The 40701-nt window shown below is 41.6% G+C and carries 43 protein-coding genes; 27 read left to right on the top strand and 16 right to left on the bottom strand.

Annotated features, from left to right (window positions below):
* Window positions 1-141 precede the first annotated feature (141 nt).
* The 4 genes from LZG71_RS29050 to LZG71_RS29035 all read right to left on the bottom strand — a co-directional run bounded on the left by LZG71_RS29050 (window position 142) and on the right by LZG71_RS29035 (window position 5449).
* Complete coding sequence (locus LZG71_RS29050) at window positions 142-291, bottom strand: hypothetical protein (RefSeq protein ID WP_233826572.1); 150 nt, start codon at window positions 289-291, stop codon at window positions 142-144.
* 96 nt (window positions 292-387) lie between these two features.
* A complete protein-coding gene (locus LZG71_RS29045; protein WP_233826570.1) occupies window positions 388-1383 on the bottom strand; it encodes a sensor histidine kinase in 996 nt (331 codons plus the stop codon).
* A 170-nt stretch (window positions 1384-1553) separates the two neighbouring features.
* A complete protein-coding gene (locus tag LZG71_RS29040; protein WP_233826568.1) occupies window positions 1554-2354 on the bottom strand; it encodes a LytTR family DNA-binding domain-containing protein in 801 nt (266 codons plus the stop codon).
* Between the two features lie 140 nt (window positions 2355-2494).
* Window positions 2495-5449 (bottom strand): lantibiotic dehydratase, encoded by a 2955-nt coding sequence (locus LZG71_RS29035; protein WP_233826566.1) that lies wholly within the window; start codon window positions 5447-5449, stop codon window positions 2495-2497.
* A gap of 484 nt (window positions 5450-5933) precedes the next feature.
* Between LZG71_RS29035 and LZG71_RS29030 the strand changes: the two genes are divergently transcribed.
* From LZG71_RS29030 to LZG71_RS29020, 3 genes are all read left to right on the top strand, one after another.
* Window positions 5934-6494 carry a hypothetical protein gene (locus LZG71_RS29030; protein WP_233826564.1) on the top strand — a complete coding sequence of 187 codons (561 nt, stop codon included), beginning with the start codon at window positions 5934-5936 and terminating at the stop codon, window positions 6492-6494.
* Between the two features lie 136 nt (window positions 6495-6630).
* Window positions 6631-7086 carry a MauE/DoxX family redox-associated membrane protein gene (locus tag LZG71_RS29025; protein ID WP_233826562.1) on the top strand — a complete coding sequence of 152 codons (456 nt, stop codon included), beginning with the start codon at window positions 6631-6633 and terminating at the stop codon, window positions 7084-7086.
* A gap of 141 nt (window positions 7087-7227) precedes the next feature.
* Window positions 7228-7497, top strand: coding sequence for a hypothetical protein (locus LZG71_RS29020; protein WP_233826560.1), 270 nt, complete (start codon window positions 7228-7230; stop codon window positions 7495-7497).
* 45 nt (window positions 7498-7542) lie between these two features.
* On the opposite strand, the gene LZG71_RS29015 is transcribed toward LZG71_RS29020, so the two are convergent.
* Genes LZG71_RS29015 through LZG71_RS29005 form a run of 3 tightly spaced genes read right to left on the bottom strand, consistent with a single transcriptional unit; the run spans window position 7543 to window position 13458 of the window.
* Window positions 7543-8898: a RagB/SusD family nutrient uptake outer membrane protein gene (locus LZG71_RS29015; RefSeq protein ID WP_233826558.1), complete on the bottom strand. Its 1356-nt coding sequence runs from the start codon at window positions 8896-8898 to the stop codon at window positions 7543-7545.
* Between the two features lie 19 nt (window positions 8899-8917).
* Window positions 8918-12100 carry a SusC/RagA family TonB-linked outer membrane protein gene (locus tag LZG71_RS29010; RefSeq protein WP_233826557.1) on the bottom strand — a complete coding sequence of 1061 codons (3183 nt, stop codon included), beginning with the start codon at window positions 12098-12100 and terminating at the stop codon, window positions 8918-8920.
* Window positions 12101-12111: 11 nt separating this feature from the next.
* Complete coding sequence (locus LZG71_RS29005; RefSeq protein WP_233826555.1) at window positions 12112-13458, bottom strand: TlpA family protein disulfide reductase; 1347 nt, start codon at window positions 13456-13458, stop codon at window positions 12112-12114.
* Between the two features lie 711 nt (window positions 13459-14169).
* On the opposite strand from LZG71_RS29005, the gene LZG71_RS29000 reads away from it, so the two are divergent.
* Complete coding sequence (locus tag LZG71_RS29000; protein WP_233826553.1) at window positions 14170-14571, top strand: helix-turn-helix domain-containing protein; 402 nt, start codon at window positions 14170-14172, stop codon at window positions 14569-14571.
* Window positions 14572-15564: 993 nt separating this feature from the next.
* Window positions 15565-16548, top strand: a complete 984-nt coding sequence (locus LZG71_RS28995; RefSeq protein ID WP_233826551.1) for a S41 family peptidase — start codon at window positions 15565-15567, stop codon at window positions 16546-16548.
* 672 nt (window positions 16549-17220) lie between these two features.
* Here the strand turns inward: LZG71_RS28995 and LZG71_RS28990 are convergent.
* The 6 genes from LZG71_RS28990 to LZG71_RS28965 form a co-directional block, all read right to left on the bottom strand.
* Entirely contained in the window at window positions 17221-17790 is a 570-nt protein-coding gene (locus tag LZG71_RS28990; RefSeq protein WP_233826549.1) for a sugar O-acetyltransferase, read from the bottom strand.
* Between the two features lie 90 nt (window positions 17791-17880).
* Window positions 17881-18177, bottom strand: coding sequence for a putative quinol monooxygenase (locus tag LZG71_RS28985; protein ID WP_233826547.1), 297 nt, complete (start codon window positions 18175-18177; stop codon window positions 17881-17883).
* Between the two features lie 61 nt (window positions 18178-18238).
* A complete protein-coding gene (locus tag LZG71_RS28980) occupies window positions 18239-18982 on the bottom strand; it encodes an SDR family oxidoreductase (RefSeq protein ID WP_233826545.1) in 744 nt (247 codons plus the stop codon).
* 19 nt (window positions 18983-19001) lie between these two features.
* Window positions 19002-19805 (bottom strand): SDR family oxidoreductase, encoded by an 804-nt coding sequence (locus LZG71_RS28975; RefSeq protein WP_233826544.1) that lies wholly within the window; start codon window positions 19803-19805, stop codon window positions 19002-19004.
* A 64-nt stretch (window positions 19806-19869) separates the two neighbouring features.
* The gene (locus LZG71_RS28970; protein WP_233826542.1) at window positions 19870-20448 is read right to left on the bottom strand and encodes a TetR/AcrR family transcriptional regulator; all 579 of its coding nucleotides are present in this window, start codon (window positions 20446-20448) and stop codon (window positions 19870-19872) included.
* 681 nt (window positions 20449-21129) lie between these two features.
* Window positions 21130-21930 (bottom strand): LexA family transcriptional regulator, encoded by an 801-nt coding sequence (locus LZG71_RS28965; protein ID WP_233826540.1) that lies wholly within the window; start codon window positions 21928-21930, stop codon window positions 21130-21132.
* A 74-nt stretch (window positions 21931-22004) separates the two neighbouring features.
* Between LZG71_RS28965 and dinB the strand changes: the two genes are divergently transcribed.
* The 3 genes from dinB (at window position 22005) to LZG71_RS28950 (ending at window position 24145) form a co-directional block, all read left to right on the top strand.
* On the top strand, window positions 22005-23069 hold the full coding sequence (gene dinB, locus LZG71_RS28960) for a DNA polymerase IV (RefSeq protein WP_233826538.1): 1065 nt from the start codon (window positions 22005-22007) through the stop codon (window positions 23067-23069).
* Window positions 23070-23245: 176 nt separating this feature from the next.
* On the top strand, window positions 23246-23692 hold the full coding sequence (locus LZG71_RS28955; protein WP_233826536.1) for a hypothetical protein: 447 nt from the start codon (window positions 23246-23248) through the stop codon (window positions 23690-23692).
* A 30-nt stretch (window positions 23693-23722) separates the two neighbouring features.
* Window positions 23723-24145 (top strand): DUF3995 domain-containing protein, encoded by a 423-nt coding sequence (locus LZG71_RS28950; RefSeq protein WP_233826534.1) that lies wholly within the window; start codon window positions 23723-23725, stop codon window positions 24143-24145.
* A 117-nt stretch (window positions 24146-24262) separates the two neighbouring features.
* Here LZG71_RS28950 and LZG71_RS28945 read toward each other — a convergent pair whose 3' ends face one another.
* Window positions 24263-24622 carry a helix-turn-helix domain-containing protein gene (locus LZG71_RS28945; RefSeq protein ID WP_233826532.1) on the bottom strand — a complete coding sequence of 120 codons (360 nt, stop codon included), beginning with the start codon at window positions 24620-24622 and terminating at the stop codon, window positions 24263-24265.
* 101 nt (window positions 24623-24723) lie between these two features.
* On the opposite strand from LZG71_RS28945, the gene LZG71_RS28940 reads away from it, so the two are divergent.
* A complete protein-coding gene (locus LZG71_RS28940; RefSeq protein ID WP_233826530.1) occupies window positions 24724-25890 on the top strand; it encodes an MFS transporter in 1167 nt (388 codons plus the stop codon).
* Between the two features lie 176 nt (window positions 25891-26066).
* Here LZG71_RS28940 and LZG71_RS30645 read toward each other — a convergent pair whose 3' ends face one another.
* Window positions 26067-27107, bottom strand: a complete 1041-nt coding sequence (locus LZG71_RS30645) for an exodeoxyribonuclease VII large subunit (protein ID WP_233826528.1) — start codon at window positions 27105-27107, stop codon at window positions 26067-26069.
* Window positions 27108-27503: 396 nt separating this feature from the next.
* Between LZG71_RS30645 and LZG71_RS28930 the strand changes: the two genes are divergently transcribed.
* From LZG71_RS28930 to LZG71_RS28885, 10 genes are all read left to right on the top strand, one after another.
* On the top strand, window positions 27504-27893 hold the full coding sequence (locus LZG71_RS28930; protein ID WP_233826526.1) for a single-stranded DNA-binding protein: 390 nt from the start codon (window positions 27504-27506) through the stop codon (window positions 27891-27893).
* A 51-nt stretch (window positions 27894-27944) separates the two neighbouring features.
* The gene (locus tag LZG71_RS28925; protein WP_233826524.1) at window positions 27945-29012 is read left to right on the top strand and encodes a DUF932 domain-containing protein; all 1068 of its coding nucleotides are present in this window, start codon (window positions 27945-27947) and stop codon (window positions 29010-29012) included.
* 55 nt (window positions 29013-29067) lie between these two features.
* Window positions 29068-29445 (top strand): hypothetical protein, encoded by a 378-nt coding sequence (locus LZG71_RS28920; RefSeq protein ID WP_233826522.1) that lies wholly within the window; start codon window positions 29068-29070, stop codon window positions 29443-29445.
* A gap of 12 nt (window positions 29446-29457) precedes the next feature.
* Complete coding sequence (locus LZG71_RS28915) at window positions 29458-29910, top strand: hypothetical protein (RefSeq protein ID WP_233826521.1); 453 nt, start codon at window positions 29458-29460, stop codon at window positions 29908-29910.
* A gap of 26 nt (window positions 29911-29936) precedes the next feature.
* Window positions 29937-30194 carry a hypothetical protein gene (locus LZG71_RS28910; RefSeq protein ID WP_233826519.1) on the top strand — a complete coding sequence of 86 codons (258 nt, stop codon included), beginning with the start codon at window positions 29937-29939 and terminating at the stop codon, window positions 30192-30194.
* 35 nt (window positions 30195-30229) lie between these two features.
* A complete protein-coding gene (locus LZG71_RS28905; protein ID WP_233826517.1) occupies window positions 30230-30751 on the top strand; it encodes a prtrc system protein e in 522 nt (173 codons plus the stop codon).
* Between the two features lie 12 nt (window positions 30752-30763).
* Window positions 30764-30982 carry a PRTRC system protein C gene (locus tag LZG71_RS28900; RefSeq protein ID WP_233826515.1) on the top strand — a complete coding sequence of 73 codons (219 nt, stop codon included), beginning with the start codon at window positions 30764-30766 and terminating at the stop codon, window positions 30980-30982.
* A 68-nt stretch (window positions 30983-31050) separates the two neighbouring features.
* A complete protein-coding gene (locus LZG71_RS28895) occupies window positions 31051-32142 on the top strand; it encodes a hypothetical protein (protein ID WP_233826513.1) in 1092 nt (363 codons plus the stop codon).
* Window positions 32142-32858, top strand: coding sequence for a PRTRC system protein B (locus LZG71_RS28890; protein WP_233826511.1), 717 nt, complete (start codon window positions 32142-32144; stop codon window positions 32856-32858). Before LZG71_RS28895 ends, LZG71_RS28890 begins: the two co-directional genes overlap by 1 nt.
* Entirely contained in the window at window positions 32855-33733 is an 879-nt protein-coding gene (locus LZG71_RS28885) for a PRTRC system ThiF family protein (protein WP_233826509.1), read from the top strand. The genes LZG71_RS28890 and LZG71_RS28885 overlap by 4 nt, the downstream gene beginning before the upstream one ends.
* A gap of 16 nt (window positions 33734-33749) precedes the next feature.
* On the opposite strand, the gene LZG71_RS28880 is transcribed toward LZG71_RS28885, so the two are convergent.
* On the bottom strand, window positions 33750-33926 hold the full coding sequence (locus LZG71_RS28880) for a hypothetical protein (protein ID WP_233826508.1): 177 nt from the start codon (window positions 33924-33926) through the stop codon (window positions 33750-33752).
* A 214-nt stretch (window positions 33927-34140) separates the two neighbouring features.
* Here LZG71_RS28880 and LZG71_RS28875 point away from each other — a divergent pair, with 214 nt between their 5' ends.
* The 8 genes from LZG71_RS28875 (at window position 34141) to LZG71_RS28840 (ending at window position 40357) form a co-directional block, all read left to right on the top strand.
* Entirely contained in the window at window positions 34141-34716 is a 576-nt protein-coding gene (locus LZG71_RS28875) for a Crp/Fnr family transcriptional regulator (protein WP_233826506.1), read from the top strand.
* A gap of 69 nt (window positions 34717-34785) precedes the next feature.
* Complete coding sequence (locus LZG71_RS28870) at window positions 34786-35637, top strand: acyl-CoA thioester hydrolase/BAAT C-terminal domain-containing protein (RefSeq protein ID WP_233826504.1); 852 nt, start codon at window positions 34786-34788, stop codon at window positions 35635-35637.
* A 221-nt stretch (window positions 35638-35858) separates the two neighbouring features.
* The gene (locus tag LZG71_RS28865; protein ID WP_233826502.1) at window positions 35859-36593 is read left to right on the top strand and encodes a helix-turn-helix domain-containing protein; all 735 of its coding nucleotides are present in this window, start codon (window positions 35859-35861) and stop codon (window positions 36591-36593) included.
* Between the two features lie 65 nt (window positions 36594-36658).
* Window positions 36659-37225: a dihydrofolate reductase family protein gene (locus LZG71_RS28860; protein ID WP_233826500.1), complete on the top strand. Its 567-nt coding sequence runs from the start codon at window positions 36659-36661 to the stop codon at window positions 37223-37225.
* 428 nt (window positions 37226-37653) lie between these two features.
* On the top strand, window positions 37654-38448 hold the full coding sequence (locus LZG71_RS28855) for a helix-turn-helix domain-containing protein (RefSeq protein ID WP_233826498.1): 795 nt from the start codon (window positions 37654-37656) through the stop codon (window positions 38446-38448).
* A gap of 71 nt (window positions 38449-38519) precedes the next feature.
* A complete protein-coding gene (locus LZG71_RS28850) occupies window positions 38520-38885 on the top strand; it encodes a VOC family protein (protein WP_233826496.1) in 366 nt (121 codons plus the stop codon).
* A gap of 15 nt (window positions 38886-38900) precedes the next feature.
* Window positions 38901-39755, top strand: a complete 855-nt coding sequence (locus LZG71_RS28845; protein ID WP_233826494.1) for an SDR family oxidoreductase — start codon at window positions 38901-38903, stop codon at window positions 39753-39755.
* A 2-nt stretch (window positions 39756-39757) separates the two neighbouring features.
* Window positions 39758-40357, top strand: coding sequence for a hypothetical protein (locus LZG71_RS28840; protein ID WP_233826492.1), 600 nt, complete (start codon window positions 39758-39760; stop codon window positions 40355-40357).
* Window positions 40358-40701 lie beyond the last annotated feature (344 nt).

Here is a 40701-nt window from a genome sequence, read left to right as displayed (position 1 = left end):
TAACCTTTCAGGTTAACACATTTCAACGGGAGATTAATAACTTATTGTCAAAATCTAACAAATAAGCCTAAAATTTAATCCTGGACTTGTTTTTCAACATAGAAGACGCCCTCCTTTTATTTCAAACAAGAAAGTTTACACTTACTTCACCGGTTGCCAGGTAGCTATCAGGGTACAAACTGCTCCGCTGGTAGTCAGGTCAGTATCTTTTCTTTCGGGTTGTACGGATCGAAATCGGGATTCTGACTTCACCTTAAAAAGACTGCTACTGGTTGTGTTAATCGTTTTCATTCTGTGAGAATTTAGTGAATAAAATTTTACTCAACAAATGAAGACGTAATAAGGGACGAATTTAAACAGCAGGGATGAATGGAGCATTTTCAGGTATCAAAGACCATTTAATGGGTCTTTAAGCGCAATAGGGATCACTACGTTTACGGAATACACATTTGCCGTTTCGTTGATATGAAATACAAAATCCTTATTGAAGTGCAACTGGAGACGTCTGAGGATATTTTGAAGACCTATCCCTGACGGCTTTATTTTTGGAGATTCCTCCTGGTGCGATTTAGAATTTTCAATAAAAAAATCCAGCTTATCATTTTCAATTTGGATCTTCACATCCAATCGACTTGGGTAGCTATCATTTTTGATACCGTGCTTAAAGGCGTTTTCTGCCAGGGTCATCAGTAAGAGGGAGGGGATACGGTAGGACGGTTTGACGGTACCATGCTGCTCAATCGACAACATCACCCGGGATTGCTGCCGGCCAGACTCAAGATCAACCAGATTTTTAAAACAATTGATTTCTCTTTCCAAAGAGATCATGTCCTGATTCGTCTCATAAAGTGAGTAGTGGATGATATCAGCCAGTTTGCCAAGGTAACTGGCTGATTCTTTACTCACATCTTGTATTTTAACATAAGCAGAGCTCAGAATATTTAGTATGAAATGAGGTCCTAATTGTGATTTTAAATGATCAAGCTCTTTTTTTACTCTTTGAGTTTCAAGATCCTGACGGGCTTTTTGATAGCGCATTCCATACTTGACCATCTTAAGACCTACTGGTAGTATCAACAGTTGCATATCCTGCAAATTAAATATTACCAAACTCACCTTGGTGGTTATGTCTTTTGGCGAATCGGACAGGAACATTCTTCCCAGCATTTCAAATGATAGTGTTGTATTTTCAAGACCAATCAACAAGTCAGCCACTTTAAAGCTGATGATATTCAACAGATGTGTAACGGCTACACAAAATACAAAAAGTAGCAGCCATAGCACAGCACCATTTACCCCGGTTCGAAGAAACCTCAGCAATATGGAGCAGATATAAAAAATGAAAACAAACTTTCCATAGTAAAGAACGTAGGAACAGATCATGGCGGAAGTTAATTCCCCCCGCATCAGGGCCGGAAGGAAAAACAACAGGTGTGCAATTATAAATGCGATCCAGAAGCAGAGGTGGATTAGAAGTCGAGCAATTTTACTTTTGGGGAACAGTACACTGTTTCCCAAAACATGAGAAAAGATTGGTTGCATTACAAAGTTTGTTATTTGGACAGCGATTTAAGTATCTGATATCTATCTGTTTTTGAAATCATGACCTTGAATTCCTTTTCGAGCAAGATTTCGTTTCCTTCAATTTCCAAAGCACAATTACGGTTAATGATATACGACTTGTGGGTCCTGAGAAATAGTTTTTCCGGTAACCTGTTTTCAAAATCAGTCAGAGAGCTTCGCGTTGTCAGGCAATCATGGTAAGTGTGCACATTCACATAGTTTTTCAACCCCTCCAGAAAGATGATGTTTTGATATGGGATGCGGTGAAGCTTTTTTTCGACTCTGAGCGTTACCTGTGACTCTCCAAATAATGGTGAAGGCAGATCTTTGAATTCGGACTGGTCGAAATCTGATTGCAGAGCAGGTGAAAATGTTGTTATGGGAGGCAATGGAATTTGGGTGTTATAGCTTCTTTGATGGATTGTGAGCGCCTTGGTCACTGCTTTGATGAAGCGGTCCAGATATGCGGGTTTTAATAGGAAATCGGTTATACTGAAATCATATCCGTCAAGCGCGTAGCGCGAATACGCGGTGGTCAGAATAACCTGAACTTTGGTGTCTGGTAGCATTTCTAACATTTGCAGACCTGAGATACTGGGCATGTTTACATCCAGAAAAATAAGATCTGGTTTCATAGATGTAATCATGGCCAGCGCATCAAGGCCATTGTAGGCATTACCAATTAATGAGAGCCAGGATACCTGACCGATGTTGTATTCAAGAAGTTTGTGTGAATCCGGTTCATCATCTATAATCAGACAACGTAATGCAGGGGCAGGTTTTTCGCTCATTCCTCTTTGGGCTAGGTAAATAATTTCAAGTTGAAACTGACTTACTAACAGAGGAGGATGTAAACGTTAACCCAATATAGAAGACAAGTGTTAATTTGACAATTTATTACCACTATTTCTACTTTGTTATATGAAATTAATTATCTGAAATAAAGTGATTCATAATATTTCTTTAAGTAATGATACACTACAAATTCGAGCTTTCGGTGCTCCATGGAAAATAAACGGTTTAAAAACATATGTATGATACTTGAAATATACCCGGTCATATACTGTGTATCAGTAATGTTTTTCATAATTTTTCTGCACTGATAAACGATAGGTTGAAAGTAGCCGTCTATTTGTCGGATACATTCGTTTTGCGGATCGTTTTCCAGTAGCGTTTTGATGTCTAGAAAATGGAGACGGTAGTTTTTATCCATTTGATAGATGTGCTGCTTTTGCCCGCTGAACTCGATATGAAACGATGCATGGACTTGATTGATCAGGGACCTTTTTGTGTCCGGATTGTAGTTTAGTGCGTTCAGGTAAGTATCAATCGCTCTGAGAGCTACATGCCACTTTTGAAAAAATGTGTTTTTTTCGATAAATTCAAGCAGATTACACACGGCAATGCTGTCCTTGTAAAAAAGAGTTTCGGTTAACTGATAACTGGCAGCAGAATATCTTTCCAGTTCCCTTTCATAAGTGTCTATTGTAAATTTGTCAATTGCTGTTTCATCCATCAAACATTGCAGATAGTCGCAAAGCAGTCTGATCACCTCAAAAACGGTCTGATTACTTCCCGGCACAAATAATCTGATGCGGAGATGATGGTCCGGATCATAATACCTGACGAAAAACCATTTTTTTAACAAACCTTTTTGAAGTAATTCATCACAAATTGGTTTGATTTTCCGCAGTAACGTATAATCAGCCAATGCCTGTGGCAGATAAACTTTTAAGTATATCCATTCACTTCCAGCTGCATAGAACCTGTTTTCACAGGCCTGATTTAAAGTAATGGAAGTAGATTTTGCCTTGGAGGCAGATCCTTTGAAAGGAATAATCATCTCATGACAGTATGTTTGATCCTTTGTTCTGATAAGGCCCTGCTCGGGCGATTCTAAAAATTCCGTAAGTTTTACACGCGAAGTTTTCTTTATTGTGGCCAGCAGCATTTCTAAACTTAATGGATTATCCGAGTCGGTCAGAAGCAGCTGGTCGTTATCAACGATTTGGGTATACCTGGGAATACGCATCCTTTTCATTAAATGTTCTAAGTCTTTTTCCGTAGGATTGTTCCTGCCTCCATCTGTGAGCATGTCAAGTGTCAGATTCCATTGTGCTTTACATACAATCAAATGCTTGTATTGTATACGGGGAAGAAAATCTCTTTCGGAGAGTATGCCCCAACTCCAGTTAAATACAGTAGCGGAGGACTCTCTTCCCAAATCGCAAAGAAACCGGTAAACAGGCAGGCCGCCGGTATAGTTATGAGCGCTGGTAAGGCGGGGGTATATTCTTTTGTTATGCTTTTTTGACCATAAAACAATTTGTTTGCCATCCGGTACCGAAACCAGAATGTCCTCTGGTAAGATCTGGTTTTCAGATTTGGCTTTGCTTGCCGCCAGATAGGTAAGCTCGTATTTTCTTAAATGAGGTCTGCTGAGGATGTTTCCCTCCTTGTTGCCTGCAAGATGATTGATTTCAACATACATGACGTTTGTATCCAATAGTTCTTCACAAGATATAGATTGGGTAACAAGTCCTTTAAGCACCGGGTCAATCGTGCAAAACCGGCTCATTAAATTGAAAGCCGAAGCGGAACCCATTGTATTCAGATTGAATTGAAAGACATTTTTATCCAAGTCTGTTTGTGATCGTGTGAGCAGATTTCCCATTAGATAAGTCCCGTCCGCTGTCTGTTTCCTTTTATGGTCAAACTTAGCCAGTTCGGCCTTGGTAAGGCTGGCCAGCTTTTTTTGTTGGGAGATAGCTTTTTCGTATAAATCAAGTCGAAGCCCGTCGAGGCGATCAGCAGCTGACGAATGGCTTTGGGCTGAGCCCAAAGTGAGGTTTTGTATGTGTTCAAATTCATGTTGATCAGTGAAGGCTTTTCTACCATAACCAATACCAGTTTTGGGATCTAAGGCTTCCAGTAGCGGAACGGGACGTGTTTGATACTTCCTGAAAAAAGCATCACAGAAGCGTTCCAGTTCATAATTAAGCGTTTCACTTGACAAAGCCATCAATTCATCTATCTCTTTGTGGATGATGGATATTGTGCTTTGCTTGATGTTGCAGCTATCTTCGGCCAACACAGAATTGACCAACAGAACTTGTTCATCTGGCTCAACAGTATAATACCTACCAAGAATTACCCTGATTTTTTCAGAGGCAGTCCTCAAACAGCCACCAAGGCAAACGATTTCTTTTATAAAACCGAGATCACTGGTTATCTCTTTTTTGTTTGCAATGAGATCAAACCGGGCAATCAGTTTATCCAACCCATTTTCAGAAATGGGACCAGCTTGAATCTCGCTACTCAGGAACTGCTCATCATGCAAAGACTCAATGAAGGCTTCGGATTCCGGAATTGATAGACCTGCTTTTGTAAGTTCGTTTAGTATGATCCGGTAACTTACCGGTGTTTTGGTAAGGTGAATAATCAAATCCAGAAATGGGTTACTTTCCACTTCGAGTTGGGTGAACGTGTCATTGTTTTTACCGCTCCTTTTGATGTAGCGATAAACATTTTGAAACCGGTAAAGGCTCGTATTACAACAAAGATCAAGATGAGTTATGACATCGGAACGTGCGGCCAATGCTTTGCAAAGACTTTCAAAAGTAGCGAATGAAAGCTGCATTGCAGGTTGCAACTGTGCTGGCTTTGTAAAAGTAATACTTGTTGGCTGGCTTGATATTTCTCCGCAACAGATTCCGGCCATTGTACCGAAAGGTGTGGGCCGGCTGGACATTCTGATCAGGTACCTGTATAGAGATTTGCATATACTATTGATCTCACCATGGAATGAACCATCCAGTATCCGCATCAGTGAATGATACAGATCTGGTGATGACACATAAATGGCCTGCTGCAGCTGCTCTTGCATAAACAAATCAAGAATTTGCTGATTGAACTTTGCGGGATCACTTTGGATACTCCGGTTAAAATTGAATAGAACGTTTAGTGAGAGTAGTGGCCTACGTAGAAGGAAAAAATTGTGAAACCGGTTGTCCATGATCTTCTGGTTAAGATTTATGTAGAGTAGCCGGTAAAATTTATCATTGAAACAGATTGGTGATAATTATAGGGACGAAGGAGCACAGAGGCTTGCACATCATTGGATAACAAGCCATTTTTTGGTTTAAATGTGATTGAGCTGACGTACTTCCCTTCAAATCGGCATGATTTGAAGGGACATGTGATTGATACCGGTTTTGATTCATTTGGTAATCGATTCAGGTCGTTTTGTCCCAGGTATTTCATCCCTGTTAATCCTTTTGCAAGCTTTCTGATAAGTCTCTGACAAAGATAAAATAGATGTCAGCAAGACTTCAATAGACTGTTTCCAATCAGAAAATCTCACAAAACGTATGAAAATCTTCGACCTGACAGACCATCTGGAAGAATTCTATCCACTTGGCAGTGAATTCAAAAACGCTCTTCAAGCAGTGATGATTGATCAAAAGTTCAAAAAAGGAGAGGTTATAACAAGTAATGGCGTGATGCCCGGAATTTGGTTTCTACGCAAAGGGCTGGCAAAGGGAAACTATTTTGATCTGAATGGCAACGAGCACATTACCCGTTTCTGGAGGCAGGATGAAACAATGCTATTAGCTGAAGCCAATGGAGGTACAACCCCGGCAGCCGATCAAATCATTTTGCTGGAAGACTCATTGTTGACAACAATTCATGAGCGTAGTGTGACCTACCTCTTTAACCGCTTTTTAGAGGCAGCGAAGCTATCAAGTAAAATTCTACTAAATGACAGAAATAAGGCAGAAATTAAATCACACCTGTGTTCACTTCCGGCCCTGCAGGCTTATCAGCAGTTCTGTATGGTATTTCCTTTTCAGCGGATCATGCAAAGGGACATCTCATGTTATCTTGAAATATCCCCGTCATGGTTGAGTGATGTTAGAAAAAATCTTTAACAAAAGTGTATCCACTTAAAAAATAAAACTTTAGCAGACTTCAACTACTTAAAGTCTGCTAAAAAAATATCATGCTAGTTTTAGTCAAAAGTTTAAATGTTACCAGCAATGGTTAGGCTATAAAACCAGATTAAAAATGAAAACTGGCACCATCAAAAAAAATCAGCTACTGTTAAGTCTAATGGTCACGATGCTGATACTGCTTTTTACGTATACAGCAGTTTCAAAACTCCATGACCTGGCCGATTTTGAAAGGCAACTCTGTAATCAGGTGATCCCTAAGTGGTCTGTCAAACCTATGCTCTGGCTGTTGCCACTTGTAGAGCTAGTCGTAGTTGCAATGCTGCTTTCGAAACCGTTTCGTCTGACCGGATTGTGGGTGTCCTGTGTTCTGATGTTTGTTTTTAGCATCTACATGGGATTGGTAGTGCTCAATGTTTTTGATCGTGTGCCTTGCAATTGTGGGGGTGTCTTAAATGAAATGAAATTCACCACCCATTTTATATTCAATCTGACTTTTCTCTTTTTCTCAATAGCATCGGTAAGAATCCAAAAATCACTGAATGCAGATTCAGAGTTGGAAAAAATATAAAGACGTAGTCCGGCTCAGTCAGAACGGCTGCCCCGATTACGCCAGGGTATGATCTTGCATTAATTTAGTGCACAGGCCGCTGAAAACCTGAAAACAGAGTAAGCACCGTTTGTTTTATTTTCATTTCTAAACTTTACGATTATGAAAAATCTTGCAAAAATCAAGTACCTGCCTGTTGTTGCACTTCTATTAGGAACCACTTTGGCTGTGGCTACTACCAACAGAACCGTTGCTCCTCAGTTCTATAAAAATGCACAGGGTGCGTGGCAACCCCTGGGAGACATTGAGATTGGGCCAGACCCAGGACAGTATAGCTGCAATAGCAGTACCGATCAGTGTACTGCGGAAGGTTTGGATGGATCTGGCAATCCTACCGGTGTTGTTACACAAGGGCAGCTTGTAGAAAACTAGTAAGTGCCCGATAAACAAAAAGTCCCCATTACGGGGACTTTTTGTTTATCGGTTATTCTGCTGAATGCCACTTCCCAGAATTTCATCTTCCGGAATGGTAAACAAATATCTGGCGTCATTTGGTGGTAAAGACAGAAGATTCATTTCAAGTTTTCTAAAAAGTGTTTTTGAAAATCTGGGATCTTTATTTAACCTTCTAAGATCGCTCCATCTTACACCTCTTGAAAATAGCTGCTTTCTTCGTTCCATTAAAATCAGCTCTAACAATTCCAGGGGCCTACTTTCGGTAATTGGAACATAGGTTCCTTTCTTGTATCTGGTTACAACCAGCTGATTCAGCTCATCCAAAGCCTTTTGCTTTTGTGATGACCTTGCCAGGCTTTCGATTCGTACCAAACGTACTTCATCTGTCGCAAGCCCGGTGAACAGAGGGGACCTTCCGGTATAGGTACCGATAAACCTACCCGTTGTGGCATGAAAAAACAGTGTCTTTCGAAGATCATTCTCCTCGTAGGATTTAACAAGAACAGAATCAGGAAAAATAAGACTGGAACTAAAAAATCCATATCTGACAGCGGTAGCGTGAAACAGTACCTCGACATTCTGATTTTCTGCTGACCTGGGCATCGGCCTGACCAGTGCAGGATTAACCGTATTATAATCGATCAGTTCATTTTTTATCGACAGGCAGGAATCTGCATAAGACAATGCAGTGCCGTAGTCTTCAATATTGTGAAATATTCTGGCCAGCAAGGCATAGACTGCCGATTTAGAAGGCTGCGTTGGAACAACCGTTTTGGCAGGAAGTAATTTAACCGCTTCTTGGAGATCTGATTGGATTTGCTGATAGGTTTGTCTGAGTGTGCCTCTGTCAGCACGGGAATTGACATCTGCCTGCAATTTTAAAGGAACTCCCAGGATATGATCCGCCGTAGCAGGGTCATAAGGATCAGCAAAGAGCTGTGCCAGGTTGTAAAATGCCCACGCCCTAAAAAACAATGCACTGCCTTTAAGCCTGTTCCACTCCTGTTTTTCAGCATCCGATGGAATGATCTTGCCCAGACCTTCCAGCACGACGTTGGCATAAAACACCTGTCTGTAAGGATCTCTCCAATCCGGGGCGAAAGTAGTACCCACATACAGGTCTTTTTCCCACATGTAACTGTTTCTTTCTATCAAATTGGTTAATGCATCCAAGCCATTTTTAGGCATGTAGTATTCATCGCCCGCTACGATACCAAGTCCGGGAGTGAAGTTCATAAAATCACTGTGATTCAGCAGGTCATTGAAATCAGCCAGAGTAGTTGGCACTACAAGTGCCTTATCCGGTTTTTGATCCAGATACTTCTCGCAACCGGGGCATAAGAACAGAAGTACTAAAAATAAATATCGGTTTTTCATTTTTTTTCAACTGGTTTAATTAGAAATCTGCTTTTACTCCGACAGAGAGTGTCCGGGAGGGAACAAATGCGGAAAAGGCATAATCCGGATCCAACTTAGTTTTGGAGGCTTTCCAAATGATGCCCAGATTGTCGGCATATACATAAAACTGCAAGTTCCGGACTGGCATCTTTCCAAGTTGCCGCTTTGTAAAATCGTAGGAAAGCTGAACGTCTCTCAGACGGATATGGTCAGCTTTTTCTACCAGCGCTTCGGACAATATGTAGACATTGTCCCTGGCTACGAGTCCTGATGCCGGCAGGGAAGGTACTGAAGTGTGTTTTTCATCACCGGGCTGTTGCCACCGCAAGCCGTAATCACCGTGCTGAAACGAAAGCCCCTGATTTAAACCATAGCGAATTGAGTTTCTTCTGAAATAATAACCTGACCTGAAATTGAGCATCGCGGAGAGTGAAAAACCTTTGTAGCTGAACTGATTACGGATCGAGCCAAATAGTGTTGGCCTTGCCGGGCCAAAGTAAATCAGATCTTCGGGCTGTGTGCTGGTTATAATATCATTGTATTCCTGACTGGCAGCCCCATTTAAAAAACCTATCGGGTTACCGTTTTCGGGGTCAAGTCCTCCAAAACGGTAGGCATATACCGACATCAATGGCCTGCCGACCATCGGAAGTGCTCCGGACGACATATTATCACCTCCCTGCGCGTATGCTTGTGATGTAGCCTTCACATCATAAGATGTAACAATATCCTTTGCATGGCTTACGAGAAGGTGGGTGTCCCACTGGAAGGCACCGGTAATATTCTGGCTGTTAACAACCAGATCAAAACCTCTGCCCGTTGTATTGGCATTGTTGCCACGGAAGGTTACCACACCTGATGAAGGAGGCATTGGAGCAGATCCGATCAGATCAATACCAGACTTTGTGAAATATTCCAGACTTCCTGAAATACGGCGGTTCAAACTGGCAAAATCAAGCCCGATATTGATCATTTTAATTCTTTCCCAACGCAGCTGCGGATTAGGAGGATTCATAATCAGTGCATAGGGTAGCCGGGTAGTGATATCGATATTGCCTCCTCTTGCTGTGGTGTAAGCCGACACGGTCCTGTCTATATTACCATTGTAACCCAGCGTTGCTCGTAACCTGAGGTAAGGCATAGCTGACCAGTTATAGAATTTTTCCTGACTGATTTCCCAGCTGCCACCCACCGAATACAACGGCACCCCTTTCTGATTTGTCTCCACTCCAAATAAATTGCTTTTATCCAGCCTTGCACTTGCAGTAAGCGAGTAGCGGTTTTTGTAACTATAAGCAAGATTACTGTAAAAGGATACGAAGCGGTCGAATGTTTCTGTGAAGCCATCCATATTGGGAATGTTGGTGTTAAAACCTTGTACATAACCCGGAAACTGTCGGACATAATCCACAGGCCGAATGGATGCATAATCGTCATTATATCCGTAATACCGTGTGTTGTTCCCTTTTAGTGTCCGGTCACGTATCTCACTTCCGCCAATGGCATCAATGCGGTGGTGTTCTGTAAAATTCTTGCCATAGTTTAATTGAAGCCGGGCGTTGTGGTTTAAGGCTGTCGAATTTCCCATATCCAGGATGGCTCCATAAGGGACGTTTCTTGTCAGGCTACCGTTTGCATTGGCCTGCGTAAAGCGGTTGATCATATTTCGGGTAAAATAACTTTCCTGATTTTGCAGGTTTCGCAAGCTGTTAGTTTCCACTCCGTATTGGTATAGCCCTTGTATGGTCAGGCCATCCCAAACCCGGTAGCTGATATCAGCATTGAAGCGGTAATTGGTCAGCTTACTTCTATTATCGGATAATTCGAGTTCCGCCAGTGGAACATATTCCCATGGCAACAGCCCGGCTGCCAGGGCCTGACCCGTAAATGATTCTCTCAAATCACGTGGCAATGCCACCGGATTTCCACTTTCATCAGCCAACCTAGCATACAGGTACATCTGGTTGTTATTCATCACAAATCGGTCCACTCCGTTATTATCCTGTCTGCTATTGGAGTAATAAATGTCAGTAGCAATCCTGAGTTTATTTTCGAGTAGTTGAAGGGTATTGTTCACCTGTACCGAGGTTCTCTGGTAACCATTGCCAACAAGCTGACTTAAATTGCGGTCATGGCCCAGCGCGACCCGTAGCTTTTGATGCTCCGTCCCGGAGGTTAAACTTAACGCATACTGCTGATTGACACTCCTGCGATAGACATACTTGCTTAAATCATTGCGGAAATCGTGTTTGGAAAGGTCGGCAATTTGACTGGAAAGGGCTTCATCGGATAACATGCCATCCCTGTTTTTGATAAGAAGTTCTACTACCGGGGATAGAGCCACCTTGTTGATGGAGGTTTCATCTGCCCGGAAGTATCCCGAACGGAACAGTCGGGTTTCTATATCTGTATAATCCACGCCGGACATAGCTGGCTGATAAAATAAATCCGGTTTTGTACCCAAGGTCAGGTTACTGTTAAAGGAAAGCTGTACCGGCTTTTTAAATGAACCTTTTTTTGTTGTGATCACGATCACGCCATTTCCAGCTCTTGCTCCCCAGATAGATGCCGCTGCTGCATCCTTTAAGACGGTGATGCTTTCGACATCATTGGGATTAAGTGAGTTCAAATCCCCTTCATATGGAAAATTGTCGATCACAATCAGTGGCCCCGCCTCAGCAAAAATGGTACTTTGCCCCCGTATACGAAGGGCATTGCTTCTTCCTTTGTTGAAAATCACCCCTGGCACCACATCTGAGATCCGGGTGAGCACATCCGGGCTTACCCGTCGGTTAAGCAGTTTGTTATCCGCAAAAGCAAACGAACCCGTAGCTCTTTCGGCTGGAATCTGCTGATAACCTGTTGAGACAACCACCTCATTAAGCTCAGACGAATTGAGCTCAAGCATAACAATTACAGTACCTGATCCAATAAGTACTTCCTGGGTAATGTAGCCAATGTAAGACACGACTAATCTTACGGTTGTATCTGAGACCATCAGAGAGAACTTGCCATTTGCGTCCGAGAGTGTTCCTGTTTTATCATCTTTCAGTCTGATGACAGCTCCGGCAAGAGGCTGTTCATCGGTTGCAGAACGAATCTCACCGTCAATCTTTATTTGCCCATAAGTGCTACTGGCCAGTAGCAGGAGCATAATGTTGAGTAATACAGTTTTTTTCATTTCCGCCTGATTTATATGTTATCTGCAATTACCAGCATGTCAATTTCTCTTACTTCCTCAACCAGTGCGAGCCCGTAGGCTTTTAACGCTTTGTTCAAATCTGCAACATCCGAAAGGTTTGCATCCAGCATCAGGTCAACGGGCTCACTGTAACCCGTACCATCAATTACCGGGTAAGGAGAGTTTTGCATAGAAATCACATTGAGTTGTGATACCAGAAACAACAGGTTTTTGTTTTGAAGGGTAAACTGACCATACTGGGCAGACATGATGCTTTTGCCACCTTTAGTCTTGATCCTGTCAATATCGTCTGTTCTTTTTAATACCAGACATGTGGTATTTCTCTTTTGCATTCCAGCTTTGTACTGGTTGAAAAACCGGGCAAAATCCTGTTTCATGATTTCATGGGCCTCTTTTCTTCTATGAGGTGGCATCTTCACCTCGTAGCAAAAGGCATTGCCTTGTTTTCTCCAGTCGTTATAACTCTGTCCGGTTAGTGTCGATGTTAGCTTGCTGGGGGTATTCACATTTAGGATCACACGGTTCTTACCAAGGTAACCGTTATCACTGTAAGCAACCTGGAACATGGATTGTAAGGTGGTGTTTCGAAATCCAATCCGCACCTCTATACTGTCATCCATAATGGTATACCCGGAATTTACAAGCCCGTCGGTATACCCGGAAAGTACTGAGTGATAAACTATATTTTTGCCATCTCCGCCGTTTCCATTGATGAATAACGGTTTTTTAGTATCATAAGCGATGGCTTTTCCATCGACCTTCTGGCGAATTGTATTTGCCTGCCCGTCAAGTACTTTTTGTATATTTTCCGCGGTCATCTCCTCCATTCCGGTAATGGAGAGCACCTTACCTTCTGTACTGATCCACACATAGTGCGGCAGATAAGTATGTGGGAACAAAGCGTGCAGAAGTGTGTCAGACATCACTTCCGGTAGTACTATACGTCCACCTCTTTTTTTCTGGTAACGGTCCAAAAAATCATTAATCACTTCGGAGCTTTGGTAGGCTACCGGCAGAATTTGAATCTTATCATCGAATTGCCGTTGCAGCGAATCAATCCTTGGAAGCATGGATATGCAGGCTCCGCACCAGCTGGCCCAGAAGTCAAGGACTAGCAGTTTGCCATTAAAATCTGAGATCTGTGCCTCGGAAGTTTTATAGTTCTCAATTCTTTTAATGAGCACATCAGGAACCTGGTCTCCCACTTGCATAGGTTTGACACGGTTGGCATTTTGTTGAGCATGAGCCGGCCGCCAGCATAGGAGCAATACAAAGGCGAGAGCCAGATAGAAAATATAGGGCAGCATTCTGCCCGGGGAGCAAAAACGTAAGTTCATTGCAACTGAGTTTTGGGAGTGAAAAAAAACGATATACTAGGCGGCTTTTGTCAAAAAAAGGAATAGGAATCCATGCTATCTCTGTCGCGCGACGGAGATAGCATTACTTTACCAATGCTTGTGTAAAACCCGAAGGTAGAAGGATCACTCGGGGTTACGAATGATGAGTTGGAAAATGAAGTTTGGGTAACGGTTCATTGCCTTGTCAGTTGTAAATTTTATAGAATGCAGGCGGCTACTCACAGGATTAATTTGTGAGCTGAAGAATTAAGATAAGAAAGTGCTGAAAGCTCTATCTTGTCTTAATTCAGTGAGTAAAATGATGAGCCGTTTTAAGGGTAGACCCGAAAAAATAGGGTTGGGTCACCCGTCTAATGTCACAGAGGCTCTGGTAGGGCCTATCCATCCATTGGATGGAAGAAGTACAAAAGACATAAGTGAACCCAACCCTATTGAGTATAGGGTATGGGCGCTTCACTTACTCTCGTACTTCTTGAATTTACCAGATTCCTGTGACGAGGCTCGTAAGCTAGGGTAACTCCTATTTGCTAATAGAAATGTCCCAAAGGTATATTTATGTTACCAAAACAGCATTGTCTCAGCTGTTTTTTTTATATTTGTTTACTATTGCAAGTTCGTTATTTAGTAATAAAGAGGCAATTACCAGTAAGTAGTATTACCAAATTAAAAAGTAGTTTTTAACAACTGAGCATGATAGAGTCTGACAATTTCACGATCTTAGATAACAAAACCATCGGAAGAAACTTAGCTCTTTTTCGAAAACTCCGTGAGAAGAAAGCCATTGAGGTCGCTGAATACATCGGAATCGGAGAAGCAGCCTACACAAAATACGAGCGGGGTGAAGCTAAAATCACAATAGAGATAATTCAAAAGGTTGCGGAGCTGTTAAAAATTGACCCTTTACAGATGTTATCAGTAAAGCCGGGAACTTTTGTTGAAAACGTAACTAATTCATCTATTGCAATTCAAGAAAATAGTATTTTTCAAACTACAAATGATCAGCAAACACAATTGATGTTAAAGCTTATTGAGAATGTGGTAGCTATGAATGAGCGGTTAGTAACCTTATTGGAGAAAAAGGAAGAGGAATGAATATCCCAAATCGAATTCTCACGCCCGCAAATTTTGCGGGCTTTTTTTTGCGGGATAAGGGAATTACTTCGTTGAGTTCTATTCGGATGGCGGTTACATATTCGAGGATTACTTTGGCAACAGACGCTATCTGTAGGTCAGTAAGAGAGGAAACAATACACTGGAACGGTTTGAATAAAGTGTTTCAGATAAAAATCACTTTCTTCCTTGTTAGGGTAAACTAAAGAAAGGGAGAAAAACCGTCACGACTTTTGTGTAGCATTTTCATTTGTCACTAGCCCGGAATAATCAATTCTAAGGCGCTAGATTCAAATCCATGATCGAGCTCAAATCAAACGTTTTATAATCCTTACCATCGGAGAAGTCGTATTCTCCCACTAGGTTAATATGTGCCCAGCTGTGGGTAGAAGTTGCAAGGATTTTTTTCAACAGGGTCTGTCTGTCTGAGGTTTTCGTTACAAATGGGCGAAACCATACGCTAAGAAACTAATTATTTAGTTTTGGCTTTCTTAATGGCCGTAATCCGTTGTCCCCGAGCTCTGGGTTTGCATTAAAATTGTATTTGCCCAGTCGGTTGATGTGCTCAAAAGGTGCAGGAGAGATAAACTCAAAGTCATTTTCGTCAATTAGGTATCCTTCCTAGTGTAATTGTTTGATAATTGGGGTATCCTGTATAACTGGTACAAAAGTTTCTTGGATGTAAGTTAAGTGATTGAAATACAGTTACTTAAATAACAAATTATACGTTGGGTTTCTTTTAGCAAATGACCAAAGAATTATATGGTATAAATAAATACAACTTCTTATTTTGCTGTATGTCAATACCTTATCATAGGTAGCAATATGTGAATTACACTAAGTATAGTGATCTGATGCAACATTTTATTTTAGTATGCATCTTTTTCATTAAGTTCATTCAAATGTCAATGATTTGCCAATATGCTTTGTGTTCAACGTTACCTTTTAATCTATTTTTTCCTAGGTATAAGCACCTTGTCAATCGCTCAGAATAATCTGCTTTCGACCACAGCGATGCGGGAAGATCTTCAGTTCATTCGGGAACAATTATTTAAGGTACATGCCAATCCATTTTCCCAACTAGCGAAGGAAAAATATAAAGCATACTTTGATTCGCTCGAAACCGGATTAAACCAGCCGTTATCCATTACCAAATTCCAGCAAAAGGCGAGCCTTGCCCTCATACCGCTTGGCGACGAGCACGCAGCTATATCCATTCGAAATGCAAACGCACAAAAAAGGACCCCGGCTTGGGCGGATAGCATTGCAACAAACATATCTTATCGACGGCTAGGTAATACCGGTTATATTTTTGCCCGCTCTTTTGCTACAAGAGGAAGCCAGGATTTACTCATTTATGAGCGTTGTATCGACAGTATTTTTGCAGTAATCCGTCGCGATAAAGTTACGCGGCTTGCAATTGATGTTAGTATCAACGATGGCGGGGCATCCGCGGTCGGTGATATGATAATCAAGCACATTTTTCCAAAACCTTACACGGATTATTCGATGAGCTGGAAACGTAGCGAAGCCTATCTGGCCAAACTAACTTCGTGGGGATTTAGTGATGAAACTTATCAAAAAGCCCTGCCAGGGGAAATACTGCACTTTCCTTCCAGGGCAGTTGCGCCAGGCAAGGTGTCCAATCCATTTGAAGGAAAAGTAATTGTGATCATCGGTCCCGAGACATTTTCCAGTGCGATTATGTTCGCAACACTCGTGCAAGACAATAATATGGCCTTATTGGCCGGAGAGTCACCTGTGAACGGGCACCCAACTCATTTTGGCGAAATGTACTCGACTCTTCTTCCTAATACCCAACTGGAATTACGTTTTGGAGTTAAAGAATGGATCCGGCCGGCCGGACGTGACAAAATGAATAAACTGGTGCCAGATATTCCATGCAAGCTCCCAGTCAACAGAGACCCTATAATGCTTGTTAAACAACTTCGATGGTAATATTTTAATGGCTAAGCAGCTTGCCTGAAAGCATCTTTGGGCTATTATGTACAATTGGTACATTAAGCTTCATACTTTGTCTAGTTTGTTCTTTATTTGGATCTATCACGTCTTTATTTTGAAGCTTTAAGGTATTTTACTTATATTCAACAGGATAGGAAAGTCCTTTAATCCGAATCTTGGAGGTAATGGTTTTTGCCCATTGAGAAAGTCAAAACTAAATAATTAGTTGTTTAGCGTATATTTCCGCCCATTTGTAAGAAAAACCTCTGTCTTGTTCGGACTCAACTGCTACCAGTTTTTCGGATAATAGCAACAGATTATAGGTGTTTACTGCATTCGCTATCAGTCTTTTACATCCTTCCGATGTCAATTGTTCTTTTCGGGTGGCCCAGATCAATTCCTGATTATTGCCTACGGTGATAGCTTTATAACTGCTCAGTTACACTTAACTGAACAGTTATAAATCCATACATTTTAGTTCAGAGGAGTTTTTGATAGCACTCTGGTGGATCCAAACTTAATACTGCTATGACATATGCCGCAAGTCAGCTATAAAACCTTGGACAACTGATTCTTGTGTCGCCCAGCTGGGCACAAGGCGAATCGCAGCTTTCTGGTCATGAATTTATTTGATGATCATTTTAACTGAACCTTCGTCTGCCACAATATTCAAGCATGCAGGTTATCTCTAATCACACGGCAAGGATTGCCAACAGCAATTACATTAGCGGGTATATCCTTCGTTATCACACTTCCTGCACCGATTATGGTATTATCTCCTATGCTTACGCCTGGTAACACGATGACATTTCCGCCAAGCCAGACATTATTTCCAATAGAAATCGGATATGCATATTCAAGGCCGTTAATTCTTTGCTGGGTATCAGCCGGATGACCAGCTGTGTACAGGCTAACACCAGGAGCAAATAATACATTATTTCCAATGGTTACCGGTGCGCAGTCGAGAATGGTGCATCCAACATTCGCATAGAAATTATCTCCTACGTGGATATTGTAGCCATAATCGCAATGGAAGCGCTGCTCTACCCAAAAGTTCTCACCAACGGACCCGAAAAGTTCTTTTAATTTTTGCTTTCTCTCTTCGGCCTTGCGAGGATGAAGGGTATTGAATTGATAGAGCAAATCCATTGCGAGTTGTCTCTCTTCAAATAGTTCATTGTCGAATGCTAGATACAATTCTCCGGCTAGCATCTTCTCCTTTTCTGTTTTACTATCCATTTACGACTATTTTATATTTTGAATACTCCTTAAAGTCGAGAATTTTCATTCCGCTATTTCTCTGCACTTTTCGTCGAACATGCCATTTAATCAAACTTCTTCCAGATAGTCCACAATGGGCGGACCCGCCAGTTTTCCGTTTAAAAACGCAAAAAAATCTTTCACATACGTCTGTTCGTTATGCCAGACATATGCCTGCTCAGATTTATAAATTGCTAGAAGGACCAATGTGTTAGGTTCCTGTGTTCTTCTGTTCAGAATAAATGTTTCGCAACCATCTTCCAGCAAGATTTGCTCTCTGGTTGCCTTCGCTAGTGGCAAAACCTGCTCGATGCACTCCGCTTTTACAAGCATCGTCACGTTTGTGATAATCTTTTTAGGTTCCATTTTTCAACATTTTAATTGTAAAAACAAGTAGACGGGAAACCCAATTCCTGCCTACCGCTGATCATCCTTGATTCATCATATTAAATGCTCCCTGGGGATCTGAGAGATAGTATTTTCTGAATTCCGCAGTTTGGCCCACCTGAATCTCGTATTCTTCATTTTTAAAGCCATTCATCAACGCTTCTGCAACTTCGCTTGCGGGCATGCCATTCTGCTCTCCACCTATTTCTTTTGAAAATTCGGTGTTCACCAATGGTGGTATCAGTTCAAAAACCTTTATCCCGGTGTCTTTCGCAAGCGTATGTCTCAATGATAATGTATAAGAACGCAGGGCCGCCTTGCTATCCGCGTAGGAAGGCAGGTAAGCACCTGGGGCGAAGGCAGCAATGGAAGTCACGTTCACAATGGCAGCTTCCGGCTGACCTTTTAAAACGGGTATCAGTCCTTCGGTCAGGCGGATAACCGAAAAGTAGTTTGTCGCAAATTCGGCCGTTGCCTTCTGAAAAGCTCCCGCGTTTTCCCCATGTTTGTATAAAAAAGCAGCGCCTGCATTGTTAATCAGAACACTTAATTCCGGATAATCTTTTGAGATCGTTGCAACCAGCTTTTCGACATCGTCTTCATCATTGATATCACACCGAATCGCAACAGCATTATCCAGGCTCTGTGCTGCTGTTTGTATTTTGCTTTCTGTTCTTCCTACAAGAATGACCTTGTTACCGTCTTCACTAAGCAATTTTGCAGCTTCGTATCCAATGCCCGAGCCACCGCCGGTGATCAATACCGTTTTGTTTATGATTTCCATTTTAAGATTATTTAAATTACTAATTCGCCTTTTGTACATCCTTTAAAACGGAACCTTCAAACATCTTATGGGCATACGATTGTAGAAACAGGATCATTCCTGTCATTTTCCCTACCGGATTACTGAATGCTGGCTCCTTCGCATCAATTAATCTGGAAATGATCTGTATCACCGCAGTTGGCTCTTCGGCAGTATCAATTCCCTTTTGCGTGAATGCATTAACCTTAGGACGGTACTGGTTGTAATCAACAATACTCCCTGTCGATGATACTGCATTATGGCTCAGATTAGTCTTGAACCAAACCGGCTCTACCACACTCACCTTGATGTTAAACTGATTTAATTCGAACCGCAATGATTTAAAATAGCCTTCAACTGCGTGTTTCGACGCGGAATAGTAGGATAGGTTCGGTGGTCCAATCAGCCCGACAATGGAGCTTACTGTAATAATCTGTCCGGATTTTTGTTTTCGAAAAATTGGTAGCAAAGCATTGGTTACTTTGATAGTACCCCAGAAGTTAGTCTCAAATTGCTGTCTGCCTATTTCAATCGGTGTTTCTTCGGCGATCCCAGTTACCATATAACCGGCGTTGTTTACCAACACATCCAGTTTAGCTACCTGTTTGGTAATCTTTTCAGTGAACTCCTGAATAGACTGATCGTCTGAAATATCCAGTCGCAATAGCTTGAAGGGGAATTTTCCTTCGTATTTTTCCGGCGTACGGCTAGTACCGATCACGATGTGACCCCTATTATGAAGATCCTTTGCTAGTAATAAACCAAAGCCGGATGATGCTCCTGTGATTAAAATTGTCTTTCCCATTTTGTTAGTTATTTAAAGTTTATAATAATGTATCAATCGATACAGTTTGAGTTAAAAAAAGGTCTTACCCGAATACCTTTAAACTGAAATCAATCGTTGCCCTAAGTATTGACTGATCCTTTTCAATGGATTTGGTCGTATTTAATCCTGTCCATAGGTTTAAAAGGTATGTTTTCCAAAGTTCAGTTGGAATCGTCGGATTGATTGTTCCGGCATTTTTAGCGCGCAGCAAAGCGTCATAAAAGGCATCCGCTATGACCACCAGGTTTTTGACCGCAGCTTCTTTAAATTCGTTTTCATCAGCTTGAAAAATAGTATTACTGAAATAGCAGCCAAACTGGCTAAACTTACCGTTGGGTTCAGTCATCACATAATAATACTGTCTGATTGCTTCAACTGGATTATCGACGGTTTTGAGCAGATTTAGAAATGGCTGGGGATACAAGGTAAAAAAGCGTTGCATGGATTTGGCAAACAATTCTTGCTTACCTCCCTTATAAGCCAAATAAAAACTGCTGAAACCGATCCCCATGGCTTTTTGCAGATCCCGGGAGGATGCTTTTTCATAACCTTGCTGCCAAAACACATCGATAGCGGCATTCAGCGCAGCATCTTCATTGTATATTTTCTGCCTTCCAGCCATTGCTAATTATGTTTCATTGTTAAAGCGGTACAAATATAAGATATATTGTATCAATTGATACAATATATCTTATATTTTTTTTCCCCGACTTATATAATGCAGTGATAGCTGTTTAATTCACGCCTACCGCTGAGACTATGCCATTTTCCCAAGGTCTGATAGACTGTTTCGATTAGTAGTCATACTAACCAGAATTTTGAGGTAATATGTAACTGCTCAGAGCTGCAATTTAAAACGGTAGTTACAATAAAATCTAGATAAAAGTTAACATGTACTTTTAGAGCTAATCAACACCTCTTAAACCTGTTTGACCAAAACCGCCTTTTTGTAGGCTTAGGTTACCAACCTACAAAAGGCATATGTGCAGGTCGGCTATATGAACCAGTTTCAGCAACTACCTTCAGAAACCCATTTCAACAGCAATAATGTAATGAGAATTTTTGTTTTTCATAATCTTGACTTAAGACCAAAAAATTTATTGTTCCTCAGTAACTGCCTCTTAGAATCAAACATACTGTGTTAGTATACAGAGAAAAATCTACACGAAAGTCGTGACCGTTTTTCTCCCTTTCTTTCGTTTACCCCCCTTGTTGAAAAATGAAGATTTGTATTCCAGCAGTTCCTGTGGAAGCTTTAGTTGCCCTTCATCCTCAACGAGTTTTAATTACTCCATTGCCATGACTACTTTTCTCTTTTGATTTCCTTATGTATATCCATAATTGCCTTGCTCAGCACCTGCATATCCGTTTGCTGTTCCGGCAATTCCTTACTGCTAAAACTGTAAAACTTCCAGATTTCCAGTATGTCGTCGGCACCAACTGTATATGGATCATATAGTTTATTGTAGGATTTCAGCAGCACGCTATTATCCGGATTAACGGTCACCTGTTTGAAAACAAAATCCTGTTCCCCTTTCAGGATAACAATACAGGGCATGTTGGCTTTCAGGCTTTTCCAATCCTGAACGTATTGTCCTATTATATCGCTGCCTTCCGGAATGGGCAGCATCGAATCACCGGTCGTCGGAAAAATACGGTGGGTATGTCCTTTGGGCAGGTTGGGCATCGTAAACTTTGGAAACTGCGCCAGGTATTCGGGATCACTGTAACCCGCACGGTATCCTGCTTTGGCTTTCACAGGAATGTACTCGACATTCTCTTTGTTTTCGCTATTAACCGTAATCGCCAGCACCCTTATTTTTCCGCCGGTCAGATACACGTCGTTGCCTGCTTCCAGATCTCTGAGTTTTAGCTCTGACAGTTTCGAAAGGTCTATTCTTAGCAGGCTATCCACGCTGATCTTGAAAAAATCTGAGAAATTCAGATAGTCTTCCGGCTGTGGCGCCTTGGTATGCCCGTTCTCCAACGCATTCAATTTCGTACGCGTGAGTGAAATCCTGCCTGCAAGGGCTTCCTGGCTCATCTTCCTGCGTTCACGGAGGAATTTTATGTTGGTGTTGAAAAATATTTTTTGACTATCCATTTTATGTTTGCTATTATTACAATCAATGAAATGATACGAATTGTATCAAAAGTAACAAATAAATCGGAAAGGAGATGGAAAGGCATATTATTCACTGTGATCTGGATACATTTTTTGTATCTGTCGAAAGACTGCAAAATGACCGGCTGAAAGGCATGCCGGTATTGATCGGAGGAACCTCCGACCGTGGCGTAGTGGCATCGTGCAGTTACGAAGCACGAAAGTTCGGGATTCACAGTGCTATGCCCATGAAGCTCGCCCGGCAGTTGTGCCCCGAAGCCATCCTGGTTAAAGGCGATTACGACGAGTATAGCAAGTACTCCAATATGGTAACTGATATCATTTCAGAACGGGCACCGTTGGTGGAAAAAGCCAGCATCGATGAACACTATATCGATGTTTCCGGAATGGACCGTTTTTTCGGCACCTGGAAATGGACGCAAGAGCTGAGAACTAAAATTATCAAAGAGACAGGCTTGCCGATTTCTTTTGGTCTTTCCGGCAACAAGACCGTTTCAAAGATTGCAACTGGTGAAGCTAAGCCTTGCGGGGAAAAACAGGTAAATTCAGGCTTGGAACGGCCATTCCTGGCACCTTTATCCATCCGCAAGATTCCTATGATTGGCGAGAAGACCTATATGCAACTACGCAATATGGGTATCTCTAAGGTTTCGGCGTTACAGGAGATGCAGCCCAATAATATGCAGAAGCTCCTTGGTGTGAACGGTATTTCCATCTGGAAGAAAGCCAACGGCATTGATGACAGTCCTGTGGTAGCTTATTCGGAACGTAAATCCATCAGCAAGGAACACACTTTTGAAAAAGATACCATCGACATGGAGCTTCTTCGTAAGGTGTTGTTTTCTATGATTGATGAACTGGCCTTTGATCTTCGCCGGGATCAGAAGTTGGCTGCCACCCTTACGCTGAAAATACGATACAGCAATTTTGATACAGAAACCAAACAGATACGTGTGCCTTACACCTCATCCGAAAGGGTGTTGTCTTCAAGGCTGTTCGAACTGTTCAGCTCCCTGTATTCACGCCGTATGTTGATTCGCCTGGTCGGTGTCAAACTGAGTAACTATATTTTGGAGCAAGTAAGCTCTTTGAAAATGACACGATCTGGGTCAGTCTGAGCGGAGTCGAAGACCGGGCAACCAAATTAGCATCATTGATAATCAGTACTTTGTAAATGTGTCAATGGCAGTAATCTGGTCAGTGGCAGTTACCAGGTCAATCTTTTTGATGATACGGTTACGGATCTTAACCTCTCACAGGCAATGGACCGGATCAGGATTAAATATGGCAGTCAATGCTTTTTGAAAATGAATCCTCAAGACCAATTCTGCCAAAGCTGGAAACCTCTTTGCTGGAAGACTTGTACGACGAGATAGAGCTGATTGGATTTCCTGTTTCGGGAACTATGTTCAATATTGCAAAGAGTGACTATCGGGGTGATGTGCTGTCCAAAGACCTGCGCCAATATGAAGGCAAGGTGGTCCGGATGGTAGGTGATTTTGTTTGCGATAAACCTGTTCATACCAAAAATGGTAAGTACATGAAGTTTGGCACCTTTCTTGATGTGGAAGGTAACTTCTTCGATACCGTACATTTCCCTCCATCACTGAAAAATTTTCCTTTGAATGGAAATGGTGTCTATTTGGTGCAGGGAAAAGTAGTGCTGGATTTTGGCTACCCGGGTATTGAAGTTCAAAAGGTAGGCCGCATGCCTTTAAAGCCAGATCCGCGAAGTGTTTAACCCTTAGTTTAACCGTGTTAATTGAATAAGATGAATGTTGTTTTACCATTACTGAATGCTGCTGTTTTTCTGCTCCTTGCCATGTTGCATCTCTATTGGATGATTGGGGGTAACTGGGGCTATCATGCCGCAATACCAACGGATGGTAATGGCAGGAAGCTATTCCGGCCCGGCCCCGTAGCAACTTTTGCTGTGGCGCTCGGACTCATCCTATTTGCCTTAGTGAATATACTGCTCGCTGGTCTTCTGCCTCCGGTGATGCCAAAAGAGTATCTGCGTATTTCATTGATGATAATAGCTGGTATTTTTCTGTTGCGTGCTATTGGTGATTTCAGATATGTAGGGTTTAGCAAACGCTTTCGGAAAACAAGGTTTGCCGAAATGGACAGCAAATTTTATAGTCCGCTGTGTCTGGTATTGGCAATTATGAACAGCTGGTGGCTTATTCAATAGTTACCAGACAGGCCTGGTCCTTGCTGATACTGTTCTCTGGACAATAGAGAAAATATTTTTCATACAACCTATTATCAGTAAATAAAGCGTTGGAACCTCGTGTGCTTCTCAGATAAGTCATTTCATCAATGCCTTATGTCTTGCGCCCCACTTGTCTAAGGTGGCCCAGACTGGAATAAGCTCTTGTGCTATTTCTGTGAGTTCATAGTCAACTCTCGGTGGCACTTCGGCATACACGGTACGTTTGACCATTCCGTCCTTTTCTAATTCTCTCAGCTGCAGCGTGAGCATCCGTTCGCTGATGCCGGGAATGAGTTTTCTTATTTCCCCGAAACGCAACTTTCCTCCTTTCAGGTTACAAAGGATCAACAGTTTCCAGCGCCCACCTATTTTACAGACAGCATAGGTCAAATCAGATCCATCCAATAAACATTGCTCATTGAGCATATTGGTCGATTGCTCCTTTCTTTTTGCCATTACTTACAAATTTGTTAGTACCATACATTTGGTTGTATTGCCTACAAAAATAGGCGTTTGGATTTAGTTTTGCCCCTTCAATTCATAAAGAAATATAACAAATGAAAAAGTATGCTTACATAGGTTGCCTGGGTTTTATTGCGGTCATTACTACTGAATTTGGCATTATTGGTATTTTGCCCCAATTGGCGGAGTACTATAAGATCAGTATCGATAAGGCCGGAATTTTACTCAGTGCATTTGCGCTTGTGATAGCGCTGACGGGTCCATTTCTAACTTTGTTTACCTCCGGTATGGACCGCAAAAAACTAATGCTTTCAGCCATTTCCATTTTTGTTGTCACCGGCATTGTTTCTTCATTTGCACCTCCGTTCTGGCTTTTGGTATTGGTAAGAATTCTGCCTGCGTTTCTTCAGCCGGTTTACATTGCAACAGCTCTGTCCGTAGCTGTAGCCCGTGGTGACCGAAAAAATGAAAACGAGTTGATGGGCATTGTTTTTAGTGGCGTGGCTATTGCCATGGTCACTACCGTTCCGCTTGCAACCTACCTGGCCAGCATCAATTCATGGGAGTACTCCTTCATGCTGCAGACCCTGGTAAGTGTACTGGCATTAACCGTTATTTATTTTGCCTTGCCACCTATGCCCGTAAAGGAGAAACAATCTTATGGCAGTCAATTGAAAATACTTACACAGCCTACCTTCCTACTGAGCACTGCTATGAACTTCTTTATGATTTCGGGTTGGTTTGCCACTTACAGCTATTTTGCAGAATACCTCAACAAGGCAAAAAACATGGATAATACGTCGGTGAGCTATATGCTGTTCCTCTTTGGGGTTATCGGGGTGTTTGCCAATTGGATTTCCGGAAAAATGCTCAACATCAGTGTTCCGAAAACCACGGCATTCTTTCTTTCAGGCACAGTGCTGATACCAGTTTTACTGCATTATTCCGGTGGCAATACCATGGCAACTATTTTGGTAGTAGCCGTTTGGGGCTTTTTCTATTCACCAAGTTTTCTCAACGCATCCACATACATGATCTCCTCAGCTCCGCAGTCACTGGCATTTGCGAACAGTCTGGCCACTTCTTTCGGAAACTTGGGTGTTACCTTAGGAACGACAGTAGGTGGGTGGATTATCGTAACCAGGGGCGTTACTCATACTCCCTGGGTCGGATTCGGTTTTGGAATTCTGGCCTTTCTGATGATTATCCTGCGAAGTAGCATAGAGAGACGAAAACAATCTGCCACATTGCAGCCTTGTTGAATTTTAATTTACCGGTAACCAGCCTGATTTATCAAGGGTCTTGAATACAAAAAAAACGGCCCGGGAGATCCAGGCTGTTTTTCCACGTAAACCCTCCACTACTTGTAGTGTAGGGTTATTTGACGTAAATAGGAAACTGAGGTCACCGGATTTTTTTGAAGTTTGCCAACGTAATTTTATTTTAACCATAAAGCAACTATCAGAAGAAGCACCACACCTGCTATGGTTAGAAGCAGCGTCTTCACATAGTGTTGGTTTTTGGTTTGTTGTTGCGCCATACTTTTACGCATCGTAACTATTTCCTCCTCCCTTGCTTCTAGCTCATTGCGCGTAAGTGCAAGCGATAATTTTTTATCGTCAAGTTCTTTCTGGTATTTTCGAATGTCCTGAACTAATTCATTCAGGAACTTACCAAAATGAGTCGGCGTGGGAAAGGCACGGTCAGATAGCTTTGCCAGCAGAGGCTCCTCAACCTTGTGACCAATGGCTGTTATAAAGTGTAAGCCGCTTTCCAGCACCTTTTCACCCAGCTCCATGCTATCAAATATTTCAAGGCCGGTTCCACCACCTCGCATGAAAACCAGCAACGAGCACTTCTGCTTATCAATCTTGTAAACCGCGTCGATGATTTCCTTTTCCGACATCAAATTCGGTGTTATCCATGAAATGTCGTATTTGCGGTCCGCTTCGCCCAAAGCATCGGCGAAATCATGATCAACTATAGACCCACTACCTTTTATGATGACAATGTCCGGCCGTTCGTTTTTTGAGAGTTTTTTGACAAGCAGATTTGTTATGTTCATAAAGCCTCTGTCTATCCTCTCCTTGAATAAATCGTAGTTGGCTGCCGAGAACTGGCGTTTTGTTTTATCATGGCCTATTAATTCCAAAACCCTCATTCGTAACCGAAGCTGGCCATCATTAGTCATCGACCCTTTTTCCAGCGTGCCAATAAAAGTATAAAACCCGTCCTTTTTTAACTTGGCTCTTTGTTCAGAGCTTATGACGATGACCAGTTTTTCTTTGCGGTTCTCATCAATCAGCCCGTCATAATGAAACCCTTTAAGTCCGTCGCCAATACTCGGTACATAATACCCGCCAACCGACACAGGCATTCCATCAAAACGCGATTGTAATGAATTCCTGTATTGTGCTAAAAGATCTGATGGGCCGATTACAATAGTAGTCTGGCTGATAGCTGTAATTTCTTTTTCCACGATGTTTGATGATGAAGGTAAATAATAGCAATATATGATAAATGTAAAAATATATTTACAAATTCCTAGCCACCTTATGTAATGCATTGAGTTTGCTAAGACCATTTATCTCATGTAACCTTTAAACAGCTGCTTATTGCTGCCGCTTGTATGCGGGCTGTTTTCCTTCCCGTTTTATTTCTCCGAAAAATAATGCAGCCGCCCATTTGCCTGCAAGGGACTTTCGCGGCATATGCTCCCTGCGGTCCGCTATTCCACGGTTCCCTTGCCGTCAAGGCGGTTGCATTCTTCATTTTCCTACAAAAAAATCGGAAAGAGAATGAAAACAGCCAGACAAATATCGACCCAGCTACCAGTAAACAGCTTCAATAAATTTTACAATTAAAAAAAACAGTTATGGAAATCACAGGTCGAATCACAGCAGATGCAGTAGTAGCTACTACGAAATCAGACAAACAGGTTGTCAATTTCAATATAGCAGTCAATGACCGTTATCAGACCAAATCAGGTGAAAAGAGGGAAACAACAGAGTTTATCCGGTGCTCTTATTGGATAGGTTCGGGTATAGCGAAGGTACTAACCAAAGGCACGCTCGTTCAGATATTTGGACGTATCAGCACCAACGCATGGCAAGGCTCAGACGGACAGCCCAAAGCATCCCTTCAGTTCCATACCTCCAATATCAAAATATTGGGCGGTGGTAAAAGAAGTACAGCAGAGCAAACCCCACAAGCCAGTAACGGACATGCACCAACGCAGGACAAAAACGACGACCTGCCATTCTAAAATCTTCAATTTTTCTCCATCATTTTTTTAACCATCAAACATTTTTCAATCATGGCACACAATCTTTTTTATGACGAAGTAACAGGCAAACATTCTTTCTTTTCCGTAAAGGAAAAAGCATGGCACGGGTTAGGACAAATCGTTTCTTCCTATCCGACATCAGCCGAAGCCATTCAGCATGCAGGACTCGATTACGAGGTGGTAAAACAAAAATTGTTTATCCATAACGACCGCGATTATTTCAACAGTCCTGTAAATAAGGATATCCTGTTAGATCATGTTGAAGTTCCTGATTTTTTTGCCACCGTCCGTACCGACAACGGCATGCCTTTGGGTGTAGTGGGTAAGGACTATCAGGTACTGCAAAACCGGGAAGCCTTTTCATTCTTTGATAGCATTGTAGGCGGTGGTGACGGAGTTTTATATGAAACAGCTGGTTCGCTTGGAAAGGGTGAACGCATTTTCATAACTGCGAAACTACCCGACTATATCAAAGTGGGCAGTGACGATTTAATTGAAAAATACTTATTCCTCACAACCTCACACGATGGCAGCGGAAGCATTACCGCTGCATTTACCCCAATAAGAATTGTTTGTGCAAATACGCTTGGTGCTGCGCTTCGCAACATGACAAATGTTGTGCGTATAAGGCACACCGTAAATGCAAAATTACGCTTGGAACAGGCGCACAAAGTCATGGGGCTTGCCAACAATCTGAGCATTGAAATGGAGGGCATCTTTAATCAGTGGGCAAAAGTCCGCATCACAGATAAGGAAGTTCGTAAGCTCATTCAGATGGCGCTTGCATCCAATGCCGAAACACTCGGACAAATCAAGGACGGCAAAGTAGATGAATTTTCAACCGTTTTCAAAAACCAGTGCGAAGACGCTTTTTCCTACGCTATGCTCAACGATACACAGCAACTTGAAACCACAAAGGGTACTGTCTTTGGGGCCTTCAATGCGGTGACCGGCTATTTTCAAAATGTGCGGAACTACAAAAACGAAGAAGCCAAAGTAAAATCTATCCTCATGGGAGGAACTGGCGCAATTCGCACCCAAAAGGCTTTTGAACTCTGCAACGACTTTGCAAAATATGGGGCTGACAGTCTCTGCTAAGATTAATTTCCTCACAAGACCGCAGCAAACCGCTGCGGTCACAATCCCCACAGGTATGAAAAATTTTCAGGAACTAACAAACAGTGACAAAGCAAAACTGTTGCACCGCCTTTTCCCACAGCATATAGAAGACCTTATAAATTTTATAGAAGGTATGTGCCATACCGTACAGGAAGAACAGGAAAGCGGGCGCAGGTCATGGGACAACGGGTTTGTCACCTTCGACAGTTGGCTTTATCTGGCAGCAGATGTACAAAAGCAAATTGAAAAAAATAGACACAAAATCATTAGCCAGCACGGCTGCTTTGCATCCTTTTTATTCAGCGGATATACAGCATTGTTCAGCATTCATTGTGTGGTGACCTATACCGCAGTAAGAAGACACCCCGACAGCAAGTTTACCAATGCAGTTGATCTTTTCTTTAACCCGTAAACACATTACCTCATGGGACGTTACATGACCGTTGTTTTAAAAAAGCTGTACATCTACGATCAGTGGATTGATGTACTCAACAAAGAACTTGCTGATAGATTTGGGGCAAACACTTCCATGAAATTCAATACATGGAAATACCTGCAAGAGCAGTGCGATTACATTAATGAACACCCGGAGGGCAAAAAGCAGCTTCCACATTGGCAGCGTCCCATTACAACACAGACGCTGCATGAAAACTTCTTTTGGTATCATGTAGGCAACTTTTCATTTAAACTATCGGGCGACAATACGAGCGATGAAGCTCGGGATGCAGTAGCTGTATGCAAATGGCTGATAAAAACCCGATGTCGGTATATAGATAAAAGTCTTTCTAAAAATTACGGAATCGGAGTTGTGCAGCAGTATTTGAATGACCTCTTCATTGAAGCAGGTTATGACTTGGAAGCACTTTGGCGCATTTAATTTTCTAACTCAATCTTTACTTACTCATGAATACAATCATAGGATTTTCCACCGTACAGGTAGTCGGGTTTGTTTTACTACTCACAGGCTTGTTTGTTCGCCTCCTCATTGGCAAGCGTAGGTTTGACCGCCGTGGTGTTGGAGGTATGCAGCATTTCCGCAGCTACTGGACTGCGCTGATACTAACCTTTATCGAGTGGGTGGCAGGTATTGTTTCACTTATGATGATACTGTCAGGCTTATTGCTCCTGCTTGTCGAATGCTACAACCATAGCAAAATTTAACAAGCCAATTTTCTAACCATCAAATTTCAAATACAATGCAGACTAATTTCTTTGAACATATTGCAGCCCTTGACATTCAGGGAGAGCTGAAAATGACCTTTGTTAAAACAAAAGATAACACGCTCACAGTTTCAATTTTACTTAATAACGAAACCTGTGTGGACGATGCAAAAAATCTGATACCGCCCTTAATACTCAAAGGCACAGCAGAAGAATTAAACGCTGGTTTCTTCCCCAATATACAAGCCCCTTTACAGGTAACTTCTCAGCTCTTCGTAAATATGGAATCCTATGCAAAGCAACAGGAAATTGCCGCCCTGCAATCACAGATGGAAAAGGACAAAGCAAAGAAAGCAGAACAGCACAAATCGGATAAGGACAAAAAATATGAAGCTGCACTTAAAAAAGCAGAAGCGTTAGAAGCCGAGGGCAAATTTCGGGAGGCATGGGTTAAATTGCCTGACCCGTCCACATTCCCCGAACACGCTGACGACATAAGAAAACTCAGAAGTGAACTGTCCGCACAATTTGAACAAACCAGTCTTTTCCAATCTTAAAACATTTACGCCATGCTACTAGCCACCAAATTGGAAAGAATATTTCTTTTTGAGAACAAGGGACAACAGTTGACCCTTGCAGACCCCGACAGAAGTTTTAGCCCACAGGCTGTGCTGAACTTTTATGCGAACACTTATCCCATACTTGTTACTGCAAAAGTGTCCGCCCCTGAAATCAAGGACGACAGCGTACAGTACAGGTTTGAATCTGTCATGGGAACAAAGGGATAAAACAACGAGCAGATGAAAAGAAAACAACAGACCGCAAGGTTCATTCTCAATGAAAAATACAGCAAGCAATGGTCCATCAACCGCAACCTTGCCGCACTGGCAGACAAAATAAACAGTTTGCCAGACGCAGCCCAGGCCATACGGAGAAAACCCCGAAGCGTACCGCCCGAAATGCTGCCGATGGTTTTTTAAGGACAAAGTTTTTACCTCTCCGCGCTACATGTTATCAGGAACTGGAAAACAGAAGAGCAGTAGAAAAGGAGTTCTTTGATTCGCTTGAAAACCTTGCAATCCTGTATCAGTTTGAACCACTTGCAAAAAGCAATGCTGTTTATCCCTGTAACATTTCGAACGCTTATAAACATGCAGCGCAGCATTTAGTAGGACACTACAAGGATACAAGCCTCGCGATTATTAAAGATAGTACGCATAGTGCAACACTTGCAACCTACAAGGAATACTCAGTCGGGCAGACTCTTTACTATATTCCTGTATATAAGCTCTGGGACATAATGCAAGACAAAAAAGGAGCACAGAAATCTGAATTATTACAGTCGGTATTCGCCTACCTTTTTCAGATTGTCGAAATCCCGATGTACACACAACAGCAAAGTTATCTCTGCTACCAATATGAAATGGTTTACGAATGGTACAGTACGGACGAAGACATAGAGCAGCAGGATTGGGAGGACTTAAAGCAGGAGTTTTATCTTATGCTGCGTGCAGGAAAGTCATTGCAGCGCAAGCTTTCAAATCCCTGCCATCTTGTTGCATTTGAAAATCGGTTGAAGAATTTTATCCCTAACAATGAATCCGAAGCTGAGTTTAGAAGCCTTGCAGCGGAATTTTATAAACTGAATTGTGACTTTCCGAATCATTCGGTTTTCGATTACATCGAAGCAGGACTTGATTCGCTTGAAACAGAAGAACGTGTTACTGCTTATCAATACCTTTCATTCATCTATGATTTAGATAGCACCATAGCCCATGATTTGTTTAACGGTATCAATGCAGAGTTACAGGAATGCAGTATCATGGATAATCCTTTTGCAGTGCAGCTTTTTGACAAGCCCCAAAATAACATTGACATGAATCTTGACTTTCCGCAAAAGTTGTTCTCGCTACTTGATGATTTGTGTGACCTTTTAAAAATACTCTAATGGAAAATATCACCGCATTATTTGATGATGTATATCTGCCCGAATCAGGGTTTGTCATTTACAGAAACCGCAAGGACACAAGCGACTGTTATGTTGAATCCTTTGACATAGGCGAAGACGGAAGTCCAATAAACCTGCATCCACTGTCTGTCGAAGAAAGCACTGCTCTGGCAAAGGCTCTTGATACCTCGAAGGCAATGCAAAAATCCTTTCTAAAACCCAAAGGACTGATACCCGATACCGTCCTATATCTCGACCCTTCGCAGCAGGGTTGTGTAATCTGGTATAGCCTGCCGCAGATGTTGGATTTATTTTTCGTTGCGGATTTAAACATTCCAAACAGAAAAGCTTGTATTCCTTCGTTGGTTTGGAAAGCAACCAAAACGGAGCTTTGTGTTTATGCGCTTAAATCAGATGTTAAGCCTGATTTGCAGACGCCATTGTATCATGCTCCATTTTTCAACCTTTACAAAAGCGGTAAAGTATGCATGGGTACGGTAGATGTACAAATAGGCGAATCCGTTTCGCTTGAAAATTTTATAGAAAGCTGGCAGCAGTATTTCTTTCGTAGCTATTTCAGTCACCTCATAGAATCCCACAATCCTGTAAAGGGTAATATCGTTCAGTTATGGCAAAAGCAAATGCAAACAGAAAAGGCTTTTCCATCAGGTGCTTTGATTAAAACAAAACTCACCCTAAAATCACTTATCCAATGAATACGCCTATAATCAAACCTGTTATGCACTTTGCACCTGCTTATCTGTTAAGCCCGACAAATCCAATAACGGTAAACCTGATTGGAGCGGGTGGAACAGGAAGCCGTGTACTGACAGCTCTTGCAGAAATGAATCATTCGCTCAACGCCCTCGGGCATGCAGGATTATATGTGCGTATGTTTGATGATGATGTAATAACCCATGCTAATCTGGGAAGACAGCGGTTTGCTGTCTCTGAACTTGGCCTTAAAAAAACTGTAGCGCGGATAAACAATATCAACCGCTTTTTCGGTACAAATTGGAAATCAGTTCCGTATCAGTTCAGCCAAGAGAATTTGCAACGTTTCAATTCATTTGTTTGTGCAAACATATTCATCAGTTGTGTAGACAGCGTATCGGCAAGGATGCAGATTGCTGAATTGCTCAAAAGTCTTGCCGACAGTAGTACACAGCATAGAGACAGACCATTTTATTGGATGGATTACGGCAATAGCAAAAGCACGGGACAGGTTATTCTTTCAACAATCGGCGATATTCTTCAACCTGCTTCAAAGAAATTCAAGACCATAAAAAACCTTCCTTTTGTAACTGATGAATTTGGCAGTCTGTTACAGTCGTCTGAAACTGCCGACAACACGCCAAGCTGTTCACTTCCCGAAGCCTTAGAAAAACAAGACTTATTTATCAATGCTACAATAACGCAACTTGGAAGCGCATTGTTATGGTCATTACTGCGACAAGGTATGACAGAGAACAGAGGTATTTTTGTAAATCTCGAAACGCTGATAACACAGCCTTTAAAAGTTGCTGAAACTTTTAGTAACGCCCGCGTTGGAAGCGGGCGCTACTTTTCTTTGCTCGCCCAAGAAAAGTAGCAAAAGAAAGGGCGTATTATTCCAGCTTATTAAAATGATTTGTTGCGCCAAAAAGCAGCTGGCCGAAACCACTTCCTTCTTTGGTCGGAACAGGTTTCGGGCAGGGAATCGGTATAACCATTGCTGCAACATTCATCGGAAAAGCCGCTGATGTCTTTGCAAAGGTTACTGTGTCATTATATCGTATTTTCAAGCAAACAATTATGTATCCGAAGCAGATTGTTTAAACTAAGCAATAGTTGGCTATAGCCTAAATTAAGCGCTCATGGGTATTGAGGTGATACTTGATAGTATTCAATCGTGTCAATGTGCTTTTAAAGAAACCCAATGTCTCCCTTTTTGTAAAAGGAAAGTAGAACTCACGAATAACCCTAAATTTGATAGGATTTAAAAGGAAAGCCATTACTATGACTGAAATAAATACTGCCCTATTTCGGCATTTTGAAAAGTACATTAGCTTATCTGATGAGCTGAAATCTGCTTTGAACGATCGGATTAGTTTTGCAGCGTTCAAAAAGGGGGAGTTGGTTCACGACGCCAATAAGATTTGCACGAAATCCTACTTCATCCAAAAGGGGCTTTTCAGAGCTTACTTTATAAAGGATGGAAAAGAAATCAGTGAATATTTCCCCGCCGAAAACGAATGGTCTAACTCCCCGAAAAGTTTTATCACAAGGCAAAAAGATATTTACTTCATTGAGGCTATTGAGGATTCTGAAACATTTTGTCTGAGTGTGGAAGACCTTGTTTTTTTGTTTGATCATTACCCGGAAATGGAACGTTATTCCAGACTGTCAATGGGCACCGTTTTCGGGCACCTTATGGAACGGATTACTTCATTACGCTTCACTACTGCCAAAGAGAAGTACGAGCATTTTATTCGCACATACAATGATATACACCATCGTATTCCCTTAGGAATGGTGGCATCCTATCTTGGGATTGCTCAGGAGACTCTAAGCAGGATAAGATCGGAGCGGTGATTTTTTGATCTGGGTCAAATGTTTTATCATCAGGGAAGACGACTTTTGTGATAACCAAAAACAACTGTCATGAACCTGCGACCTTTATTCCTTCTCTTTTTAAGTCTTTCATCCTTTTCTGCATTTTCTCAGGATACATTAGAGGTGCCGAATGTTGAAGCCATTCTTTATACAGGAAACGGAAAGAATCAACCGTTGGTTGTTGGTTTGGGTGGCTCAGAAGGCGGCAATGCCTGGGGGACAGATCGCTGGGAAAAAGTCCGGAATGAATTTACCGAAAAGGGATATGCATTTCTTGCCGTCGGATATTTCGGATGCAAAGGCACTCCGGAAATTTTAGACAGAATTGCTGTTGATGACGTTTACAAGGCCATCGCAGCTGCAAAAAAGCAAAAGAATGTAAGCAAGGGTGGTGTTGCTGTTGTTGGAGGATCAAGGGGTGCTGACCTGGCATTGTTGCTGGGCAGTTATTACAGCGATATCAATTGTGTGATTGGAATGTCGTCCAGTCATGCGGTTTTCCCCGGACATACGCAGGAGTTTAATTCTTCCTGTTGGACATTTGATGGAAAGGAGTTGTCTTTTATCCCTGTGAACGAAGAGTCTGTCCCGTTTTTAATGAAACGTGATTTGAGGGGAGCGTTTGAAACAATGATGAAAGATTCCGTTGCCGAACAAAAGGCTATGATAAAAGTAGAGAAAATCAAAGGGGCCATTCTTTTGCTATCCGCAACCAGCGATGAGATAATCCCCGCTGTAAAGATGGGAGAAAAAATGATTTCCAGATTGGTCAGCAGCCAGTTTCAATACCCTTATAAACATGTTGTTCTTGAAGGCTCCCACGAGGAGCCGACGAAACATTTTGATAAAATATTTGCCTTTATGGAGCTTAACTTCAAGCAAAGGCACCTCACTAAATAGAAGTATTTCCTGTATTTAAATCAGGCCACTATAATGATTGGGATTGACCCAATAGCCCGAAACTACTTCCTGCTTCGATAGGCAGATTTCTGAAATTAAAGCGCTTATTCAAACCAGGAGTATAGCTGGATCAATGCGCTTCAAAAGCCAGAAGAATAATGTAGAATTTTAAAACTTTTATATTTGTGGTTACGGGTAATGTATGCTAAAATCACGTTGTCATGGAATATAAAGAAACAACACCCTGTATAGAGTTAGTGCCTTTTATTCATTCCTTCTGGGAAATGAAAGGTGGTGAACACGACCGGCAATGGGAGCGCAACTTTCCGGATGGATGCCCGGGTTTGGTAATAAATTTGGGAGATACTTGTGTTACAGATAACGGTTCCGTTGCTATGGAATTCGGGAAAACCTATGTCGTTGGTACAATGACTTCGTTTAAGGATAGCTTCATCGACAATAGCACTCATCTGTTGGGAGTATGTCTGAAACCGGCAACTTTTTCAAATTTCTACAACTACGCTGCACAAAATGAGCTTACAGGCAGCACCATCGAATTAGACCGAAAGCTCTCATTTGATATCGACAGAATATTTCAAAACCCTGCCAACTACCTAAATCAGTTTTACACTGACAGGATCAGAAAACAGGATAATCCGCTGCATTCAATTTTAAAAGATATCCATAACCGTAAGGGACAATTGACTATTGATGAGCTTGCCAAAAGGAACTACACCACCATCAGGCAGTTAGAACGAAATTTCAAAGAGCATATAGGAATTACTCCGAAAGAATATTCGAATGTTGTTCGCTTTCAAAATGCTATGAGGATAATTCAGAGCGAGGGCGGGAAGAGAAGCTTACTGGATATTGCATTTGAGTGTGGCTTTTACGATCATGCACATCTGGCCAATAATATAAGGCGGCACACAGGGCTGGCACCGACACAACTCTAATTTGTCGCATTTTTCCAAAGCATAAAATAATGCCCGCATTAATTTGCAAGAAATTAGATATAACAATGAAAAGAATAGTTTTAAATCTGGCAGTTACACTAGACGGTTTTATTGAAGGTCCTAACGGTGAAATTGATTGGTGTATTATGGAGGAAGACATGAACTTCGGAGCATTTATCGAAAGTGTTGACACGATGTTCTATGGAAGAGTAAGTTACGACGCTTGGGGGAATTACCACCCGGAGGATCATGCAGATTCGGCAGAAAAAAAGATGTGGGAAGGAATCCACTCTAAGAATAAATTTGTTTTTTCCAGTCAGAACCGAACTGATGAGAAAGCCACTTTTATATCTTCTGATATTGCAAATAAGGTTAGAGAAATAAAGGAAGAAGGCGGCAAGGATATCTGGCTTTACGGCGGTGCCAGCCTGATACGGACATTTATAAAATTGGGACTTATTGATGTTTACAAAATTTCTGTCCATCCCGTCGCTCTTGGTAAGGGTAAGCCCTTGTTTGAAGATATTAATCAACGCATCGGATTGAAGTTGACTGGGACAAGAGTATTTAAATCAGGTGTGGTTGAGCTTACTTATGTGTCTGGAAATGAAATAGATGCTATCCGCAACTGATACTGCTTGAAGATTTATTCATCCGGAAAAAATGTATAGTACCTATACCTTTATTGAGCCATCAAATGTAAATACTTGCCCGAAACCACTTCCTTCTAATGACTTCGGGCAATTTATTTAGTGTAACCCTTGCTATAATGCTGTTCGAGAGAGCCGCTGATTCCGCAAACTTTACGGTCATTAACACCTGTTTTTCCCTGACCATATTATGGCGCACATCAATGTTATTATTTCAATAGCCAAAGTACCGTGCAGTATTCGAAAGTAATTATATTTGAATCCGGAGATAAGCTCTTGTAATCATTTACAGTCTGTTTTAAGACACTTGAAATGGTTAAGCTTAATCTTGCTGCCGGCTTGATAGAGGTCGATTTGTAGCTACTTAGCGATTCTATGAACTTGCCGATAAACGGGACGGAACACAAAAAATGAACTATCAACAAATACATCCTGCAGAACCATTGCGGAAATACGTCCGGTACTTTTGGACGTTGGGAGATAATGATATTAATTTCTCACATAAGACGTTCAAAATAGTGTCTGATGGTCTGCCAGGATTGATTTTTCAAGAAAACCCCAAATCATTTTTCGACGAAAACGATAAACTACTTCCACAAGTATTTCTTTACGGACAAACCACGAAGCATACAAATCACGCTGCAAAAGATCATTTTAGAAATATCGGTATATATTTTCAGCCGACTGCCTTGAAATCTGTTTTCGGAATTGATGCAAATGAACTTACCAACAAGCACGTTGACATCAGCGAATTGTTTAAAAACGATTTGGCCGACCAGCTTTCCAACAGCCGTACAACTTGTGAAAGAATTGAATTGTTATCGTCATTTTTGATGCAACAAGCTAACCAAAAGAAAATAGAAAACAGAAAAGTAAACTTTGCTGCAGCACAACTATTGAGAGGCGTTAGTTTACGGCATGTTCAAAACGAATTGGACATATCTGAACGTTCTTTGGAGAGGTATTTTAGACAGTACGTTGGTATACCACCTAAAATGTATACCAGAATAAACCGCTTTCAATCCGCTTTGGAAAGTCTGCGACAAACCCCATCTGATAAGCTTACAGACATCGCTTATCAAAATAATTATTTCGACCAATCTCATTTTATCAGAGACTTTAATGAGTTTGCTGGAACAAGCCCGAAGCATTTTAGGCTTAGGGCAAACGAGCAGGTGGCAAACTTTCCGGAATGGAAAATTTAAGCGTTGTCGGTTTTATCCAATTTCGAAATTTTAAGTCAAGTTAATTTTGTGTCATCATAAAAAAAAGGAAAATGATGAACAACGTAATTACTTGGTTTGAGTTGCCGGTACAAGATTTTGACAGGGCAAAAAAATTCTACGAAAATGTATTGGAAATCTCTTTGACAGAAATGGAAGCAGAAGGTTTTAAATCCCTGGCTTTTCCGTTTGACGGAAGTAATGTCTCAGGGTCATTGATACAAGGCCAAGGCGGTCAGTCAAACCGGTCCGCAATGCTGTATTTCAATGCAGGACAAAAGTTACATCCCGCACTTGAAAGGGTGAAGGCGAACAACGGTAAAATTGTAATGGAAACTACTCCGATAAAATCCGGTACTATTGCTCATGTTTTGGATAGCGAGGGCAACAGGATTGCGCTATTTGCATTGGAAGCCTAAACCACAAACAAAGCTATGATAGCTATTACAGGAGCAAATGGAAATTTAGGTAAAGCAACCATTGCATTTTTATTGCAGAAAATAGAACCTGAAGACATCGTTGCCATCGTCCGGAATCCGGAAACGGTAAGGGAGTTCAAGCAAAAAGGCATTATTGTCAGACAAGCAGATTACAATGATTCCGCCACGCTTAAAGGGGCATTTAGAGGTGTAGAAACGGTTTTGCAGATTTCTACTATTGGGGTGGATACAGAAACTTCTAAACAGCAAGAAGCAAATGTTGTTAAGGCTATGGCAGAAAACAATGTAAAGCACATTGTTTATACCAGTATGGTTAAAGCCCACGCAAATACTATTTTTCAAGGAACGCAGACACAATATCAGACGGAAGAGCTGATAGCAAAGACAAACATACCCTATACAATTTTCAGGAACAGTATGTACATGGAAGCCATACCTGAATTTATGGGAAATGCTCTCCAGACGGGAGAAATCCGTTATCCGTCGGGAAACGGGAAGGTAAGTTTTGTGTCAAGGAATAATATTGCGGAAGCCCTTGCAAATGTTCTGGCAGAACCCACGAGCCTGAGCGAAACATACGAAATAACCGGGAGCAGAGCCTATACATTTGCCGAATTGGCACAGTTGATAAATGCTGAGAAGAAAATGAATGTCCAGCACATTGATATTTCAGATACAATTTTCAGAGAAGAGCTCATAGCCCACCAACTGCCGGTGCAAGTGGCGGATTTATTGGTTAGTATGGCCCATGCTATTAAAGCAGGCGAATTTTCCTATACAGATAGTACACTTGAAAAATTACTTGGTAGAGCACCATTAAGTTTGAGTGAATATGTCAGAGGCTTGTAACTATGTTATTTAAAGAGATACATTTAAGAGGAATAAGGTCAGGTAACATTACATTGGCATTTCGAAAGTGGCAGAAAGCTTTCGTAAAAAAGGGAAGCCTTCTGCATACCTCCATTGGTCTAGTTCAGATCCATGCAATTGAAGCTATAAATGAAAGTGATATTACCAGCCAGGATGCTTTGAATGCAGGATTTCCTGACAAAAAACAGTTGGTACAGTCATTTGTGCAAAATGGCGAAGGCACTATTTTTAAAATCTCTATTAGCTATCATTCCGCAGACCCCAGAATAAAATTAAGGGAGCAATCTGAAATATCTGAACAGCAATTTGCTGATTTGAAAAAGAAGTTAGTTCGGTTAGACAATCTCAGTAAGCACGGACATTGGACAGAAAGAATTTTATTGACGATAAAGGATAATCCCAATTTGCACGCTGTCGGTATTGCCATGCAAACTGGCTTTGAAAAAGAGTGGTTAAAACTCAATATCCGAAAACTGAAAAATTTAGGTTTGACCATTAGCCATAATATAGGCTATGAACTATCGCCTTTAGGAGAAAAGTTTATCGAGAGGTTTTCTGGCGATATGACAGGTGCAGTGTAGAATAGCAATTTTTATTTCAACTTTGAAATCAATAAATTAAAATTATCAATTACCAGGGTCGGTTCGTCAATCATAATAAAGTGTCCTGATTTTGTTGTGGAAACATGAGTGAAATCGGCTACATCCTTTCCTAACAATTCGTGTGCACTATAAAAAATTTGCTTGTCTGACAAAGGATGCGTGGCATCTACTTGCATGCTGGTCAGCACAATCACTGGTACGTTTGGCAAAGAAGGGTGAGGTGGTCTAGAAAAGCGGCACACTTTTTTGCATAAATTTTGCAAAAATGGAGAGTCAAAAAGCGAACAAAGGACGTCGCAGTTACGAACCCGATTTTAAAGCCG

Origin of the sequence: Dyadobacter sp. CY312, assembly GCF_021390535.1 — a bacterium.
Taxonomy (GTDB): Bacteria; Bacteroidota; Bacteroidia; order Cytophagales; family Spirosomataceae; genus Dyadobacter.
This window is presented reverse-complemented; position numbering and strand designations above follow the sequence as displayed.

Excerpts from the sequence above, each read along its gene's own strand:
- LZG71_RS29050 (WP_233826572.1), bottom strand. The coding sequence starts at position 291 with ATGAAAACGATTAACACAACCAGTAGCAGTCTTTTTAAGGTGAAGTCA.
- LZG71_RS29045 (WP_233826570.1), bottom strand. The coding sequence starts at position 1,383 with ATGATCTGTTCCTACGTTCTTTACTATGGAAAGTTTGTTTTCATTTTT.
- LZG71_RS29040 (WP_233826568.1), bottom strand. The coding sequence starts at position 2,354 with ATGAGCGAAAAACCTGCCCCTGCATTACGTTGTCTGATTATAGATGAT.
- LZG71_RS29035 (WP_233826566.1), bottom strand. The coding sequence starts at position 5,449 with ATGCAAGAGCAGCTGCAGCAGGCCATTTATGTGTCATCACCAGATCTG.
- LZG71_RS29030 (WP_233826564.1), top strand. The coding sequence starts at position 5,934 with ATGAAAATCTTCGACCTGACAGACCATCTGGAAGAATTCTATCCACTT.
- LZG71_RS29025 (WP_233826562.1), top strand. The coding sequence starts at position 6,631 with ATGAAAACTGGCACCATCAAAAAAAATCAGCTACTGTTAAGTCTAATG.
- LZG71_RS29020 (WP_233826560.1), top strand. The coding sequence starts at position 7,228 with ATGAAAAATCTTGCAAAAATCAAGTACCTGCCTGTTGTTGCACTTCTA.
- LZG71_RS29015 (WP_233826558.1), bottom strand. The coding sequence starts at position 8,898 with ATGAAAAACCGATATTTATTTTTAGTACTTCTGTTCTTATGCCCCGGT.
- LZG71_RS29010 (WP_233826557.1), bottom strand. The coding sequence starts at position 12,100 with ATGAAAAAAACTGTATTACTCAACATTATGCTCCTGCTACTGGCCAGT.
- LZG71_RS29005 (WP_233826555.1), bottom strand. The coding sequence starts at position 13,458 with ATGAACTTACGTTTTTGCTCCCCGGGCAGAATGCTGCCCTATATTTTC.
- LZG71_RS29000 (WP_233826553.1), top strand. The coding sequence starts at position 14,170 with ATGATAGAGTCTGACAATTTCACGATCTTAGATAACAAAACCATCGGA.
- LZG71_RS28990 (WP_233826549.1), bottom strand. The coding sequence starts at position 17,790 with ATGGATAGTAAAACAGAAAAGGAGAAGATGCTAGCCGGAGAATTGTAT.
- LZG71_RS28985 (WP_233826547.1), bottom strand. The coding sequence starts at position 18,177 with ATGGAACCTAAAAAGATTATCACAAACGTGACGATGCTTGTAAAAGCG.
- LZG71_RS28980 (WP_233826545.1), bottom strand. The coding sequence starts at position 18,982 with ATGGAAATCATAAACAAAACGGTATTGATCACCGGCGGTGGCTCGGGC.
- LZG71_RS28975 (WP_233826544.1), bottom strand. The coding sequence starts at position 19,805 with ATGGGAAAGACAATTTTAATCACAGGAGCATCATCCGGCTTTGGTTTA.
- LZG71_RS28970 (WP_233826542.1), bottom strand. The coding sequence starts at position 20,448 with ATGGCTGGAAGGCAGAAAATATACAATGAAGATGCTGCGCTGAATGCC.
- LZG71_RS28965 (WP_233826540.1), bottom strand. The coding sequence starts at position 21,930 with ATGGATAGTCAAAAAATATTTTTCAACACCAACATAAAATTCCTCCGT.
- dinB (WP_233826538.1), top strand. The coding sequence starts at position 22,005 with ATGGAAAGGCATATTATTCACTGTGATCTGGATACATTTTTTGTATCT.
- LZG71_RS28955 (WP_233826536.1), top strand. The coding sequence starts at position 23,246 with ATGCTTTTTGAAAATGAATCCTCAAGACCAATTCTGCCAAAGCTGGAA.
- LZG71_RS28950 (WP_233826534.1), top strand. The coding sequence starts at position 23,723 with ATGAATGTTGTTTTACCATTACTGAATGCTGCTGTTTTTCTGCTCCTT.
- LZG71_RS28945 (WP_233826532.1), bottom strand. The coding sequence starts at position 24,622 with ATGGCAAAAAGAAAGGAGCAATCGACCAATATGCTCAATGAGCAATGT.
- LZG71_RS28940 (WP_233826530.1), top strand. The coding sequence starts at position 24,724 with ATGAAAAAGTATGCTTACATAGGTTGCCTGGGTTTTATTGCGGTCATT.
- LZG71_RS28930 (WP_233826526.1), top strand. The coding sequence starts at position 27,504 with ATGGAAATCACAGGTCGAATCACAGCAGATGCAGTAGTAGCTACTACG.
- LZG71_RS28925 (WP_233826524.1), top strand. The coding sequence starts at position 27,945 with ATGGCACACAATCTTTTTTATGACGAAGTAACAGGCAAACATTCTTTC.
- LZG71_RS28920 (WP_233826522.1), top strand. The coding sequence starts at position 29,068 with ATGAAAAATTTTCAGGAACTAACAAACAGTGACAAAGCAAAACTGTTG.
- LZG71_RS28915 (WP_233826521.1), top strand. The coding sequence starts at position 29,458 with ATGGGACGTTACATGACCGTTGTTTTAAAAAAGCTGTACATCTACGAT.
- LZG71_RS28910 (WP_233826519.1), top strand. The coding sequence starts at position 29,937 with ATGAATACAATCATAGGATTTTCCACCGTACAGGTAGTCGGGTTTGTT.
- LZG71_RS28905 (WP_233826517.1), top strand. The coding sequence starts at position 30,230 with ATGCAGACTAATTTCTTTGAACATATTGCAGCCCTTGACATTCAGGGA.
- LZG71_RS28900 (WP_233826515.1), top strand. The coding sequence starts at position 30,764 with ATGCTACTAGCCACCAAATTGGAAAGAATATTTCTTTTTGAGAACAAG.
- LZG71_RS28895 (WP_233826513.1), top strand. The coding sequence starts at position 31,051 with ATGGTCCATCAACCGCAACCTTGCCGCACTGGCAGACAAAATAAACAG.
- LZG71_RS28890 (WP_233826511.1), top strand. The coding sequence starts at position 32,142 with ATGGAAAATATCACCGCATTATTTGATGATGTATATCTGCCCGAATCA.
- LZG71_RS28885 (WP_233826509.1), top strand. The coding sequence starts at position 32,855 with ATGAATACGCCTATAATCAAACCTGTTATGCACTTTGCACCTGCTTAT.
- LZG71_RS28875 (WP_233826506.1), top strand. The coding sequence starts at position 34,141 with ATGACTGAAATAAATACTGCCCTATTTCGGCATTTTGAAAAGTACATT.
- LZG71_RS28870 (WP_233826504.1), top strand. The coding sequence starts at position 34,786 with ATGAACCTGCGACCTTTATTCCTTCTCTTTTTAAGTCTTTCATCCTTT.
- LZG71_RS28865 (WP_233826502.1), top strand. The coding sequence starts at position 35,859 with ATGGAATATAAAGAAACAACACCCTGTATAGAGTTAGTGCCTTTTATT.
- LZG71_RS28860 (WP_233826500.1), top strand. The coding sequence starts at position 36,659 with ATGAAAAGAATAGTTTTAAATCTGGCAGTTACACTAGACGGTTTTATT.
- LZG71_RS28855 (WP_233826498.1), top strand. The coding sequence starts at position 37,654 with ATGAACTATCAACAAATACATCCTGCAGAACCATTGCGGAAATACGTC.
- LZG71_RS28850 (WP_233826496.1), top strand. The coding sequence starts at position 38,520 with ATGATGAACAACGTAATTACTTGGTTTGAGTTGCCGGTACAAGATTTT.
- LZG71_RS28845 (WP_233826494.1), top strand. The coding sequence starts at position 38,901 with ATGATAGCTATTACAGGAGCAAATGGAAATTTAGGTAAAGCAACCATT.
- LZG71_RS28840 (WP_233826492.1), top strand. The coding sequence starts at position 39,758 with ATGTTATTTAAAGAGATACATTTAAGAGGAATAAGGTCAGGTAACATT.